This is a genomic window from Pseudomonas sp. Z2-11 (assembly GCF_054161305.1).
Map to the genome: position 1 here is coordinate 6,126,191 of NZ_CP096395.1, position 56,982 is coordinate 6,183,172.

General features: G+C 61.0%; 52 protein-coding genes (2 of these 52 only partly in view). 26 read left to right on the forward strand and 26 right to left on the reverse strand.

Annotated elements, in window-relative coordinates:
- The 3 genes from rsmB to def all read right to left on the reverse strand — a co-directional run.
- Nucleotides 1-1,276, reverse strand: partial view of a 16S rRNA (cytosine(967)-C(5))-methyltransferase RsmB gene (rsmB, locus tag M1E16_RS27460; protein ID WP_458128850.1) — the 5' portion only. It extends 35 nt beyond the left edge of the window; only the first 1,276 of its 1,311 coding nucleotides appear in the window; its start codon is at nt 1,274-1,276; its stop codon lies off the left edge, out of view.
- Entirely contained in the window at nt 1,273-2,232 is a 960-nt protein-coding gene (gene fmt / locus M1E16_RS27465; protein ID WP_458128851.1) for a methionyl-tRNA formyltransferase, read from the reverse strand. The genes rsmB and fmt overlap by 4 nt, the downstream gene beginning before the upstream one ends.
- A 71-nt stretch (nt 2,233-2,303) precedes the next feature.
- Entirely contained in the window at nt 2,304-2,810 is a 507-nt protein-coding gene (def, locus tag M1E16_RS27470; RefSeq protein WP_434570796.1) for a peptide deformylase, read from the reverse strand.
- Between the two features lie 156 nt (nt 2,811-2,966).
- Here def and M1E16_RS27475 point away from each other — a divergent pair, with 156 nt between their 5' ends.
- The 3 genes from M1E16_RS27475 to M1E16_RS27485 all read left to right on the forward strand — a co-directional run bounded on the left by M1E16_RS27475 (nt 2,967) and on the right by M1E16_RS27485 (nt 5,786).
- Nucleotides 2,967-3,992, forward strand: coding sequence for a LysM peptidoglycan-binding domain-containing protein (locus M1E16_RS27475; RefSeq protein WP_458128852.1), 1,026 nt, complete (start codon nt 2,967-2,969; stop codon nt 3,990-3,992).
- Nucleotides 3,993-4,073: 81 nt separating this feature from the next.
- Entirely contained in the window at nt 4,074-5,168 is a 1,095-nt protein-coding gene (gene dprA, locus M1E16_RS27480) for a DNA-processing protein DprA (protein WP_458128853.1), read from the forward strand.
- 60 nt (nt 5,169-5,228) lie between these two features.
- Entirely contained in the window at nt 5,229-5,786 is a 558-nt protein-coding gene (locus M1E16_RS27485; protein WP_305497800.1) for an L-threonylcarbamoyladenylate synthase, read from the forward strand.
- Nucleotides 5,787-5,921: 135 nt separating this feature from the next.
- Here M1E16_RS27485 and M1E16_RS27490 read toward each other — a convergent pair whose 3' ends face one another.
- Nucleotides 5,922-6,899 carry an NADPH:quinone reductase gene (locus M1E16_RS27490; RefSeq protein WP_458128854.1) on the reverse strand — a complete coding sequence of 326 codons (978 nt, stop codon included), beginning with the start codon at nt 6,897-6,899 and terminating at the stop codon, nt 5,922-5,924.
- A 159-nt stretch (nt 6,900-7,058) separates the two neighbouring features.
- Between M1E16_RS27490 and hemF the strand changes: the two genes are divergently transcribed.
- Nucleotides 7,059-7,973, forward strand: coding sequence for an oxygen-dependent coproporphyrinogen oxidase (gene hemF, locus M1E16_RS27495; protein ID WP_434570789.1), 915 nt, complete (start codon nt 7,059-7,061; stop codon nt 7,971-7,973).
- A 14-nt stretch (nt 7,974-7,987) separates the two neighbouring features.
- Nucleotides 7,988-8,818 carry a shikimate dehydrogenase gene (gene aroE, locus M1E16_RS27500; RefSeq protein ID WP_458128855.1) on the forward strand — a complete coding sequence of 277 codons (831 nt, stop codon included), beginning with the start codon at nt 7,988-7,990 and terminating at the stop codon, nt 8,816-8,818.
- On the opposite strand, the gene M1E16_RS27505 is transcribed toward aroE, so the two are convergent.
- The 3 genes from M1E16_RS27505 to betC form a co-directional block, all read right to left on the reverse strand.
- Complete coding sequence (locus M1E16_RS27505) at nt 8,808-10,376, reverse strand: SulP family inorganic anion transporter (protein ID WP_458128856.1); 1,569 nt, start codon at nt 10,374-10,376, stop codon at nt 8,808-8,810. The two genes, aroE and M1E16_RS27505, sit on opposite strands and share 11 nt — an antisense overlap.
- A 194-nt stretch (nt 10,377-10,570) precedes the next feature.
- Nucleotides 10,571-11,491, reverse strand: coding sequence for a choline ABC transporter substrate-binding protein (choX, locus tag M1E16_RS27510; RefSeq protein ID WP_458128857.1), 921 nt, complete (start codon nt 11,489-11,491; stop codon nt 10,571-10,573).
- A 23-nt stretch (nt 11,492-11,514) separates the two neighbouring features.
- Nucleotides 11,515-13,023: a choline-sulfatase gene (betC, locus tag M1E16_RS27515; protein ID WP_458128858.1), complete on the reverse strand. Its 1,509-nt coding sequence runs from the start codon at nt 13,021-13,023 to the stop codon at nt 11,515-11,517.
- A 114-nt stretch (nt 13,024-13,137) separates the two neighbouring features.
- Between betC and M1E16_RS27520 the strand changes: the two genes are divergently transcribed.
- Nucleotides 13,138-14,088, forward strand: a complete 951-nt coding sequence (locus M1E16_RS27520) for a choline sulfate utilization transcriptional regulator (RefSeq protein WP_434570780.1) — start codon at nt 13,138-13,140, stop codon at nt 14,086-14,088.
- Nucleotides 14,089-14,175: 87 nt separating this feature from the next.
- Here the strand turns inward: M1E16_RS27520 and M1E16_RS27525 are convergent, their stop codons facing one another.
- Nucleotides 14,176-14,835, reverse strand: a complete 660-nt coding sequence (locus tag M1E16_RS27525; protein ID WP_458128859.1) for an NAD(P)-dependent oxidoreductase — start codon at nt 14,833-14,835, stop codon at nt 14,176-14,178.
- Between the two features lie 85 nt (nt 14,836-14,920).
- Here M1E16_RS27525 and M1E16_RS27530 point away from each other — a divergent pair, with 85 nt between their 5' ends.
- The 6 genes from M1E16_RS27530 (at nt 14,921) to M1E16_RS27555 (ending at nt 22,636) form a co-directional block, all read left to right on the forward strand.
- Entirely contained in the window at nt 14,921-15,259 is a 339-nt protein-coding gene (locus M1E16_RS27530) for a DOPA 4,5-dioxygenase family protein (RefSeq protein ID WP_458128860.1), read from the forward strand.
- A gap of 419 nt (nt 15,260-15,678) precedes the next feature.
- Complete coding sequence (locus M1E16_RS27535) at nt 15,679-16,986, forward strand: CitMHS family transporter (protein WP_305497791.1); 1,308 nt, start codon at nt 15,679-15,681, stop codon at nt 16,984-16,986.
- A gap of 77 nt (nt 16,987-17,063) precedes the next feature.
- Nucleotides 17,064-17,831 carry a TerC family protein gene (locus tag M1E16_RS27540; RefSeq protein WP_305497790.1) on the forward strand — a complete coding sequence of 256 codons (768 nt, stop codon included), beginning with the start codon at nt 17,064-17,066 and terminating at the stop codon, nt 17,829-17,831.
- 323 nt (nt 17,832-18,154) lie between these two features.
- Entirely contained in the window at nt 18,155-19,813 is a 1,659-nt protein-coding gene (locus M1E16_RS27545; RefSeq protein ID WP_434570770.1) for a Na/Pi cotransporter family protein, read from the forward strand.
- A gap of 147 nt (nt 19,814-19,960) precedes the next feature.
- A complete protein-coding gene (locus M1E16_RS27550; protein WP_458128861.1) occupies nt 19,961-21,349 on the forward strand; it encodes a M16 family metallopeptidase in 1,389 nt (462 codons plus the stop codon).
- Nucleotides 21,350-21,628: 279 nt separating this feature from the next.
- Nucleotides 21,629-22,636: a DUF5924 family protein gene (locus tag M1E16_RS27555; protein WP_434626952.1), complete on the forward strand. Its 1,008-nt coding sequence runs from the start codon at nt 21,629-21,631 to the stop codon at nt 22,634-22,636.
- Nucleotides 22,637-22,678: 42 nt separating this feature from the next.
- Here M1E16_RS27555 and M1E16_RS27560 read toward each other — a convergent pair whose 3' ends face one another.
- The 5 genes from M1E16_RS27560 to M1E16_RS27580 all read right to left on the reverse strand — a co-directional run bounded on the left by M1E16_RS27560 (nt 22,679) and on the right by M1E16_RS27580 (nt 27,142).
- Nucleotides 22,679-23,908 carry a nucleoside recognition domain-containing protein gene (locus M1E16_RS27560; RefSeq protein ID WP_305497786.1) on the reverse strand — a complete coding sequence of 410 codons (1,230 nt, stop codon included), beginning with the start codon at nt 23,906-23,908 and terminating at the stop codon, nt 22,679-22,681.
- Nucleotides 23,909-24,109: 201 nt separating this feature from the next.
- Nucleotides 24,110-25,441 (reverse strand): glutamate/aspartate:proton symporter GltP, encoded by a 1,332-nt coding sequence (gene gltP, locus M1E16_RS27565; protein WP_434654574.1) that lies wholly within the window; start codon nt 25,439-25,441, stop codon nt 24,110-24,112.
- Between the two features lie 701 nt (nt 25,442-26,142).
- A complete protein-coding gene (locus M1E16_RS27570) occupies nt 26,143-26,607 on the reverse strand; it encodes an inhibitor of vertebrate lysozyme family protein (protein ID WP_434602322.1) in 465 nt (154 codons plus the stop codon).
- A 2-nt stretch (nt 26,608-26,609) separates the two neighbouring features.
- A complete protein-coding gene (locus M1E16_RS27575; protein WP_003177151.1) occupies nt 26,610-26,774 on the reverse strand; it encodes a DUF1328 domain-containing protein in 165 nt (54 codons plus the stop codon).
- Nucleotides 26,775-26,854: 80 nt separating this feature from the next.
- Nucleotides 26,855-27,142, reverse strand: coding sequence for a hypothetical protein (locus tag M1E16_RS27580; protein ID WP_434570762.1), 288 nt, complete (start codon nt 27,140-27,142; stop codon nt 26,855-26,857).
- A gap of 436 nt (nt 27,143-27,578) precedes the next feature.
- Here M1E16_RS27580 and algB point away from each other — a divergent pair, with 436 nt between their 5' ends.
- Both algB and M1E16_RS27590 read left to right on the forward strand, forming a co-directional pair.
- The gene (gene algB / locus M1E16_RS27585) at nt 27,579-28,925 is read left to right on the forward strand and encodes a sigma-54-dependent response regulator transcription factor AlgB (protein ID WP_458128862.1); all 1,347 of its coding nucleotides are present in this window, start codon (nt 27,579-27,581) and stop codon (nt 28,923-28,925) included.
- Between the two features lie 10 nt (nt 28,926-28,935).
- Nucleotides 28,936-30,726 carry an ATP-binding protein gene (locus tag M1E16_RS27590; RefSeq protein WP_434696362.1) on the forward strand — a complete coding sequence of 597 codons (1,791 nt, stop codon included), beginning with the start codon at nt 28,936-28,938 and terminating at the stop codon, nt 30,724-30,726.
- Between the two features lie 7 nt (nt 30,727-30,733).
- On the opposite strand, the gene M1E16_RS27595 is transcribed toward M1E16_RS27590, so the two are convergent.
- The 7 genes from M1E16_RS27595 to M1E16_RS27625 all read right to left on the reverse strand — a co-directional run bounded on the left by M1E16_RS27595 (nt 30,734) and on the right by M1E16_RS27625 (nt 38,020).
- Nucleotides 30,734-32,347, reverse strand: a complete 1,614-nt coding sequence (locus tag M1E16_RS27595) for an EAL domain-containing protein (RefSeq protein WP_434658363.1) — start codon at nt 32,345-32,347, stop codon at nt 30,734-30,736.
- Between the two features lie 75 nt (nt 32,348-32,422).
- The gene (locus tag M1E16_RS27600) at nt 32,423-33,202 is read right to left on the reverse strand and encodes an N-acetylmuramoyl-L-alanine amidase (RefSeq protein WP_434654568.1); all 780 of its coding nucleotides are present in this window, start codon (nt 33,200-33,202) and stop codon (nt 32,423-32,425) included.
- Between the two features lie 97 nt (nt 33,203-33,299).
- Complete coding sequence (locus tag M1E16_RS27605) at nt 33,300-35,354, reverse strand: diguanylate cyclase (protein WP_458128863.1); 2,055 nt, start codon at nt 35,352-35,354, stop codon at nt 33,300-33,302.
- Nucleotides 35,351-36,229, reverse strand: a complete 879-nt coding sequence (locus M1E16_RS27610) for an endonuclease/exonuclease/phosphatase family protein (RefSeq protein ID WP_458128864.1) — start codon at nt 36,227-36,229, stop codon at nt 35,351-35,353. The genes M1E16_RS27605 and M1E16_RS27610 overlap by 4 nt, the downstream gene beginning before the upstream one ends.
- Nucleotides 36,230-36,244: 15 nt before the next feature.
- Nucleotides 36,245-36,886 (reverse strand): thiol:disulfide interchange protein DsbA/DsbL, encoded by a 642-nt coding sequence (locus M1E16_RS27615; RefSeq protein WP_458128865.1) that lies wholly within the window; start codon nt 36,884-36,886, stop codon nt 36,245-36,247.
- Nucleotides 36,887-37,072: 186 nt separating this feature from the next.
- Complete coding sequence (locus M1E16_RS27620) at nt 37,073-37,684, reverse strand: c-type cytochrome (RefSeq protein ID WP_458128866.1); 612 nt, start codon at nt 37,682-37,684, stop codon at nt 37,073-37,075.
- A 45-nt stretch (nt 37,685-37,729) separates the two neighbouring features.
- The gene (locus M1E16_RS27625; protein ID WP_030138991.1) at nt 37,730-38,020 is read right to left on the reverse strand and encodes a c-type cytochrome; all 291 of its coding nucleotides are present in this window, start codon (nt 38,018-38,020) and stop codon (nt 37,730-37,732) included.
- Between the two features lie 191 nt (nt 38,021-38,211).
- Between M1E16_RS27625 and yihA the strand changes: the two genes are divergently transcribed.
- The gene (gene yihA, locus M1E16_RS27630; protein ID WP_025211089.1) at nt 38,212-38,853 is read left to right on the forward strand and encodes a ribosome biogenesis GTP-binding protein YihA/YsxC; all 642 of its coding nucleotides are present in this window, start codon (nt 38,212-38,214) and stop codon (nt 38,851-38,853) included.
- Between the two features lie 433 nt (nt 38,854-39,286).
- Here the strand turns inward: yihA and polA are convergent, their stop codons facing one another.
- Nucleotides 39,287-42,055, reverse strand: a complete 2,769-nt coding sequence (gene polA / locus M1E16_RS27635) for a DNA polymerase I (protein ID WP_458128867.1) — start codon at nt 42,053-42,055, stop codon at nt 39,287-39,289.
- A gap of 74 nt (nt 42,056-42,129) precedes the next feature.
- Here polA and M1E16_RS27640 point away from each other — a divergent pair, with 74 nt between their 5' ends.
- Both M1E16_RS27640 and M1E16_RS27645 read left to right on the forward strand, forming a co-directional pair.
- On the forward strand, nt 42,130-42,417 hold the full coding sequence (locus tag M1E16_RS27640) for a DUF2782 domain-containing protein (protein WP_122567709.1): 288 nt from the start codon (nt 42,130-42,132) through the stop codon (nt 42,415-42,417).
- Nucleotides 42,418-42,476: 59 nt separating this feature from the next.
- On the forward strand, nt 42,477-43,427 hold the full coding sequence (locus tag M1E16_RS27645; protein ID WP_458128868.1) for a homoserine kinase: 951 nt from the start codon (nt 42,477-42,479) through the stop codon (nt 43,425-43,427).
- A 43-nt stretch (nt 43,428-43,470) separates the two neighbouring features.
- Here the strand turns inward: M1E16_RS27645 and znuA are convergent, their stop codons facing one another.
- On the reverse strand, nt 43,471-44,397 hold the full coding sequence (znuA, locus tag M1E16_RS27650) for a zinc ABC transporter substrate-binding protein ZnuA (protein WP_458128869.1): 927 nt from the start codon (nt 44,395-44,397) through the stop codon (nt 43,471-43,473).
- 66 nt (nt 44,398-44,463) lie between these two features.
- Here znuA and zur point away from each other — a divergent pair, with 66 nt between their 5' ends.
- Genes zur through M1E16_RS27670 form a run of 4 tightly spaced genes read left to right on the forward strand, consistent with a single transcriptional unit; the run spans nt 44,464 to nt 47,260 of the window.
- Nucleotides 44,464-44,946 (forward strand): zinc uptake transcriptional repressor Zur, encoded by a 483-nt coding sequence (zur, locus tag M1E16_RS27655; RefSeq protein WP_458128870.1) that lies wholly within the window; start codon nt 44,464-44,466, stop codon nt 44,944-44,946.
- Complete coding sequence (znuC, locus tag M1E16_RS27660; RefSeq protein ID WP_434673165.1) at nt 44,946-45,728, forward strand: zinc ABC transporter ATP-binding protein ZnuC; 783 nt, start codon at nt 44,946-44,948, stop codon at nt 45,726-45,728. The genes zur and znuC overlap by 1 nt, the downstream gene beginning before the upstream one ends.
- Nucleotides 45,721-46,509, forward strand: a complete 789-nt coding sequence (znuB, locus tag M1E16_RS27665) for a zinc ABC transporter permease subunit ZnuB (protein ID WP_249876777.1) — start codon at nt 45,721-45,723, stop codon at nt 46,507-46,509. The genes znuC and znuB overlap by 8 nt, the downstream gene beginning before the upstream one ends.
- Before the next feature lie 37 nt (nt 46,510-46,546).
- Nucleotides 46,547-47,260, forward strand: a complete 714-nt coding sequence (locus M1E16_RS27670) for a PA5502 family lipoprotein (protein ID WP_458128871.1) — start codon at nt 46,547-46,549, stop codon at nt 47,258-47,260.
- A gap of 116 nt (nt 47,261-47,376) precedes the next feature.
- Here the strand turns inward: M1E16_RS27670 and katE are convergent, their stop codons facing one another.
- Nucleotides 47,377-49,512, reverse strand: coding sequence for a catalase HPII (gene katE / locus M1E16_RS27675; protein ID WP_458128872.1), 2,136 nt, complete (start codon nt 49,510-49,512; stop codon nt 47,377-47,379).
- A gap of 266 nt (nt 49,513-49,778) precedes the next feature.
- Here katE and M1E16_RS27680 point away from each other — a divergent pair, with 266 nt between their 5' ends.
- The 3 genes from M1E16_RS27680 (at nt 49,779) to M1E16_RS27690 (ending at nt 52,300) form a co-directional block, all read left to right on the forward strand.
- Entirely contained in the window at nt 49,779-50,786 is a 1,008-nt protein-coding gene (locus M1E16_RS27680) for a methionine ABC transporter ATP-binding protein (RefSeq protein ID WP_434570734.1), read from the forward strand.
- Complete coding sequence (locus M1E16_RS27685) at nt 50,786-51,448, forward strand: methionine ABC transporter permease (RefSeq protein ID WP_434654541.1); 663 nt, start codon at nt 50,786-50,788, stop codon at nt 51,446-51,448. Before M1E16_RS27680 ends, M1E16_RS27685 begins: the two co-directional genes overlap by 1 nt.
- Before the next feature lie 78 nt (nt 51,449-51,526).
- Nucleotides 51,527-52,300, forward strand: coding sequence for a MetQ/NlpA family ABC transporter substrate-binding protein (locus tag M1E16_RS27690; RefSeq protein ID WP_458128873.1), 774 nt, complete (start codon nt 51,527-51,529; stop codon nt 52,298-52,300).
- Between the two features lie 76 nt (nt 52,301-52,376).
- Here M1E16_RS27690 and M1E16_RS27695 read toward each other — a convergent pair whose 3' ends face one another.
- Nucleotides 52,377-53,144, reverse strand: a complete 768-nt coding sequence (locus M1E16_RS27695; protein ID WP_458128874.1) for a sulfite exporter TauE/SafE family protein — start codon at nt 53,142-53,144, stop codon at nt 52,377-52,379.
- A 590-nt stretch (nt 53,145-53,734) separates the two neighbouring features.
- Here M1E16_RS27695 and M1E16_RS27700 point away from each other — a divergent pair.
- Nucleotides 53,735-54,109, forward strand: coding sequence for a lysozyme inhibitor LprI family protein (locus M1E16_RS27700; protein ID WP_305497763.1), 375 nt, complete (start codon nt 53,735-53,737; stop codon nt 54,107-54,109).
- 143 nt (nt 54,110-54,252) lie between these two features.
- Here M1E16_RS27700 and M1E16_RS27705 read toward each other — a convergent pair whose 3' ends face one another.
- A complete protein-coding gene (locus M1E16_RS27705) occupies nt 54,253-54,540 on the reverse strand; it encodes a DUF6124 family protein (protein ID WP_434626912.1) in 288 nt (95 codons plus the stop codon).
- Between the two features lie 660 nt (nt 54,541-55,200).
- Here M1E16_RS27705 and M1E16_RS27710 point away from each other — a divergent pair.
- Nucleotides 55,201-56,325, forward strand: coding sequence for a diguanylate cyclase (locus tag M1E16_RS27710; protein WP_458128875.1), 1,125 nt, complete (start codon nt 55,201-55,203; stop codon nt 56,323-56,325).
- Between the two features lie 268 nt (nt 56,326-56,593).
- Here the strand turns inward: M1E16_RS27710 and M1E16_RS27715 are convergent, their stop codons facing one another.
- Nucleotides 56,594-56,982 carry the 3' portion of an N-acetyltransferase gene (locus tag M1E16_RS27715; protein WP_458128876.1) on the reverse strand. 151 nt of this gene lie beyond the right edge of the window, so the window shows 389 of its 540 coding nt (coding positions 152-540); its start codon lies beyond the right edge, outside the window; it ends in the stop codon at nt 56,594-56,596.

The following is a 56,982-nucleotide window of genomic DNA, read 5'->3' on the forward strand; positions in this document are numbered from 1 at the left end:
CGTAATAGAACCCGTCATGCCCGCCCTCCTGGGCCAGCAACTGGCGGCCATGGGGCTGCTTGATGCCGGCCTGGGTGGCGATGTCCAACTCCCGTGCACCCGGCGTGCGGGCGAGGAATGCTTCGATCACGTCGGTGTTCTCGGTCGGCAAGGTCGAGCATGTGGCGTACAGCAGCATGCCGCCGACTTCGAGAGTGAGCCACAGGGCGTCGAGCAGTTCCCCTTGCAGTTGCGCCAATGGGGCGATGTCGTCCGCCTGACGGGTGAGCTTGATGTCCGGATGGCGACGGATGACGCCAGTGGCCGAGCAAGGCGCGTCCAGCAGGATGCGCTGGAATGGCTTGCCGTCCCACCAGGCGGCGGTGTCGCGGCCATCGGCGGCGAACAGCTCGGCATCCAGGCCCAGGCGCGCGAGGTTTTCCTTCACCCGCACCAGGCGCTTGGCTTCCAGGTCCACCGCCACCACACCGGCCAGTTTCGGCTCGGCTTCAAGGATGTGGCAGGTCTTGCCGCCCGGGGCGCAACAGGCGTCCAGCACCCGTTGGCCCGGCGCCAGTTCCAGCAGGTCGGCGGCCAGCTGCGCGGCTTCGTCCTGGACGCTGATCCAGCCGTCGGCGAAACCTGGCAGGGCACGGACGTCGCCCGGGGTTTCCAGGATGATGCCGTCGCGGCTGTATTGGCACGGGACGGCCGGGATGCCGGCTTCGCCCAGCAATGCCAGGTAGGCATCGCGAGTGTGATGGCGGCGATTGACCCGCAGGATCATCGGCGGATGGGCATTGTTGGCCGCGCAGATGGCTTCCCACTGATCAGGCCAGAAGGCTTTCAGGGATTTCTGCAGCCAGCGCGGATGAGCAGTGCGCACCACCGGGTCATGCTCCAGTTCCGCCAGCAGGGTTTCGCTTTCCCGTTGCGCGCGGCGCAGCACGGCATTGAGCAGCGCCTTGGCCCACGGTTTTTTCAGTTTGTCGGCGCAGCCCACGGTTTCTCCGATGGCGGCGTGGGCCGGAACGCGGGTGTAGAGCAACTGGTAGAGCCCCACCAGCAGCAACGCCTCGACGTCGGCATCGGCCGCCTTGAACGGCTTCTGCAGCAGCTTGGCCGCCAGGGCCGACAACCGTGGTTGCCAGCGGGCGGTGCCGAACGCCAGGTCCTGGGTGAAACCGCGATCACGGTCTTCGACCTTGTCCAGTTGGGTCGGCAGGGAACTGTTGAGCGAAGCCTTGCCGCCGAGGACGGCGGCCAGTGCCTTGGCGGCGGCCAGACGCGGATTCATGAAGCGTCCGCCGCTTGGCCGAGGACGGTGCCGAGGGCAAATTTCTCACGGCGGCTGTTGAACAGATCGCTGAAGCCCAGTGCCTTGCCGCCGGGCAATTGCAGGCGCGTCAGGCACAGCGCCCGATCGCCACAGGCGACGATGAGGCCGTCCTTGCTGGCGCCGAGGATTTCTCCCGGCGCGCCCTTCCCCTCGGCGCAGCTGGCGGCCAGGACTTTCACGGCTTCGCCGTTCAACGTGCTGTGGCAGACCGGCCAAGGGTTGAAGGCGCGCACCAGGCGTTCCAGTTCAACGGCCGGGCGGTTCCAGTCGATGCGGGCTTCGTCCTTGTTCAATTTGTGCGCGTAGGTGGCGAGGCTGTCATCCTGCACTTCGCCTTGCAGCGTGCCGGCAGCCAGGCCCGCGATGGCCTCGACCACGGCCGGCGGGCCAATCAGCGCGAGGCGATCATGCAGGCTGCCACCCGTGTCTTCAGCGCCGATAGGCGTGCTCACCTTGAGCAGCATCGGCCCCGTGTCCAGGCCGGCCTCCATGCGCATCACGGTCACGCCGCTCTCGGCATCGCCGGCCTGCACGGCGCGCTGGATCGGCGCCGCACCGCGCCAGCGCGGCAACAGCGAAGCGTGGCTGTTGATGCAGCCCAGGCGCGGGATATCCAGCACCACTTGCGGCAGGATCAAGCCGTAGGCGACCACCACCATCAAGTCCGGCTTCAGCGCGGCCAGTTCGGCCTGGGCTTTCGCATCGCGCAGCGTCGGGGGCTGCAACACTTGCAGGCCATTCTCCAGAGCCAGTTGCTTGACCGGGCTGGGCATCAGTTTCTGTCCACGACCGGCAGGGCGATCCGGCTGGGTATAGACCGCGACGATTTCATGAGGGCTGGCCAGCAGGGCCTTGAGGTGTTCAGCGGCAAATTCGGGGGTGCCGGCAAAGACGATGCGCAGTGGCTCAGTCATGGGAAGCTCTCAATTACAAAGCAATCGCAAAAAGAAAAAGGCTTGCCGCGGCAAGCCTTTGAAGAAGGGCATCAAGCGTTCTGGCGATGAATCTTTTCCAGTTTTTTCTTGATCCGGTCACGCTTGAGATTAGACAGGTAATCGACGAACAGCTTGCCGTTGAGGTGGTCGCATTCGTGCTGGATACACACCGCCAGCAGGCCTTCGGCGATCAGCTCGTAAGGTTGGCCGTCACGGTCCAGGGCCTTGATCCTGACCTTCTGCGGACGGTCGACGTTTTCGTAGAAGCCCGGCACCGAAAGGCAGCCTTCCTGGTACTGCTCCATCTCGTCGGTCAGGGTTTCGAACTCGGGGTTGATGAACACCCGCGGCTCGCTGCGGTCTTCGGAGAGGTCCATTACAACGATGCGCTTGTGCACGTTGACCTGGGTCGCGGCGAGGCCGATGCCGGGCGCCTCATACATTGTTTCAAACATGTCATCGACCAACTGGCGCACTTCGTCGTCCACTACGGCCACCGGTTTGGCGATGGTGCGCAGGCGCGGGTCCGGAAATTCGAGAATGTTCAAAATGGCCATAAGCTTGATAAATGCACGTGTGAAGTAAGGTCGGGTGGCTGGCCTGGCGTGTCTTGGAATGCAGGCTACCGTTGTAAAACGTTGCTCCTTGAATCGGAGCGAGCCACGGGGGCTCTGGCGTTTTACGCGAACGCACATAATAAAGGGATTCACCGCATGAGGAAATCACTACTCGCCCTGCTGCTCCTGGCCTCGGCCGGTATCGCGCACGGGCAAGTGCAACTTCGGGAAGGTTTTCCGCAGCAATACACGGTGGTTCCAGGGGATACGCTGTGGGACATTTCCGGTAAATACCTGCGCGAACCCTGGAAATGGCCCGAGCTGTGGCAGGCCAACCCGCAGATTGAAAACCCGCACCTGATCTACCCCGGCGACACCCTGTCGCTGGTCTACGTCAACGGCCAGCCGCGGCTGACCCTCAATCGCGGGGCCTCGCGCGGCACCATCAAGCTGTCGCCGCGAATCCGCAGCTCGCCGGTGGCAGACGCCATTCCGAGCATCCCGCTCCAGGCCATCAACAGCTTCCTGCTGAGCAACCGCATCGTCGACACGGCGGAGGATTTCAACAAGGCGCCCTACGTCGTCGCAGGCGATGCCGAACGAGTGCTCAGCGGCACCGGCGACCGGATCTTCGCCCGCGGCACCTTCGATGCGAGCCAGTCGGCCTACGGCATCTTCCGCCAGGGCAAAGTCTACACCGACCCCGAAACCAAGGAATTTCTCGGGATCAATGCCGACGACATCGGCAGCGGCGAGATCGTCGCCACCGAAGGCGACGTCACCACCCTGGCCCTGCAGCGCACCACGCAGGAGGTGCGCCTCGGCGATCGGCTGTTCAGCGGCGAAGAACGCTCGATCAACTCGACCTTCATGCCCAGCGCGCCAAAATCGGACATCAACGGGTTGATCCTCGATGTGCCCCGGGGCGTGACCCAGATCGGCGCGATGGACGTGGTCACCCTGAACAAGGGGCGCCGTGACGGATTGGCCGAAGGCAACGTTCTGGCGGTCATGAAGACCGGTGAAACAGTGCGCGACCGCATCACTGGCGCCCCTGTGAAGATCCCCGACGAACGTGCCGGCCTGCTGATGGTGTTCCGCACCTACGACAAGCTCAGTTATGGCCTGGTGCTGTACGCCTCGCGCTCGCTGGCAATCCTCGACAAGGTGCGCAATCCGTAACGGGTCTCACAAGTTACCAACAGAGTTATCCACAACTTGTTCCCGTTTGTACGGGGCTTATGACGATCAAGGATTGATCACATGCCATTGCCTGAATCCGCTTCGGTTCCGCCCGCGGAACTGGAGGCCCGTCTGCGCTTGCATCGCTTGCCGGAACTGGGACCCAAACGTTTCATGACCCTCATGGAAGCCTTCGGCTCGGCCTCCAAAGCCATCAGCGCCCCGCCCAGCGCATGGCGAGCGCTGGGGTTGCCCGCGCAGTGCGCCGAGGCCCGACGCGCGCCGGAAATTCGTGACGGCGCGGCCCGCGCGCTGGCCTGGCTAGAGGGTTCGGCCCACTATCTATTGATGTGGGACCAGCCCGACTACCCGGCGTTGCTGGCGCAGATCTGCGACGCGCCGCCGCTTCTGTTCGTTGCCGGCGACACCTCGATTCTGGAAAAGCCGCAACTGGCGATGGTCGGCAGTCGTCGCGCCTCGCGTCCCGGCATGGACACCGCGGCGGCATTTTCCCGGAGCCTGGCCGGAGCTGGATTTGTCATCACCAGCGGTCTGGCCTTGGGTATCGACGCGGCCGCGCATCAGGCTGCGCTGGATGTCGGCGGGCAGACAATCGGTGTGCTGGGCACGGGCCTGGAAAATTTTTATCCACAGCGCAATCGTCGGCTGGCAGAAGCGATGATCGCCCAAGGCAGCGCGGTACTGTCGGAGTTCCCCCTGGACGCGCCACCCCACGCCAGCAACTTCCCGCGCCGCAATCGGATTATCAGCGGGTTGTCCCTTGGCGTGCTGGTGGTCGAGGCCAGCGTCGCCAGTGGCTCGCTGATCACCGCGCGCCTGGCGGCGGAACAGGGTCGTGAGGTGTATGCCATTCCGGGGTCGATTCACCATCCCGGCGCCCGGGGCTGCCATCAACTGATCCGTGACGGCGCGGCGCTGGTGGAAACCGTGGAGCACATCCTCGAAGCGCTACGCGGTTGGCAACGCTTACCCTTCGCCGCCGAACCTGTCCCCGTGACGCATCCGCTGTTGCGCCTGCTGCACGCCGCGCCGCAGACCAGCGAAGCCCTGGCCGACGCCAGCGGCTGGGGCTTGTCCAAGGTCCTGGCGGCACTGACCGACCTGGAAATGGACGGAAGGGCTGCGTGCGAGCATGGACGCTGGTTTGCTCGCTAGGTTTTATGAGGAAGATCGGTAAACTGCGCACAGCCTTATTTGCGTTGCGGAGAATCTTTCATGGTCAACAGTTGGCGTGTGCAACAAGCCGCGCGAGAAATTCGCGCCGGGGCGGTGATTGCCTATCCAACCGAAGCGGTCTGGGGCCTGGGTTGCGACCCGTGGAACGAAGATGCGGTGGAGCGTCTGTTGGCGATCAAGTCCCGACTGCCCGACAAGGGACTGATACTGGTGGCCGATAACATCCACCAGTTCGATTTCCTGTTCGAGGATTTCCCCGAGACCTGGATGGATCGCATGGCCAGCACCTGGCCTGGGCCGAACACCTGGCTGGTCCCGCACCAGAACCTGTTGCCGGAATGGATCACCGGCGTGCACGACACCGTCGCGCTACGGGTCAGCGATCATCCGATCGTGCGCGACCTGTGTTCGTTGGTCGGCCCGCTTGTCTCCACCTCGGCCAACCCTCAGGGGCGCCCGGCGGCACGCACGCGGATCCGCGTGGAGCAGTATTTCCGCGGGCAGATCGACCTGGTGCTGGGCGGCAACCTGGGCGGGCGCCGGAACCCGAGCGTGATCCGTGACCTGGCGACCGGCAAGGTGGTGCGGCCGGACTGATTTTTTATCAGCGCACAATCAACTGTGGGAGCGAGCCTGCTCGCGAAGGCGTCAAGTCAGCCAGCATCAATGTTGGCTGATAGACCGCTTTCGCGAGCAGGCTCGCTCCCACAGGTTCTTTTAGCGACCTCTCGATCAAGGCAGGAGGATGGTCGACCCCGTCGTGCGCCGCGCCGATAACTCGGTATGGGCCTTGGCCGCTTCCGCCAGCGGATAACGCTGGTTGATATCCACGGTAAGCTTGCCGCTGGCGATCATGGCGAATAGCTCATCGGCCATGTGCTGGAGGTTTTCCGCGTTATTGGCGTAGGTCGCCAGTGTCGGGCGGGTGACGTACAGCGAGCCCTTGGCCGAGAGGATCCCCAGGTTCACGCCCTCCACCGCGCCGGAGGCATTGCCGAAGCTCACCACCAGGCCACGGGGAGCCGTGCAATCCAGGGAGGTCAGCCAGGTGTCCTTACCGACGCCGTCGTACACCACCGGGACCTTCTTGCCGTCAGTCAATTCCAGTACACGCTGTACGACGTTTTCCTTGCTGTAGTCGATCACTTCCCAGGCGCCGTGGGATTTTGCGATAGCGGCTTTTTCCGCCGAGCTGACGGTGCCGATCAGCTTCACGCCCAGGGCCTTCGCCCATTGGCAGGCCAGCGAGCCCACGCCACCGGCGGCGGCATGGAACAGGATGGTTTCGCCGCCCTTGAGCTCGTAGGTCTGGCGCAGCAGGTATTGCACGGTCAGGCCCTTGAGCATCACCCCGGCGGCCTGTTCGAAACTGATGGATTCGGGCAAGTGGACCAGATTGGCCTCGGGCAACACATGCACATCGCTGTAGGCCCCCAGCGGACCGCTGCCATAGGCCACGCGGTCACCGACCTTGAAGCGCGTGACGTCCGCGCCGACGGCCTCGACCACGCCGGCACCCTCGGCACCGAGTCCCGATGGCAGCGCCGGTGGCGGGTAAAGCCCGCTGCGATAATAGGTGTCGATGAAGTTCAGGCCGATCGCCTTGTTGCTGATGCGAACCTGCTGCGGACCGGGCTCGGCCGGCTGGTATTCGACGTACTCAAGCACGTCCGGGCCGCCGTGGGCGCTGAACTGGATACGTTTGGCCATCTTCGCTCTCTCCTTATCGTGACTTTACCAAGCCTGCTATCGGACTCCTAAGCTTGATCTCCGTCAACTGTGGCGTGGGCGGATGCGGTGTTATCCTGTGCGCCCATTTGCCGGCGGCCCTTGTACGCCGCGCAGCGTAGCCCTGATCAAGGTGATGTCATGACTACTCGCACCGAGGCCGTGAAAGCCTATCTGCTCGACCTGCAAGACCGCATCTGCGCCGCCCTGGAAACCGAGGACGGTGGCACTCGCTTCGTCGAGGACGCCTGGACCCGACCTGCCGGCGGTGGCGGGCGCACCCGAGTGATTGAAAACGGTACGGTCATCGAGAAGGGCGGCGTCAACTTTTCCCACGTCTTTGGCAGCGGTCTCCCACCCTCGGCCAGCGCCCACCGGCCGGAGCTGGCCGGGCGCGGCTTCGAGGCCCTGGGTGTGTCGCTGGTGATCCACCCGCACAATCCCCACGTGCCTACGTCCCACGCCAACGTACGCTTTTTCATCGCCGAAAAAGAAGGTGAAGAGCCGGTCTGGTGGTTTGGCGGCGGTTTCGACCTGACCCCTTACTACGGCGTGGAAGAAGATTGCGTGCATTGGCACCGCGTCGCCCAGCAAGCCTGCGAGCCGTTCGGCCCGGAGGTCTATTCGCGCTACAAGGCCTGGTGCGACAGCTATTTCCACATCAAGCATCGCAACGAACCGCGCGGCATCGGCGGTCTGTTTTTTGATGACCTGAACGAGTGGGACTTCGATACCAGCTTCGCCTTCATGCGCGCCATCGGCGACGCCTACATCGATGCCTACCTGCCTATCGTGCGGCGGCGCAAGCACGACCCGTTCACCGCCGCGCAACGACAATTCCAGGAGTTCCGCCGTGGGCGCTACGTGGAATTCAACCTGGTCTATGACCGTGGCACCCTGTTCGGCCTGCAATCGGGCGGGCGTACCGAGTCGATCCTGATGTCGCTGCCACCGCAGGTCCGCTGGAGCTACGACTGGAAAGCCGAGCCGGGCAGCGAAGAGGCGCGGCTGACCGATTATTTCCTGCAGGATCGCGATTGGCTGGCTACGGCCTGAACGGGGAAAGGTCCATGGATCGCTACGTTGTAATGGGTAACCCGATCGGCCACAGCAAGTCGCCGTTGATCCATCGCCTGTTTGCCGAGCAGACCGGGCAAGCGTTGGACTACACCACGCTGCTGGCGCCGCTGGAGGAGTTCGCCGCTTGCGCCCGGGAATTTTTCCGTGAGGGGCGTGGGGCAAATGTCACCGTGCCGTTCAAGGAGGACGCCTTTCGCCTGGCTGACAGCCTGACCGAACGGGCGCAACGGGCCGGGGCGGTCAACACCTTGAGCAAACAGGCCGACGGCCGCCTGCTGGGTGACAACACCGACGGCGCCGGGCTCGTTCGGGACCTGACCGTCAACGCCGGGTTCAGCCTCAAGGGCAAGCGCATCCTGCTGCTGGGCGCCGGCGGCGCGGTACGGGGCGCCTTGGAACCCTTGTTGGCTGAGGCGCCGTCATCGCTGATCATTGCCAATCGCACGGTGGAAAAAGCTGAATTGCTGGCTGAGCTGTTCGCCGACCTGGGTCCGGTCTCGGCCAGCGGTTTCGATTGGTTGCGCGAGCCAGTGGACCTGATCATCAATGCCACATCCGCCAGCCTGTCAGGCGATGTACCACCGATTGCCGGAAGTCTGATCGAGCCAGGCAAGACGTTCTGCTACGACATGATGTATGGCAAGGAGCCGACGTCGTTCTGCCGCTGGGCCGAAGAACACGGCGCGGCGGTGGTGATGGATGGCCTGGGCATGCTCGCCGAACAGGCGGGCGAAGCGTTTTTCCTGTGGCGTGGCGTACGTCCGGGCACCGCCCCGGTGCTGGCGGAGTTGCGCCGTCAGCTCGCTGCGGTCAATCCCTGAAGAGGATCGGGCATTTCTCCGGTCCTTCCAGCTTCAACAACTCCTCCACCACCGGTGGCCTTGCCCCGCGCAAGGTCAGGCTACGCCCTTGGCCGCGCAAGCGCCGGGCTTCCTGGTGGAGCATTTCGACGCCGGAATAATCGATGAAGTTGATCTGCTGGGCGTCGATGATCACCTGCTGGGCGGGCATGCGTTGCAGGCGCACTTGCAAATAATGGCTGGCGCCGAAAAAGATCGAGCCGCCCACCCGCAAGACGTCCGCCTCACCTTCCCGGAAATGCTGCACCCGCGGTTGCGAAGTGCGCTTGAGATAGAAAAACAGCGAAGCCAACACGCCAGCGTAGATAGCCGTTTGCAGTTCAAGCAGCAGCGTGGCCAGGCAGGTGAGCCCCATCACCAGGAATTCGGAACGACTCACACGGTACAGCGCCCGGATACCCCGATGGTCCACCAGGCCCCAGGCGATCAGCAGAATACTGCCGGCCATGGCGGGAATGGGAATGTGCGCGATCAGTGTCGCGCCGGCAACCGCGAACAGCGCCACCCACAACGCCGAAAACACTCCGGCCAGGGGCGAACAGGCACCCGCTTCATAGCTGAGACCGGAACGGGTAAAGGAGCCGGCTGACAGCGATCCGGCGAAAAATCCTCCGACGATATTGGAAAGCCCCTGCGCCCTGACTTCCTGATTCGCATCGAGCAGTTGCCCGGAGCGCACCGATAGCGAGCGGGCAATGGACAGGCTGGTCACCAGCCCGAGCATGCCCACCGCAACGGCACCGGGCAGCAGCCTTAGGATCAACTCAAGGTCCAGCGACAGCGGCGTGAACGGCGGCAGGCGTCCGACAAAGGCGCTGACCAACGCCACATGCCCGAACATCGCGGGCCACGCCCAGACCAACAGGCTGCCAAGGGCCAGCGTAATCAATAAGGTTGGCCAGCGCGGCAGCAATCGTTTGAGGACGATCCCCACCGCCAGCGTCCCCAAACCCAGCAGCAGCGAAGGCTTATCCACAGCCCCGATATGGCTGGCAAGCATAAGCAAACTCTTCAATGCCGTGGCTTCGTTGGGCAGATCCAGGCCCAGCAGGTTCGGCAATTGCCCGAGGGCAATAACCACCGCTGCGCCCAAGGTGAAACCCAGCACCACCGAGTGGGAGACGAAATTGACCAGCGCACCGAAACGCAACAGCCCGAGCAGCCACTGGAAAATACCTGCCAGCACCGTCAGCAAGAGGATGAGCGTGATGTAGTCCTGAGTCGCCGGCACGGCCAGAGAACTGACAGTGGCGTAGAGGACGATGGAGATTGCCGCCGTAGGACCGCAGATCAAATGCCAGGACGATCCCCATAGGCAGGCGATCAGCACCGGCACGATTGCCGCGTACAAGCCGTATTCCGGCGGCAGGCCGGCAATCAGTGCGTAGGCAATGGACTGCGGTAACGCGAGAATCGCGCCGCTGAGGCCGACGATCAGGTCACGGCCGACGCTGGCGCGGGTCTGCCGGGGCAGCCAACTGAGGAACGGAAACAGCGAATGGCGCGTGGGGATTGCCATGGAGCCTCAAAGATGGGGTTTGGCACAAGAATATCAGGTGAACCAACGTGGCGAGGGAGCTTGCTCCCGCTGGGTTGCGAAGCAGCCCCGAAACCTGAAAGCGCAGTGTCAGATAGATCTGCGTGACCGGTTTTGGGAGAGCTGCGCGCTCCAGCGGGAGCAAGCTCCCTCGCCACAGGAGCCCGGCGCTGCTGTCAGAGCTTGGCCTTGACCGCCGCCAGCGCGTCCTTGCCATCCACCGTCTTCACGCCGTCCAGCCATTTGTCCAGCACCGCCGGGTTGGCCTTGATCCAGGCCTTGGCCGCTTCGGCGTTGCTGACCTTCTTGTTCACCACTTCGGCCATGATGCTGTTTTCCATTTCCTGGGTGAAACTAAGGTTGGTCAGCAGCTTCCCGACGTTCGGGCAGGCCTGTGCATAACCCTTGCGCGTCAGCGTATAAACGCTGCCAGTATCGCCAAAGTACTTCTCGCCGCCCTTGAGGTAATGCATTTTCAGTTGCACGTTCATCGGGTGTGGGGTCCAGCCGAGGAACGTCACGAATTTCTGCTTCTTCACGGCCCGGGAGACTTCCGCCAGCATTGCCTGCTCGCTGGACTCCACCAGTTTCCATTCGCCCATGCCGAAATCGTTGGTCTTGATGATTTCTTTCAGCGAAAGGTTGGCCGGGGCGCCGGAACCGATGCCGTAGATCTTCTTGTCGAACTTGTCGGCGAATTTGTTCAGGTCGGCGAAGTTATGCACACCGGCGTCCCAGACGTAGTCCGGCACCGCCAGGGTAAACTCGGTGCCGTCCAGGTTCTTCGCCAACTGTGTGACATCGCCATTGGCGACGAACTTGTCATAGAACCCCTGCTGCGCCGGCATCCAGTTACCCAGGAAAACATCAACCTGGCCATCCTTCAGGCCACCGAACGTGATCGGTACCGCCAAGGTGTCGATCTTGGCCTTGTAGCCCATGCCCTCAAGCAGGAAACCGGTGATGGCGTTGGTCGCGGCGATGTCGCTCCAGCCCGGGTCGGCCATCTTCACGGTCTCGCAACTCTGCTCGGCCCACGCCGAAACACTGCTCAACGCCAACAGCCCGGCGGTCAGTACTGTGGATAACTTTTGCATGCGCTTCCCCTTACGTTATTGGTCTATTGGCAGGGTTGTGGATAACGGGCCTTGCGCTCCAGATCGTCGAGGTCGATGTGGTTGCGCATGTATTGCTGGCTGGCATCGACCAGCGGCTGGTGATCCCAGCTCTTGAGTTTGCCCAGGGTCAACGCCTGGGCAACGAAACGACGGCGTCGCTGGCTAGCGAGCACCTGTTGGTGAATGGCTGGAATATCCCATTTGGCCCGCGCTTCGGCGAGAAAATCGTTGAACAGCGCCTGATGCTCAGGCGACTGGCTGAGATCCGCCACCTCCTGAGGATCATTACGCAGGTCGAACAACAGGCACGGGTCATCTTCGCTGTAGATGAATTTCCACGGGCCGCGACGGATCATCATCAACGGGCTGACGGTGCCTTCGGCCATGTATTCACCGAAGACTTCATCGTGCCCGCCCTGCCCTTGCAGATGCGGAACCAGCGAACGTCCATCCAGCGGCAAGCCTGGTTCCAGCGTGCCACCGGCCAGTTCGACCAGGGTCGGCAGCAGGTCGGCGGTAGACACCGCCGCGCTGACGCGGCCGCTGGCAAACTGGCCTGGGGCGCTGATCAGCAGCGGCACGCGGGCGGCCATTTCAAACCAGTGCATTTTGTACCAGAGGCCTTTTTCGCCAAGCATGTCTCCATGATCGCCAGAGAACACGATGATGGTGTCGTCGAGCAACCCGGTGCCTTCCAACGTCTGCAGCAACTTGCCGACATTGCTGTCGATGTAGCTGCACGCGCCGAAGTAGGCGCGGCGAGCATCACGGATCTTATCCACAGGCAGCGGCTTGCCCCACAGATCATAGACTTTCAACAGGCGTTGGGAATGTGGATCAAGCTCTGTCTGGTCCGGGGTGTAGGGCAGCGGGATGTCCTTGTCGTCATACAGATCCCAGAATGCCTTGGGAATCGTGTACGGATCGTGTGGGTGTGTCATGGATACGGTGAGGCAAAACGGCTGGTCGCGGTCCTCGCGGATGTGGTCGAACAGGTACTGCTGGGCCTTGAACACCACCTCTTCATCAAAATCCAGCTGATTGGTGCGCACGCACGGTCCGGCCTGCAGCACCGACGACATGTTGTGATACCAGCTCGGCCGCACATCCGGCTCGTCCCAGTTCACGGCCCAGCCGTAGTCCGCTGGATAAATGTCGCTGGTCAGGCGCTCTTCGTAACCGTGCAATTGGTCCGGCCCGCAAAAATGCATCTTGCCGGACAACGCCGTGCGATAGCCGAGACGGCGCAGGTAATGGGCATAAGTCGGAACGTCCGCCGGAAAATCCGCCGCGTTGTCATAGGCGCCGATCTTGCTCGGCAACTGACCGCTCACCAGCGTAAAGCGTGACGGCGCACAGAGCGGGCTGTTGCAGTACGCGGCATCGAATACAACGCCCTGGTCGGCCAGGCGTGACAGGTTGGGCAGCTTGATGGGCGACGGACCGTAGATCGGCAACATTGGCGCGGCCATCTGATCGGCCATGATGAAAAGAATGTTCTTGCGCTTCATGTATTCGCGGCATTCCATAGTGAACGGTTATGCGATATTGCTGCGAACGAGCATGTAGCCCATGCTGGTTGGGGTAAAGCCCATGCAAGATAATGACTAGGATAAGCTGAGCTTATGTATGACGCCTTGGGTGACCTGTCCCTGGATCTGTTCCGCGCCTTCGAATCAGCGGCTCGCCAGCAAAGCTTTACTGCGGCAGCGATCGAACTGGGCACGACCCAACCCGCCATCAGCCAACAGATCAAACGGCTGGAAGAGCAGCTCGGTACGCGCCTGTTTGATCGCATCTATCGCGGCATCGAACTGACCGAGGCCGGCGCGATACTGTTCGAGCAGGTCCAGGCCGGCTTGCAGAGCATCGATGCGGGGCTCAACGCGATCACGGCCCAGCACCAGCATGAAGTGCTGCAGGTCGCGACGGATTTCGCTTTCGCCGCCTATTGGCTGATGCCGCGACTGCATCGGTTCCACGCGGCAAATCCGCAGGTAGATGTGAGCCTGGTAACCAGCGAGCGCAACCACAACATGCTGCGCACTGATATCGATGTTGCGGTGCTCTTCGGCGACGGTCGCTTCAAACAGGGCGAAAGTCGTTGGCTTTTCAGCGAAGAAGTCTTTCCTGTATGCAGCCCTCTCCTGCTCAAGGACCGCCCCCAACCCCTGCCCGCTCACGCCCTCGCGGAATTCCCGCTACTGCATTTGCGCGGCGGCAACAGCAGCGCCTGGTTCGACTGGAGCGGCGTATTTCGCGAGCTGGGCATCACCTCGCCACCGGCGCCGGGCCAACTGCGCTTCGACAACTACACCCTGCTTATCCAGGCGGCGATTGGCGGCCAAGGCGTCGCTATCGGTTGGCGGCACCTTGTGGATAACTTGCTCGCGCAAGGACTGTTGTGCCGACCGATCGCTGAGACGGTACTGTCCCGGTTGGGGTATTACGTGGTCTTGCCCCAACGCAAGCGCCGGGGTGTGCTGATCAAACTGTTCGTGGATTGGCTGATGGAAGAACAGGCCAATAGTGCGGAGTCGCTTACAGGGTTGCCGTTGCCTTCGATTGCGGTTTGAGGCTCGTGCTCCATCAACCGGGCAATTCCGGGGACCGCTACGCGGCCCAGCGGGAGCAAGCTCCCTCGCCACGGGATGAGCACGCCTTTAGAGGGCGGGCACGAAACTCACATGCTCGCCCACATGCAGGTTCAAGCGCAGTTCATCGACAATGCCCACCGCCACCCGATTGAGGCGCTCCAGGGACTCGGCCATTCCGGACTCCAGGCTGGTGCTGACCTGGCTGAAATGCTCGATGCTCAAGCCCGGCGCGGCGTAGGGCGCGTTGACCAGGGTCCACTGCAAGGCGCTGTTTTTCAGGGCGTCGAGGATTTCCTCGGCGGCATGGCGCTGCAAGTCATCTTCGGCTTCCTGCTCATCGAGGGCAGCGAAATCGCCCACCAGGAACAGCCGGGGGATATTGACCGCCTGCATGCCTGCAATCAGCGCATCCACGGCCAGGACCTGCTCCACCGGGCCGGGAATGAGCGTGCGCTCCACTTGCTCGCTGTTCATTGGTAGCCCCGGCGCGTTCAACAGGCACACCACGGCAGTGGCGCCGGCAACGCTCTGCTTCACCCGTTCGGGGTCGAAGAGGTCGCCGGTCTTGGTCCGCAGGCCCGGGCGTGGCGCCAAGGCCGTAAGATCATCGAGGATGGCGATGACTTCGTGCTGGCGTCGCAACAGCTCAGCCATCAACGCACTTCCGAGGCTGCTCATGGCACCATAGAGCACCACTTTGATGACCGGGGTTTCGGCGTTTCTCATGGCTGGTATTCCTTTTTTCCCGCGTGTAAAGGCTCTGACCCGTGGTTAACCGCGAGGGTTCGGCTGGTCTTTCGAGGAGTGACAGATGCAACGGATCAAGGGCTATCACGCCCATGTTTATTTCGACGCCGGATCCATCGATCAGGCGCGGGCGTTGTGTGAGCAAGCGGCGCAGCTGTTCCCGCTGAAGATGGGCCGGGTTCACCAACGGCCGGTCGGCCCGCACCCGGACTGGAGCTGCCAGCTGGCATTCGATCCGCAATACATCGGCGTGGTCCTGCCGTGGCTGGCGCTCAATCGCAACGGGCTGGTGATATTTCTTCACCCGGACACTGGTGATGATCTGGCCGATCACACCGATCATGCGATCTGGATGGGCGCGGTACGGCCGTTGAATCTTTCGGCGTTCGAAGCCAAACACTGATCGCTCTTGTGGCGAGGGAGCTTGCTCCCGCTGGGCCGGTCCGACGCTTCGGGCGCAGCGGCCCCCAGGATTTTGCGGCCGCTGCGCGACCGAGCGGGAGCAAGCTCCCTCGCCACAAAAGCAGGCTGGTCATCAGCAATTACTGCAGCGAAAGCAGGCTGGTCATCAGCCATTGCTACAGCGAAAGGCTGCTGAAAGCTTGCGCGATTAGGATCGCCTCACCTACCGGCAAAAAACCGGTGGCCAGAAACGAGCTTTCGAATGCTCGTGCGGCCTTTTTAACAACAACAATGGTGATTCTGATGTCCGCTGCTACCCGTCCCGTTGCACCCCCTCCATCCGTCCGTCCCGAGCCCCGCATCCTGCGCTGACCGTTCCGGTTCGCCTTTGCCCGCCGCGCCACGCCTGGAGTATTTCCCATGCTGACTTTCCTTGGCTTCGCCATGGTCATCACGTTCATGTTCCTGATCATGACCAAGCGCCTGTCTGCGCTGATCGCCCTGATCATTATTCCGATCCTGTTCGCGCTGTTCGGTGGCTTTGCGCCGAAGATCGGCCCGATGATGCTCGAAGGCATCACCAAGCTTGCCCCGACCGGGGTGATGCTGATGTTTGCGATTCTCTATTTCGCCCTGATGATCGACTCCGGCCTGTTCGACCCGGCCGTGCGCAAGATCCTCAAGATGGTCAAGGGCGACCCCCTGAAAGTTTCGGTCGGCACCGCCGTTCTGGCGCTCGTCGTTTCCCTCGATGGTGACGGCGCGACCACTTATATGATCTGCGTAGCCGCCATGCTGCCGCTCTACAGCCGTATCGGCATGAGCCCGCAGATCATGGCGGGCCTGATCATCCTCGCCGGCGGCGTGATGAACATGACCCCTTGGGGCGGGCCAACCGCTCGGGCGGCCAGTGCGCTGCATGTGGATCCGTCGGACATCTTCGTCCCGATGATCCCGGCGATGCTGGCCGGCGTCGTGGCGATCCTGGCGATTGCCTACATGTACGGCAAACGCGAGCGTGCGCGCCTGGGTGAGCTGCACCTCGCCGGTGACGACATGGACCACAGCGAAATCAGCGTCTCGCAATTTCCGGACGCCCGCCGTCCGAAGCTGATCTGGTTCAACGGCGCGCTGACCCTGGCCCTGATGTGCACGCTGATTGCCGGCCTGTTGCCGTTGCCGGTGCTGTTCATGGTGGCGTTCAGTATCGCGATGATCGTCAACTATCCATGCCTGCAACAGCAGAAAGACCGCGTCGCGGCTCACGCCGGCAGCGTGCTGGCGGTGGTCGGACTGATCTTCGCGGCGGGTATCTTCACTGGCATCCTGTCGGGCACCGGCATGGTCGATGCCATGTCCAAGAGCCTGCTGGCAGTGATCCCGGACTTCCTCGGTCCTTACCTCGCGGTCATCACTGCACTGGTGAGCATGCCGTTCACTTTCTTCATGTCGAACGATGCATTTTATTACGGGGTGTTACCAGTTTTGGCCGAAGCAGCCAGCCATTACGGCATCACTGGCGTCGAAATGGCCCGTGCCTCGATCGTCGGCCAGCCCGTTCACCTGCTGAGCCCGCTGGTTCCGTCGACTTATCTGCTGGTGGCCCTGGCCGGGATCGAATTCGGCGATCACCAACGCTTCACCTTGAAGTGGGCAGTACTGGTTTGCCTGTGCATAATGTTCGCCGCCTTGCTGATGGGGATTTTTCCGCTGTTCAGCACTCTATAAAAGCAACGCCCGCCGCGTCGCCCCTGTCGGTTAACCGAAGGCGCGGCGCGGCCTAACACTCGCTCAAAGGAACTCACATGGAATGGCTGACCAACCCGGAAATATGGGTTGCCTTCTTTACCCTGACCGCCCTGGAAATCGTCCTGGGTATCGATAACATCATCATGATCTCGATCCTGGTCAGCCGCATGCCCAAGCACATGCAGGCACGCACCCGGATCTTCGGCCTGGCGCTGGCGATGATCACGCGGATCCTGTTGTTGCTGTCCATCACCTGGGTGATGCGCCTGACCGCCGATCTGTTCGAAGTATTCGGCCAGGGCATCTCCGGCCGCGACCTGATCCTGTTCTTCGGCGGCCTGTTCCTGCTGTGGAAAAGCTCTCAGGAGATGTACCACGCGCTGGAAGGCGAAGAGGAAAACAGCGACGAGCCTTCGGTCAAGGGCGGCAACTTCATCTACACCATCATCCAGATCGCGATCATCGACATCGTGTTCTCCCTGGACTCGGTCATTACCGCGGTCGGCATGGTCTCCCATGTACCGGTCATGGTTGCCGCGATCATCGTCGCCGTACTGGTGATGATGCTGGCTTCGGGCACCATCAGCACGTTCATCGACAAGCACCCGTCGCTGAAAATGCTGGCGCTGTCGTTCCTGCTGGTGGTCGGTACCGTACTGATCGCCGAATCGTTCGATGTGCATGTGCCTAAAGGCTATGTCTACTTCGCCATGGCGTTCTCGCTGGCGGTGGAAGCGATCAATATCAAGATGCGTACCGCGATGGCACGCAAGCGCAAGCAGCAGGATCCGGTGAAACTGCGCAAGGATGTTCCGGGTCAGTAAAGATGCAGGGCAATGAACGAAGGGGCTCTTGGGAGCCCCTTTTTTCATGTCTGCAGAAACTCAACTGTGGGAGCGAGCCTGCTCGCGAAAGCGGTCTGCCTGCAGCAGCGATATTGGATGGGCTGCCGCCTTCGCGAGCAGGCTCGCTCCCACAGGGGTTCGGGGTGTTCAGATGAAGCAGTTTTTATGACAGTTTTGTTTCAAAGCGATCTTCAGCTATGCAATGCTGGCGTCCGAACCATTCGCCAACTACAGCTTAAGTACCAGTAGAACGATGTGGCATCGTCAATTTGTTCCTTTGGGACGCTAACAGGGGGCTTCTCATGCTGACCCTGCTGAATCTGCTCTCCGCCGTGGCCTTGCTGATCTGGGGCACGCACATCGTCCGTACCGGCATTCTGCGGGTCTATGGCTCGAACCTGCGTCACGTCATCAGCCAGAACATGTCCCGGCGCTGGTTGGCTTTCATCGCCGGGATCATGGTCACCGCCATGGTCCAGAGCAGCAACGCCACGGCCATGCTCGTCACCTCTTTTGTCGGCCAGGGCCTGATGTCGCTGACGCCCGCCCTGGCGACCATGCTTGGTGCCGACGTCGGCACCGCGCTGATGGCACGGGTGCTGACCCTCGACCTGTCGTGGCTGTCACCGTTGCTGATATTTCTCGGGGTGATTTTTTTCCTGTCGCGCAAACAGACGCGCGTCGGGCAGATGGGCCGGGTCGCCATCGGCCTGGGCCTGATCATCCTGGCCCTGCAACTGATCGTCGAAGCCGCTGCGCCCATCACCCAGGCCCAGGGCGTGAAGGTGATTTTCGCCTCACTGACCGGCGATATCCTGCTCGATGCGCTGGTCGGTGCGCTGTTCGCCATGATTTCCTATTCCAGCCTCGCCGCCGTGCTGCTGACCGCGACACTGGCCGGCGCGGCGGTGATCAGTTTGCCAGTGGCTATCGGCCTGGTGATCGGCGCCAACATTGGCAGCGGCATCCTGGCGTTTCTCAGCACCAGCATGCAGAACGCCGCCGGACGCCAAGTGGCACTCGGCAGCCTGCTGTACAAGCTGATTGGCCTGTTGCTGATCATTCCGGTACTCGATCCGCTGGTGGGCTGGCTGGACAGCCTGGATTTCAGCCACCAGGAAACCGTTATCGGCTTTCACCTGCTCTACAACACCGTGCGTTGCCTGGTATTGCTGCCCAGCGTCGGGCCGATGGGCCGGCTCTGCGCCTGGCTGCTGCCGGAGCGCCCGGATACCAACGGCACGGCCAAGCCCCGGCACCTCGACCCCACCGCCCTGGCGACCCCGAGCCTGGCCCTGGCGAACGCGGCCCGGGAAACCTTGCGCATCGGCGACCTGATCGAAAACATGCTCGAAGCCATGCTCGGCGTACTGCGCGGCGAGCAGACGGCGATCACCCAGCAAGTGCGCGCCATGAGCGACGATGTCGAAGCACTGTGCAGCGCCATCAAGCTGTATATGGCGCAAATGCCCCGCGAGGACCTCAGCGAACAGGACAGCCGCCGCTGGGCGGAAATCATCGAGCTGGCGATCAATCTCAAGCTGGCCAGCGATCTCATCGAACGCATGCTGCGCAAGGTCCAGCAGCAGAAGACCTCGCAACGCCGGTCGTTTTCCGATGTGGGCCTGGAAGAACTGGCGGGGCTGCACAGTCATCTGCTGGCCAACCTGCGGCTGGGGTTGACGGTGTTTCTGAGTGCCGATCGGGAAAGCGCACGGCAGTTGCTACGTGAGAAACGTCGCTTTCGCGCGCAGGAACGGCGGATGGCCCATGCCCATGTCAGCCGTCTGCAACGCAAGGTCGTGCAGAGCCTGGAGACCAGTTCCCTGCATCTTGAGCTGATCGCTGACATGCGGCGCCTGAATTCGCTGTTCTGCGGCAGCGCCTATGTGGTGCTGGAAACCTCGGAGATCGGCGCCCTGGCCGTCGATGAAATTTCCGACATCACCCATTCGCCGTGAACGACTGGCGTCCTGGTCAGTCATTAAAAGGGGCCGGGGCTCAAGCCCATCGCCAGCCAGACAACTCCGCGAAGTGGGAGCGAGCCTGCTCGCGATGAAGGCTGACCCGGCACCATGGATCTTCACTCAGCCGCCAGGAAGCCCGTTATGCGTTGTCTGCTGCTCGCCTTGCTTTTGTTCGGCTCACTCCCCGCCATTGCCCAGGATCGCTTTCAGGTCGAAGGCTATACGTTGCCCAACGGCCTGCAATTGTTGCTCAAACCCGGCACCGAACGCGGGCACGTGGCGATTCGGCTGGTGGTCGGCGTGGGGCTCGACGATTTCAGCTGCGCCGACAAGGAGCTGCCGCATCTGCTCGAACATCTTCTGTTCAGTGGGGTAGACGACAGCGGCGAAGGTGGCCTGGAGGAACGCATGCAGGCCCTGGGCGGCGAGTGGAACGCCTTTACCAGCAATGCCGATACAACGTTTGTCATCGAGGCACCGGCGCGCAATCAGCGCAAGGTCCTCGACCTGTTGCTGGCGCTGCTGACCCGCACCCGCATCGACGAAAAAGCCCTGGACGCGGCCAAACGGGTGGTCGAGCGCGAGGACGGCGGTCACTACACCCATCTGCAACGCTGGCTCGACCGACAGGACCTGGGCCATAAAGCCAGCAATCAATTGGCCGTGGAACTGGGCTTGCGGTGCGCGGAACGGGCCGAGGTTGGTCACCTTACCCTGGCCCGGGTCGAGCAGGTGCGCAAGGCCTGGTATGCCTCCAACAATATGACGCTGATCGTCGTCGGCGATCTCGACCGGTTATTGCCGGCCTACCTGGAACGCAGTTTCGGCGAGCTCGAACCGGTCGAGCCCAGCGTCCACGAGCCACTGCCGCAGATCCGCTACAGCGCGGTCACCAAACGCAACCTGATTCGCGGCCTGGCCGGCGATGGCGCCAAGCTTCATTGGCTGTTCCCGGAGCCGGTGCTGGAACAGCAGCATGACGAAACCTTCGACCTGCTCAAGGATTATCTGGACTGGGCGCTTTATCGCCAGTTGCGCCTGGCCAGCGGCCTGTCCTACGGCCCCTGGGTGGAGCGGGAAGTCTTTGGGGGTGTCGGTTTTCTCAGCCTGAACGCCGACCTGGCGCGCGAAGACCTGCCGAAAGCCGAGCAGGTGCTGGAGCAGTTGCGCGGTACGCTGCTCAAGGACGGCCTGGACCCCGAGAGCTTCGTGCGGATCAAACGCGCCGCTATCGCCCATCAGTCCTGGGCGGTGCAAGGCAACAGCGCGCTGGCCGATTATTACTGGGGCGCCCTGGGCGATTATGAGGATGGCCGCTTCGCCAACCCGGCCGCCCGCTTGCAGGCTGTCAGCCTGGAGCAGGCCAACCAAGCCCTGCGCGAACTTCTCAAGGACCCGGGTTACCTGCGGATCGAGAAGCCGTTGCTTGGTGATGACGAACTCGTTTGGGTGTTGGCTGGGTTGGTGGTGTTGCTGCTGGTGGGTATTGGCTGGCGATGGAGGCGCAAGGCGCGACCGCAGCCAGACTGATATGCCTCGTGTGAGCAAGCTTGCCCGCGATGAGACAACACAAATCCCGTGGCGAGGGAGCTTGCTCCCGCTCGGCCGGTCCGACGTCTCGGGCGCAGCAGCCGCAAACCGGGCGATGCGGTTTACCAGAGGAAAATGCCGGGCCCGCTGCGCAGGCCAGCGGGAGCAAGCTCCCTCGCCACGAAAGATCACCGCGGCAGGCGTCGCGATCCTCGCCATGTCACCGTCCTGGCGATACTCTGTCAGGGATATTTCCCAAGACTTACTGTGAAACCGCCGATGCCGAACCTGACTCATTTAATCCAGCGCATCCTCGAACTGATGAAGCGCTATCCGGGGGTCATCGCGCTCGGCGGTTTCATTTCCGGGGTCGGCAGTTTCATGCTGGTGGATCGCCAGCAGGGTCTGGCGACCTGGATCGCCATCATGATGCTGGTGAGCTGGCTCTGGCTGATGTTGGAGAACAGCCTGACGCGGCTGTTCACGCGGATTTTCAAACGGGAAATACCCCAGCCGCTGCTGCGTTACGCCACGCAGATGATCCACCAGGAAAGCCTGTTCTTCGTCTTGCCGTTTTTTTTCATCACGACAACGTGGAACAGCAGCCAGCTGCTCTTTACCGGCTTGCTGGCGGCGTCGGCGCTGGTCTCGATCATCGATCCGCTGTACTACAAATGGCTGGCGCCCCGGCGTTGGGCGTTCCTGGCGTTGCACACGCTGACGCTGTTCGCCGCCCTGCTCACCGCGCTGCCGGTGATCCTGCACCTGACCACTGACCAGAGCTTCAAGCTGGCACTGGGCACCGCCATGCTGTTGTCGTTCCCGAGCCTGGCCTCGATCTTCCCGATCCGCACCGTGCGCAACGCCCTGGCGATTCTGTGCATCACCCTGGGCATCGGCGCCGCCGGCTGGGTGCTGCGCTCCTGGGTGCCACCCGCCACGCTCTGGATGACCGAAGTGGCAATCAGTACCCAGCTGGAAGACCGCACGCCTGGCGCCAGTCTCAAGGAAGTCAGCGCGGCCCAGATCCGTGGTAACGGCCTGTACGCCTACACCGCCATCAACGCACCGCGCGGGCTCGATGAGCGGATCTACCACGTCTGGCAGTTCAACGGCAAAGAGGTGGATCGCATCGCTCTGGACATCCATGGCGGACGCAAGGAAGGCTATCGCGCCTGGACCCACAAGCAGAACTTCCCGGACAACCCGACGGGAAAATGGCAAGTGCGGATACTCACCGAAAATGGCCAGATGATTGGCGTGTTGAGGTTCGAGGTGAAGGACTGAAGGGCCTGCGGACCTTATCGCGAGCAGGCTCGCTCCTACAGATCAGCCAAAGAACCAGTAGCAGACTCCGATGGCCGCTATCACCCCGGCCAGCTCGGCCAGCAGGGCGCAACCCACCGCGTGGCGGGCTCGCTGGATGCCCACGGCGCCGAAATACACCGCCAGCACGTAGAACGTGGTTTCGGTGCTGCCCTGGATGGTCGCCGCCACCAGGGCCGGGAAGCTGTCCACCCCCGACGTCTTCATGGTTTCAATCAGCATCGCCCGGGCGGCGCTGCCGGAGAACGGCTTGACCATGGCGGTGGGCAAGGCATCGACGAAACGCGTGTCCAGGCCGGCCCACTGCACCAGATGGCGGATACCGTCCAGGCCGAAATCCAGCGCCCCCGAAGCCCGCAGCACACCGACAGCGCAAAGCATCGCCACCAGATACGGCAGCAGCGTCTTGGCGACGTCGAATCCCTCTTTGGCGCCTTCGACAAAGGCCTCATACACTTTGACCTTGCGCAGCGCACCCACCACCAGGAACAGGATGATCAGGCTAAACAGCGTCAAGTTGCCCAGAATCGATGAGAGCCCCGCCAGCGCCGTGGCCGAGAGCGTCGCCAGCAACGCCATGAAACCACCAAGCACCAGCGCACCCGGGATCAGATAGGCCAGTACCACCGGATCCCACAAGCGCAGCCGTTGCATGAACGCCACGGACAACAGCCCCACCAGGGTCGAGGCGCTGGTGGCGAGCAGAATCGGCAGGAACACCAGGGTCGGGTCCGGCGCGCCTTGCTGGGCGCGGTACATGAAAATCGTTACCGGCAGCAGTGTCAGTGACGATGCGTTGAGCACAAGGAACAGGATCTGCGCGTTGCTGGCGATGGTCGGGCTCGGGTTGAGGTCTTGCAGGGCGCGCATGGCCTTCAAGCCGATCGGGGTGGCCGCGTTGTCCAGCCCCAGGCCGTTGGCCGCGAAGTTGAGGGTGATCAGGCCGATGGCCGGATGGCCAGCCGGGACTTCCGGCATCAAGCGCAGGAACAGCGGGCCGAGGGCCTTGGCCAGCCAATCGACAATGCCGGCTTTTTCCGCGATGCGCAGGAAGCCCAGCCACAGCGTCAAAGTGCCGAACAGCAGGACCATCACCTCCACCGACAGCTTGGCCATGGCAAAAATGCTTTCCACCATCGCCGCGAAAATGCCGGCGTTGCCGCCGACCAGCCACTGCACCAGCGCCGACACGGCTGCCACGATAAAGAAGCCAAGCCACAGGCCATTGAGCATCGGTAAGTCCCCCGGAAGATGCGGCGAATGATAGCGGGGCCGGCAGAAACGACAAACCCCGGATTTCTCCGGGGTCTGGTTGGCATCATCAAGTACCGCGATCTTCGCGAGCAGGCTCGCTCCCACATTGGACCTGTGCTGGCTGAGATACTGCAACAACCCCAACCACCTGTGGGAGCGAGCCTGCTCGCGAAGGCGTTTTCAACGGCTGGAAGTTTCCCCCGCCGGCAGCGGCTCCTTGCTGCGCCAGTGCGGCAGGGAGTTCCAGTAGCGCTGGCCCTTGGCATCGTCATACATGCCTTCCCAGCGGGAAATGACCAGCACGGCCAAGGCGTTGCCGATGACGTTCAGCGCGGTACGGGCCATGTCCATGATGCGGTCGACACCGGCAATGAACGCCAGGCCTTCCAGCGGAATACCCACGCTGCCGAGTGTCGCCAGCAGAACCACGAAGGAGACGCCCGGCACGCCGGCGATGCCTTTGGAGGTGACCATCAGGGTCAGCACCAGCAGCAACTGCTGGCTGATCGACAGGTCGATGCCATACAACTGCGCGATGAAAATCGCCGCGATGCTCTGGTACAGCGTCGAGCCATCGAGGTTGAACGAGTAACCGGTAGGAACCACGAAGCTGCAGATAGCTTTCGGCGCGCCGTACGCTTCCATCTTCTCGATCACGCGCGGCAGCACGGTTTCGGAACTGGCGGTGGAATAAGCCAGCACCAGCTCATCCTTGAAGATGCGCATCAGCTTGATCACCGAAAAGCCGAACAAGCGCGCGATCAGGCCCAGCACCACAAAAGCGAAGAAGGCGATGGCGACATAAACCAGGATCACCAGTTTCGCCAATGGCAGCAGGGAGGCGAAACCGAAGTTGGCGACAGTCACCGCGATCAGCGCGAACACGCCGATCGGGGCGTAATTCATGATCATGTGAGTGACCTTGAACATGCTCTCCGACACGCCCTGGAACATCTTCACCAGCGGGTCGCGCAGATCCGCTTGCAAGCTCGACAAACCGAGGCCGAACAGGACGGAGAAGAAAATGATCGGCAGCATCTCGCCGCGGGCAACCGCCGCGAAGATGTTCGACGGAATCAGGTTGAGGATGGTCTCGATGAACGCATGTTCATGCTGGACTTCGGCGGCGGTGGCCTGGTACTTGGAAATATCCACCGTGCCCAGGGTGCTCATGTCGATGCCACTGCCCGGCTGGAAGAAGTTGGCCAGCAACAGGCCAACGACGATGGCAATGGTAGTAACGATTTCGAAGTAGACAATCGTCTTGAAACCGATGCGCCCCAGTTTCTTGGCGTCACCCACGCCAGCAATACCGACGATCAGCGAAGAGATCACGATCGGTATCACGATCATCTTGATCAGACGGATAAAGATATCGCCCGCCGGTTGCAGCACATTGCTGATCCACCAGGCCTTCTCGGCACTGAAGTGGTTGAGCAGCGCACCGATTGCAATCCCGAGCACCAGACCGATGAGGATCTGCCAGGCGAGGCTTAGTCGTGCCTTCTTCATATCATTACCCTTACTTCAGTTTGACTCGGGCAGTGACATGAACCGATCAGCGTAGACGATCGCAATTCGTGTCCTCTGCCCCCGTATAAGGTTGCCCCGAGCGGCCACGGCGGCTCACTGGCAGGCGAAAAAAGGCGCAACTATTGCGATGCAAGGGGGGATCGTCTAATGCCGTAAACGCCTACCCTATGCCGAATCGGCATGAGATTACGCGAATGAAACGCGCGTCCCAGCCGGTTCGAAGACGCCATTTATGCGGGTATAACTGCCGTGGACCGGCCATTTCAGCGTAGCCGGACTCAACCTGGCTTGCGCGGAAGGCGATGAAAGGACAGCGCATCGAGCCTGCGTTGATCATGAAAATGCCACGGGCGCTCTCCGATATACGGTCAGGTATCAGTGGAGGAAGGAATTTGGCGAGGCAATACGCCGCAACACATGCGACGACTCTAGCGGGAAGGGAGCAACCGCTCTAGCACAACGGTTAGCAGCTCAAGCTCTCCGCAAGTTCGCTAAAGCCAAGGTGGCTTTGCGAACTTGCGTCGCAGCTTTTTACCTGACCCGGCCCTTTCGCAGGCACCCCTTGTGCCCGTAGGTCACTCCGACCTTCAATGGTCAGAACGTCCCAGCCCCCTGGTCATGCGACGGCCCTCCTCGGGCCTCGCAGAAAGAAAGACATGGCTGTCTTCCTTGTTTTCAAGTCAGTACCAATTCGGATCTTTCTTGAGCTGTTCCATCAACATTTCCTGCATACCTTCGTCGGGGTTGCCGAGAAAGCGATAGTCCGCATGGCGGGTTGGCGACTTGTCGGCCGGCAGTCCAGCGGGGACCTCTACCAACAATGCGTAGGCCTCGTCCTTGTCGAAGCTGAAAGCAACGAACAGGCGCTTACTGCGGCAGGTATCCTGGGTTTCGCACAAGGGGCCGACCAGATATTTGTCGCCGTCCTCCTCGACCGCGTTCATCTGCTCGGAAACACCGGTCAGGTTCATGACCCACTCCGGCAGACGTTCCTCCTTTTTGACCACTTGCTGCCAGGTCTCACGGTACTGCGGATCCGCCTGAAGCACTTGGTTGACCCGCATCTGTCCATCATTGGCAGCCATTGCCATGGCGCTGCCGCCCAGAAGCAGGGCGGCGGCCAGTCCTTTTAATGACCGATTCATGGTCAGCCTCGGCCGCGACGGCCAAAGAAGAACGAAGCGATGAACATGACCAGGAACACGACAAAGAGAATCTTGGCGATGCCCGTGGCGGTGCCCGCGATACCACCGAAGCCCAGTACGGCAGCAATGATGGCAATGATCAGGAAGGTAATTGCCCAGCTCAACATGATGATTCTCCTTACACTTTTCTATTTAGTTAGGGTCTGGCGGTAATGGTTCCGACACAACGGACAGCCGGTTCGGCGGGTCAGAAGACCCAGCGTTCTTCACGGGGCATGTCGTTGGCGGTCTGCGCCTGGTCAACTTCCATCATGCGCATCGAAGCGGCTGCATCGGCGAGGTTGCTGACGGAAGTGAAATGGGTCTGGGGAGCTCGTTGAACCGATACCAGCGGCGCTTCCGGCTGTTGGCTTTCGTGCCAGAGCATTAATTGCTGACCGGCCACGAGAGTAATCAACAGGGCGACGACAGCCCACAGGCCCTGCTGGATATGCAGGGGGCTGATGCGAAATTGGGCGGCACATTGACGATTCATCCTGGAATTCCTCCCCACCCTAGCGGTGATCTGGTTGAGGCGCTCAAACGCCACGTTGACTAGGACATTGCAGCCGCCGTGCCAGAAATAAAGTGCGCATTAAAGCGTTTAAAATCAACATGTTATTAACAGAATAAAAACTAGCCGGGGCGCATCCTGCACGATGGCCCAGCCAAGTGTCGTGCGTTCTGCACGACTCCCCACAGAAGAGGCGTAAGATTCTTTTTGAATTGAAAGTCGGAAATGGATGTCGGAATGAGCGAGCCGAAACGTATGAAGCCCGGAGGCGGGGAAAAACCGGTTTAAAATCAGTTTGTTGTGAACCGATGGTCCACACACGTACGCTCGATGGGTAATATTCAGTCAGAATCGACCATGCAACTTGCCCGATTTTTCTGACACTAATCATCATCATTCTTTAAGGAGCGTAGGAAAAATGGAATCCGCCACTGAGCATCAAGGCCGCATTCTGCTGGTAGACGATGAGTCCGCCATCCTGCGTACCTTCCGTTATTGCCTGGAAGACGAAGGCTATACCGTCGCTACCGCCAACAGCGCAGCCCAGGCCGAAGCCCTGCTGCAGCGCCAGGTGTTCGACCTGTGTTTTCTGGATCTGCGCCTGGGTGAGGACAATGGCCTCGATGTGTTGGCGCAGATGCGCATCCAGGCGCCATGGATGCGCGTCGTCATCGTTACCGCGCATTCCGCGGTGGACACCGCCGTCGACGCGATTCAGGCCGGTGCCGCTGATTATCTGGTCAAGCCGTGCAGCCCTGACCAACTGCGCCTGGCAACGGCCAAGCAGTTGGAAGTGCGCCAGCTGTCCGCCCGACTCGAAGCCCTCGAAGGCGAGGTGCGCAAGCCCAAGGACGGACTCGACTCCCATAGCCCGGCGATGAAAGTGGTGCTGGAAACCGCCCGCCAGGTCGCCAGCACTGACGCCAACATTCTTATTCTTGGCGAGTCCGGCACTGGTAAAGGCGAGTTGGCGCGAGCCATTCATGGCTGGAGCAAACGCGCGAAGAAATCCTGCGTCACCATCAACTGCCCATCGCTGACCACCGAGCTGATGGAGAGCGAACTGTTCGGCCACAGCCGTGGCGCATTTACCGGCGCCAGCGAAAGTACCCTGGGGCGCGTCAACCAGGCCGATGGCGGGACGCTGTTTCTCGACGAGATCGGCGACTTTCCCCTCGCACTGCAGCCCAAGTTGTTGCGCTTCATTCAGGACAAGGAATACGAGCGAGTGGGTGACCCGGTCACTCGCCGTGCCGATGTGCGGATTCTCGCGGCGACCAACCTCAACCTCGAGGACATGGTGCGCGACGGGCGTTTTCGCGAGGACCTGCTGTATCGCCTGAACGTGATTACCCTGCACCTGCCGCCATTGCGCGAGCGGGCCGAAGATATCCTGACCCTTGCCGATCGCTTCCTGGCGCGCTTCGTCAAGGAATACGCACGCCCGGCCCGGGGTTTCAGCGATGAGGCCCGCGAAGCGCTGCTGGGCTATCGCTGGCCCGGCAACATCCGCGAACTGCGCAACGTGGTCGAGCGCGCCAGCATCATCTGCCCACAGGAAAAAGTCGAGATCAGCCATTTGGGCATGGCCGAACAACCGGTCAACAACGCCCCGCGGATCGGCGCGGCGCTGAGCCTCGACGAGTTGGAGAAAGCCCACATAGGCGCAGTGCTGGCCACCGCCGACACGCTGGACCAGGCGGCAAAGACCCTGGGTATCGACGCCTCCACGTTGTATCGCAAACGCAAGCAATACAACTTATGAGCGCCATCTTATGAAACTGGCGATGAAGCTGCGCACACGGCTGTTTCTCAGTATATCGGCACTGATTACCGTGGCGTTGCTGGGGCTGCTGCTCGGCCTGGTCAGCGTCATGCAGATGGCCAATACCCAGGAACAATCGGTGCGTGACAACTTCTTCTTGCTGGACCTGGGCCTCAAGCTGCGCCAGACACTCGGTGATCAATTAATGATCATGCTGGAGGAAAAGCCCGACCTGACAGTGCTGGAACAATCCAAACGGCAGTATTTCGAGTTGTTGGATGAAGGCATTGCCCATGAGGAGCAATTGGCTGAATCGACCACCAGCTTCAGTCGCGCGAAAGCCGACTACCTCAGTTTCCTCGAGGCCTTCGAGGCCTCTCGTCGGCAACCGACACAACTGACTGGCATCCAGGACCTGACGCAAAAATTCAACGTGCTGCGCGGAGGGTTGATCGAAGGCTACCGTCATGCCCTGAACAAGATCAGCGAAACCCAGGACCGCGCCCGCGCCCGGGCGTTGCTGATTTCCGGTCTGCTGGGGTTGGTGGGATTGGCTGTGCTGATCATCGGTTTCATTACCGCCCACGGCATCGCCCGACGTTTCGGTGCGCCGATCGAAGCCCTGGCCGCGGCGGCGGATGATATCGGCCAAGGCAATTTCGAAGTGACCTTGCCGGTTTCCTCGGCGGCTGAACTGAACCTGCTGACGCGTCGCTTCGGCATCATGGCCCAGGCATTACGGGAACATCAGGCCACCAATGTGGACGAATTGCTTGCCGGCCAGCAGCGCCTGCAAGCGGTCCTCGACAGCATCGACGACGGCTTGCTGATGATCGACCGCCAGGGCCGCCTGGAACACCTCAACCCGGTGGCCCAGCGTCAACTGGGCTGGGACGAGGAGCGCCTGGGCCAGGGTTTGGGCGAGGCCCTGGGACGCGTCGAGCTGGATGAAGAGCTGCAACTGGTACTGCGCGGTGGCACCCAGGAGCGCGCACCGGACGACTTGAGCATCGAAGTGGATGGAGAGTCCCGGGTGCTGACTTACAGCCTCACGCCCGTCATCCATACCCAGGGCCAGATTCTCGGCGCGGTGATGATCCTGCACGATGTCACTGAACAACGCGCCTTCGAACGGGTACGCAGCGAGTTTGTCTTGCGTGCGTCCCACGAGTTGCGCACACCGGTGACAGGCATGCACATGGCGTTCGGGCTACTGCAGGAACGCATGCACTTTCCCGAAGATTCACGCGAGGCGGACCTGCTCAACACCGTCAACGAAGAAATGCAGCGGCTGATGCAGCTGATCAACGACCTGCTGAATTTTTCTCGCTACCAGAATGGCCTGCAAAAGCTCACCCTGGCGCCTTGCTCCATCGAAGACCTGCTGGAAACGGCCAGGATGCGCTTTGCCAAGCAGGCGCAAGAGAAGGGCATCGAGCTGCTCGTGGAGATCCAGGGCCCCTTGCCGCGCCTGCACGCCGATGCCGCGCAACTGGACCGGGTCCTGGACAATCTGATCGACAACGCGATGCGCCACACCAACGGCGACGGCCAGATCCGCCTGCAGGCCCGGCGCCACGGCGAGCGGGTGATCATCAGCGTCGAAGATAATGGCGAGGGCATTGCCTACGGCCAGCAAGGACGCATCTTCGAACCCTTCGTCCAGGTCGGGCGCAAAAAGGGCGGCGCCGGCCTCGGTCTGGCGCTATGCAAGGAAATCGTCCAGCTCCATGGCGGACGCATGGGCGTTTATTCCAGGCCAGGGCAGGGCACTCAGTTCTACATGGCCCTGACCGTCTGAGGAGCCATCAGGCTTCGTCGTCCAGGCGCCGTCCAAGCAGGCGCCGCCCGCGTGTAATCAATTCGATAAGCTGCACCGCGCTGAGCGCATGGGCGAACAACCAGCCCTGGCCGAACTTCACGCCTTCACTGCTCAGGTAGGACGCCTGGGCCTCATGCTCGATGCCTTCGGCGATCACCTTGAGTTCCAGGGCGTGGGCCATGCGGATGATGTGCGGGGCCACGCCACTGCTGGCGGCGTCATGACCCAGCGCATCGATGAAGGCCTTGTCGATTTTCAGGCAATCAACCGGCAGCGTTTGCAGATAGGCGAGGCTGCAATAGCCGGTGCCGAAGTCATCGATCAGCACCTGATGCCCGACATCGCGCAGCGACTGCAAATTATCCCTCGCAACCAGCACATCAACCAGCCCGCGCTCGGTCACTTCAAAGGCTATCTGGCGCGCCGACACCCGATGCAGCGCCAGCAAGCGGGCAATCACCTCGCCGATGCGCGGCACCATCACGTCACACGCCGCCAGGTTCACCGAGATATACAGGTGCGGGTTGGCCCGTAACAGCTGGCCCAACTGGTCGAACAGCCGCTGCAAGACGAAATCGGTGATCTGGCGTATCTGCCCGGTATTTTCCGCCATCGGGATGAACAGGTCCGGACTGGTCAGCGTGCCGTCCGGCCGCCGCCAGCGCAGCAGCGCTTCGGCACCGACGCAGTTGCGGCTGTGCAGATCGAAGATTGGCTGGTACAAGACCTGCAACTCACCCCGCCGGATAGCCCCGTGCAACTCGGCATCCATGGACTGGCGCTGGCGCACCAGCAGGAAGACCTGGAAGCCGATCCCCAGCCCCAGCATCAGGCTGATGGGCAACATCCACCAGGCATTGGCCGGAATGCGCAGACCGTTGCGCGGTGCAATGAGCACCAATTGGTACTCCGGATTGTCGGTCGGCATCCGATAGATCAGCCGGGTCTGGGTCACTTGCAGAGACTGTTGGCTTTTCAGTGGCCAAGGCTCTGTCGGAGGCCAACGCTGCGCGCTGCCCAGCACCGGAATCGCCCGCTCGCCATGGTCCAGGACCACCAGCAGGCTGCTGCCGGGCGGCAGGTCGACGACATCGGTCAGGTGCCCGCGGGACGTAGCGACGCGAAAATTGCCGCGCCCCAACATCAACGCCGCGCGATTTTCGTCGGGCTCGGTGGTGGTGTTGAGCCAGTAGCTGTAGGCCGGGCCGCGCAAATCGGGCGGACGCACCAACGACATACCGCTCTGGCGCGGACGATTCGAGCAGACACCGTTGGCATCGAGATAAGCCGCCTCATAGACAAAGCGGTAGTTGAAGCTCACCTGCTGCAACGTGGCGATCATGTCGTCGTTGCAGCCGCGCAGCGGTTGCGCCTGCAAATCGTCGAGACTCTCGCGCAACTGCCCGAAAAGCTGTTCCAGCCGCTGCAGGAAACGCTCGCCCTGGGCATTCATCTGCTCGCTTTCACGCTGCTGGATTTGCTGCATCACTACAAACAGGCTCCCGGCCAACAGCAGCACCGTACTCAGGGCAGCCGCCATCATCGCCAGAAAAATAGGGCGATGGAGCCAACTCTGCAGGGTTTCGCGTGCAGCCGTCATCATCGGTAATCCGAAAGTTACCAATGAGTTATAGCTGCTGTTTTGGATTCGGCCCGATCAGTCGGACGAGCGTCATTATTTTGTCTGGTTAAGCACCTGCAAAATCGCCGCACTTTGGGCGTCCGGCGCGCCGTCGAAACGGCCTGGCCGGTAGCGCATCTGGAAGGCGGCCAATACCTGATGCGTGGCGACGTCCCACTCGCCGGTCCGTGGCGTCGGGTAGCCAAGGCGGGCCAGTTCAGCCTGGAACCAGCTGGCGCTGGGCAGTTGTCCCGCATAAGCCGTCTGTTGACGCGCGACGGCCCCTTCGTCCGGCCAGACACCCAGGCCCGCTTGTGCCAGGCGTTTCCAGGGAAACAGCGGCCCGGGATCCAGCTTACGCATGGGGGCAATGTCGCTGTGGCCAATGATATTGACCGGGTTGATCCCGTTACGGCGGGTGATGTCCTTGAGCAGGACAATCAACGATTGCACCTGGGCTTCGCTGTAGGGGTACCAACGCCGTCCTTCAGGCGTGTCGACATAGCCCTGATTGACGATTTCGATACCGATGGAGCTGGAGTTGAGCCAGGTTCGGCCCTGCCATTCGCTTTCCCCGGCATGCCAGGCGCGCCGGCTTTCATCCACCAGTTGGTAGATGGTAGCGTCCTTATCGTCGCCGATCAGGTAATGGGCGCTGACTTCGCCATGGGTCAGCAGGGCCAGGGAGCGCTCCAGGGAGGCGGAAGTGTAATGAACCACCACAAACTGGATGCGGCTGTCGTGGTTGACGGAAGGATGGCTGGTATCGAGCCGAGGGCCGCTGGCGCATCCGGCCAGGGCAATCAACGAAAGAATGATCGGGAAAAATTTCATGGCGAGGACATGCCCGAAGAAAATAATGCAACAGTGTAACGTATCGCCCAGTGTTGATCCGACCGGTAATTGGATATTACAAAAAGGAAGTTGCGCCTTAGCCCAACTCCACCCGGTTGCGTCCAGCGCTTTTAGCTCGATATAGCGCCTGATCGGCTCTTTTCAGCACCAGATCACTGTGTTCGCCTGGCTTAAACGCCGTCATGCCCATGGATACCGTGACCGTGACCGGCTCGCCCTTGAAGTGGAACGGACAGGCTTCGATGGCGGCGCGCAAGGCCTCGGCCAGCTTGGCGCCTGCCGCAAGCGACGTGTCTGGCACCAGCAGGACAAACTCCTCACCGCCGAAACGGGCAATGAAATCACTGCCGCGCACGCGCTTGCGCAGTACCGAGGCAATCAGCTTGAGCACTCGGTCACCGGCCAGATGACCGTAGTTGTCGTTGATCCGCTTGAAATGATCGAGGTCGAGCATGGCGATCAACAGACTGTTGCCGTGCCGCTGCCACTGCTCGACCTCATGTTCGAGACGCTCGGTCCAGGCGGCACGGTTGGGCAGCCCGGTGAGCGGATCGATGAGCGCTTTTTGCCGTTGCTCTTCCAGGTTCTCCCGGACAATCAGGGCGTCCTGTTCCATCAGTGCAACGCGCTCGGCGAGGCTCTTCAGACGGGCTGAAACTTCCTTCTCACGCTGGTCACGCTGCTTCTGATGCTGATCCATCGTGCCGATCAGGCCTTCGAGATGATTCTCCAGTACCTGCTTGAGGCCTTCCAGGTCGTCGGCTTGCTGCACGCTGCTCTGCAAGCCATCCACCTGCTCGCGAATCTGGTTGTTCATTTCCCTGGAGGCGGACAGGTTATCGGCGTGGTCCTCGCTGGCGGCCTGCAACGTGCTCTGGAATGATTCCAGCCGATCGTTGAGTCGCTGCAGATACGCTTCGAATTCATGCTGGCCGCTGTCGGTGATCGCCAGCATGAGGACCGCCAGATCGTCGAGGATCGGCAGCAATTCGTACCAGTTCAAGCCGTTTCGCAGGCGCTCGCGCATGGCCTCGGCTTGCGGGCGGTGGCGCTCGGGCAGCGTCAGGTCGCCCAGCAGGCCCAGCAAGGTATCTTCGATATGCCTGGCGACCGAACTGTAGGAGGGTTCCGGGGAGTCGGGCAGGGCGTAGTGGGTCTCATCGGGATCAGCGGATGCCTCAGGCGCCACAGGTTCGGCGGGTTCCGCAGGGGCGATCGGTGCCTCGTCTAGCGGCGGTTCACCCGGCGTCAGTTCGTCGGGATTGTCGAGCGCCGGTACCGGCTCGGCGGGCTCAGGGTCGATCGGTGCCGGCTCGGCGGTCGGCTGGGCAACAGAGGCAACCGATGTTGGCGCGGACGCCGGGGCAGGCTCGTCGACCGGAGCATGGGACTCAACCGGCGCTGGCGGCGCATCTGGTGTGGGGGCGTGCTCGACCAGCGGTTCAGGTTCAGGTTCAGGTTCAGGTTGAAGTTCAGGTGCAGGCGCAGGTTCAGGTGCGGCGGAGGGCGCTTCGGCTGTCGGCTCGGCAGGAGCCGAAATAACCGCCTTCGGCTCAGGCGTAGCGCCGGGTTGGGCAGGCTCGGGCGACGGTAGCGGCTCTTCATGGCCATGGCCGCCGAACAATCGTTGCAGCAGGCCCGGACGGCTCGGCTCGTCGGGCGCGTCCAGCGCACCCAGCGCCTTGCCCTGCAGGCTGCTCAGCTCGCTGAGCAGCAACGGGATTTCCCGGGCCTGGCCAACCCGGGTCTCCAGTTGCTTGGAAAATTTCTTCAGGGGCCGGCTGACGTCCTTCGGCAGCGGCAGCTTTTGCAACTGGGCGACCAGGGCGGTCAGCGCGGCGCTCATCTGTTCTACCCGGGTCTCGCGGCGCTGCTCGGAATCGAGTACGGCTTTTTCCAGGCGCGGCAGCAGGGCGGCGAGGGCGGCGTCCATGTCATCGGTGCGCACCACTTCGCGCATCTCTTTCATGCACTGGTCTACCGCGCGATCGGTGCCTTCGGCGGCCAGGGTGCTGCGCACCAGGCCACGACGCAGCAGGTCGAGCCGGGCGTCCCAGCGACGCTCGAGCTTTTCCTGTTGCTCGATGCTCTTGAGGTATTTCTCTCTCCAGCGTTCGGCGTCGTCGCTCATTCATCGGATCCGCGAGGGGCAGGACTCAGCGCGGGAAATGCATCAGCCGTGAGCGAACCCGGCAAACGTATTTCGACCGCAACCGGCAGGTGATCGGAAATGGGCTGGGCCAACACTTCGAACCGTTCGAGGGCCAAGGTAGGGCTCAGCAGGATATGGTCCAGGCAGCGCTGGGGGCGCCAGCTGGGAAACGTGGCCTCCAGTTGCGGGGCGAGCAGGCCAAGGTCGCGCAGCGGTGAGGTCTGCAACAGGTCATTGGCATGGGTATTCATGTCGCCCATCAGGATCTGGTGCTTGTAGCCGCCAATCAACTCACGAATGTAGGCCAGTTGCATGGTTCGGGTCCGAGCCCCGAGAGCCAGGTGCATCATCACCACTACCAGCGCCTCCGGACCTTCGCCGAAACGCGCCAGGATCGCTCCGCGCCCCTTGGGGCCCGGCAACGGGTGATCCTCGATCGCCCAGGGCCGCATACGACTCAGCACGCCATTGCTGTGCTGGCCGAGACGACCGAGGTTGCGATTGAGTTGCTGGTACCAATAAGGAAACGCGCCCAGTTGGGCGAGGTGTTCGACCTGATTGACGTAGCCGGAGCGCAGGCTGCCGCCGTCGGCTTCCTGCAAAGCGACCAGGTCGAAATCCTTCAGCAGGTCGCCGATCTTTTGCAGGTTGCCGGCTCGCCCGGTGTGCGGCAGCAGGTGTTGCCAGCCCCGGGTCAGGTAGTGCCGGTAGCGCTCGGTGCTGATGCCCACCTGGATGTTGAAGCTGAGCAACCGCAGGCGATTATCGGCGGGCAGGCCCGTGGACGTGACGTGATGCTCATTGACCCGCGGTTCATGCAGGCCAACGATGCGTTCGGTACTCCAGCGGGCCATGGGCGAGGGCCGCGCTTAGTTGGCGGCAGCCTTGGTGGCCGCTCGCTCTTTGGCGATCAGCTGGTCGGCCAGTTGCAGCGCTTCGTTCGCGCCGCCAGCGGAGCCGATGTCAAAGCGGTATTTGCCGTTGACGACCATGGTCGGTACGCCGGTGATTTCGTATTTCTTTGCCAACTCGCGGGCCTTGGTGATCTGGCCCTTGATGGCGAAGGAATTGAAGGTTGCCAGGAACTTGTCCTTGTCGACGCCTTGGGTGGCGAGGAACTCGGCCATTTCCTCAGGATCGGTCAGGCGCTTCTTTTCTTTCTGGATGGCATTAAACACCGCTGCGTGAACCTGATGCTCGACGCCCATGGCTTCAAGAGTCAGGAACATCTGGCCGTGGGCGTCCCATGGGCCACCGAACATGGCTGGGATGCGCACGAAATTCACGTCCGAAGGAAGCTTATCAACCCATGGGTTGATGACCGGCTCAAAGGCATAGCAATGCGGGCAACCGTACCAGAACAGCTCCACGACCTCGATCTTGCCAGGCACCGCCACCGGAACGGGGTTGGTCAATTCGACATAGGGGGCAGCGGGCTTTTCAGCCGCTTGGGCAGTCACGCCGAACAGGCTGGCGGCGACGAGCGCGGCGCTGATGATCAGATTACGCATGCTTTACTCCTGGACAATGAGGTGGCCTCGCGGGGCGTGTTTTTCAGACAGGCCGCCACGGGTTCAGTTTCGCTAGTGTAACGGCAGCGGCCACAAAAAAGGGCGGCCAAAGCCACCCTTTTGATGTTTGCACCGACGGATTAATCGGGCGTTAACGTTGCAAGAGGTTTCCCCCTTGCAGCCGCCTCAATGCAGGCCCTGGATGTAGCTTGAGACTGCCGCGATATCTTCGTCGCTCAGCTTGCGGGCGATGGTGCGCATGGTCATCGCGTCGCCGTCGTTGGCACGACCGCCTTCTTCCTTGCGGAAATCGGTCAACTGCTTGGTGATGTACTGGGCGTGCTGGCCACCCAGATGCGGGAAGCCGGCGGCGGCGTTGCCCTTGCCGTCAGGCGAATGGCAGCCCGTGCAGGCTGGCAGGCCCTTGGCCAGGTTGCCGCCACGGAACAGCGCCTCACCCCGTGCCACGAGTTTTGGATCAGCGGCGCCGACGCTGCCTTTCTGGCTGGCGAAGTAGGCCGCGATGTCCGCCAGGTCTTGATCGCTCAGGTTGTTCAGCAGGCCGGTCATTTCCAGCACGACACGCTTGCCGTCCTTGATTTCCTTCAACTGCTTGACCAGGTAACGCTCACCCTGGCCGGCCAGTTTCGGAAAGTTGGGCGCCATGCTGTTGCCATCCGGACCGTGGCAGGCTCCGCACACGGCGGCTTTCGCCTGCCCTACGGCAGCATCGCCTGCGGCGTGGGCTACACCGGATATCCCCAAGGTCAACAGCAGACTCACGATCAGTTTGTTCATCAGCTAATCCAACTACGGCTAAGGGTTAAGAGTTATGGACCGGGCTTACTCGCTCATCCACTGGATGATGGCTTGGTAATCCTCGGCACTGCAGTCCATGCACAAACCACGCGGCGGCATCGCCTTGAAACCCTGGGTCACGTGTTGCACCAGCGTCCCCATGCCTTTCGCCAACCTCGGCGTCCAGGCTTCGCGGTCACCCTTGCGGGGCGCCGTGGGTAGTTGGCCGGAATGACAGGCACCACAAACACGGTTGTACACAGCTTCCGGATCCTGTGTAGCCTGAGCGCTGTAAAGCGGCATCAAGACACCGGCAGCTAGCAGCCATTTCGTCATAAAACGACCTTTTCAGGGTTGAGAGCGAGCTGCGTTCTAGTGCGCAATTTCGGTCGGTCGCTCCCGTGAACTTCATCCTACGCTGGGACAAAGCGCACACAAAATCTGCGGCATTATATACTGGCGTCACTGAAACGGAAACGACACAGCTTGCCGCGTCCATTCCCGACGCCGCCCACATCGGAAATCCCATGCAACTGAAAAACCCCATCCTCGGCCTGTGCCAACAGTCCACCTTCATGCTCAGCGCCGCCAAAGTCGATCAATGCCCTGACGACGAAGGCTTCGAAGTGGCCTTTGCCGGGCGTTCCAATGCCGGTAAATCCAGCGCGCTGAACACCCTGACCCATGCGAGCCTTGCACGCACCTCGAAAACCCCGGGCCGCACGCAACTCTTGAACTTCTTCAAGCTAGACGATGAACGCCGTTTGGTCGACCTGCCCGGTTATGGCTACGCCAAAGTGCCGATCCCGCTCAAGCAACATTGGCAGCGTCACCTGGAAGCCTACCTGGGCAGCCGCGAGAGTTTGAAAGGTCTGATCCTGATGATGGACATCCGCCATCCAATGACCGACTTCGACCTGCTGATGCTCGATTGGGCCGTTGCCAGCGGCATGCCGATGCACATCCTCTTGACCAAGGCCGACAAGCTCACCTACGGCGCAGCGAAAAACACCCTGCTCAAAGTGCAGTCGGAAATTCGCAAGGGCTGGGGCGACACGATCACCATCCAGCTGTTCTCCGCGCCCAAGCGCATGGGCTTGGAAGAGGCCTACACGGTGCTGGCGGACTGGATGGAATTGGCGGACAAGGGCAGCGAAGCGGCCGAATAAGCCAAATCGCAGGCAAAAAAAACCCCGGACTTCGTATGGGGAGGGGGAAGTTCGGGGTCCAAGTTCCGGACCGCTAGGGCGGGGTCCAGATATCTGCCAACACTTAACACAACATAGGAGCATTGAAGGGCTTCACCAGCCATTCAGAATCTCTGAGTAGCAATTCACGGGTTTAGTTCAGATTATTTTTGGTAATAATCGTAGGAATTTTCAGAGCTAACCATGCCGTACCTGGAGTTTCGCTCATTCAATGTGGAATGGGTTGGCTGGGCTGACACCGACTCCCCGTGGCGAGGGAGCTTGCTCCCGCTGGCCTGCGCAGCAGGCCCCTGCATTGCTTCGGGCAGACCGAATCGGCCGGTTTGCGGCTGCTGCGCAGCCGAGCGGGAGCAAGCTCCCTCGCCACGAGAGCCCTAGCCTCAGGACGTGGGAATCAGTGCGCCTCGTCCCAGTTATTGCCCACGCCCACCTCCACCAGCAGCGGCACGTCCAACGTGGCGGCGGCGCTCATGTGCTGGCGGATTTCCGCGCTCACCTGGTCGACCAGGTCCTCACGAACCTCCAGCACCAATTCGTCGTGAACCTGCAGGATGACTTTCGCATCGAGCCCTGACGTCGCCAGCCAGCCATCGACGGCCACCATGGCTTTCTTGATGATGTCGGCGGCCGTACCCTGCATCGGCGCGTTGATCGCGGTGCGCTCGGCGCCTTTGCGCAGGGCAGGGTTTTTCGCATTGATGTCCGGCAGGTACAACCGGCGCCCGAAGATGGTCTCGACGAAGCCTTGCTCGGCGGCCTGGGCGCGGGTGCGCTCCATGTATTCCAGTACCCCTGGGTAACGCGCGAAGTAGCGGTCGATGTAAGCCTGGGACTGCTTGCGATCGACGCCGATCTGCTTGGCGAGGCCGAACGCGCTCATGCCATAGATCAAGCCGAAGTTGATCGCCTTGGCGCTACGGCGCTGGTCATGGCTGACGGCGTCCAGCTCGACCCCGAAGACCTCCGCTGCGGTAGCGCGGTGCACGTCCAGGTCGTTGCGAAACGCATGAAGCAGCCCTGCGTCCTTGGCCAGGTGGGCCATGATCCGCAATTCGATCTGCGAGTAGTCCGCGGCCAGCAGCTTGTAGCCTTTCGGCGCGACGAATGCCTGGCGAATCCGCCGCCCTTCGGCGGTGCGGATCGGGATGTTCTGCAGGTTCGGGTCAATGGATGAAAGACGTCCGGTGGCGGCCACAGCCTGTTGATAAGACGTATGAATGCGCCCGGTGCGGCTGTTGATCTGCTCCGGCAGGCGATCGGTGTAAGTGCTCTTGAGCTTGCTCAGCGAGCGGTACTGCATCAGCACCTTGGGCAGCGGATAATCCTGCTCGGCCAGTTCGGCGAGCACCGCTTCGGCAGTCGATGCCTGGCCCTTGGCGGTTTTGCTGAGCACCGGCAAACCGAGTTTTTCGTAAAGGATCACGCCCAATTGCTTCGGTGAGCCGAGGTTGAATTCCTCACCGGCGATGGCAAATGCCTCACGCTCCAGTGCCACCAGCTTCTCGCCCAGCTCGACACTCTGGACGCCCAGCAGGTTGGCATCGACCAACGCCCCTTGGCGCTCGATACGCGCCAGGACCGGCATCAACGGCATTTCGATCTCGTTGAGCACCTTGCCCAGGCTTGGCGTGACGGCGAGTTTTTCCTGCAAGGCCTGGTGCAGGCGGAAGGTCACGTCAGCATCCTCAGCGGCGTATGGGCCGGCAAGTTCGAGGGAGATCTGATCGAAACTCAGCTGTTTGACGCCTTTGCCGGCAATATCCTGGATATCGGTCTTGCTTTGCCCAAGGTATTTAAGCGCCAGGCTGTCCATGTCGTGACGAGTCGCCGTGGAATCGAGCACATAGGATTCAAGCATGGTGTCGAAAGCGATGCCCTGCACCAGGATGCCGTTGTTCTGATCACCATCGATAGCGCAATTGGCCAGGATGTTGATTTCAAATTTGGCATGCTGGCCGACCTTGAGCTTGTCCGGGTTTTCCAGCAATGGCTTGAGCGCCTTGAGCACGGTGTCGCGGTCCAGTTGCTCCGGCACGCCCATGTAGGAATGCGTCAGCGGCAGGTAAGCCGCTTCAAACGGCGCAACCGCGAATGACAACCCCACCAGTTGCGAGTGCTGGGCGTCGCCACCGTTGGTTTGCGTGACCAGGGAAAACAGCGGCGCCTTTTCAAGCTTGGCCAGCCAGGCGTCGAAGCTCGCCTGGTCGAGGATAAGGTCATACCGCTTCTCGACGCCCGCCGCCGGCTCATCAGCGATTTCAACGATTTCCTGCCCGGCACGTTTGGCGTCGCGCTGGTTTTCTTCGAACCAGCTCTTGAATTCCAGCAGGGTGTACAGCTCGGCGAGCTTCTCATGATCCGGCTCGCCCATCTGCAGGTCGTCAAGACCGATATCCAGGGGCACGTCGGTCTTGATGGTCGCCAGCTCGTAGGAAAGAAACGCCATTTCCTTGTGCTCTTCCAGCTTGGCGGCCAAGGTCTTGGCACCGCGAATCGGCAGCGTGGCAACGATGTCCAGTTGCGCATACAGCTCGGTCAGGCCACCGTTGACGCCCACCAGCAGGCCGGATGCGGTCTTCGGCCCGATGCCCGGAACGCCCGGGATGTTGTCGGACGAATCGCCCATCAATGCCAGATAATCGATGATCTGCTCCGGAGCGACGCCAAACTTCTCCTTCACGCCAGCCACGTCCAGCGAGCTACCGGTCATCGTGTTGACCAAGGTAATGTGCCCGTCGACCAGTTGCGCCATGTCCTTGTCGCCGGTGGAAATCACCACCGGGCGGTCGGCTGCGGCACTGCTGCGGGCCAGGGTGCCGATCACATCGTCGGCTTCGACGTTGTCCACGCACAACAAGGGGAAGCCCAGGGCCTTGACGCTGGCGTGCAGCGGCTCGATCTGCACGCGCATGTCGTCGGGCATGCTCGGGCGATTGGCCTTGTATTCGGCGTACAACGCATCGCGAAACGTCCCGCCCTTGGCGTCGAAGACCACCGCGAACGGGCTGTCCGGATACTGCTTGCGCAGGCTCTTGAGCATGTTCAGCACGCCCTTGACCGCACCGGTCGGCAGGCCTTTGGACGTGGTCAGCGGTGGCAGCGCATGAAAGGCGCGGTACAGATAAGAAGAACCGTCCACCAGGACGAGGGGGGCTTGGCTCATGAGCAGGATCAACCTTTTCGGCGGGTCCGGGGCTAGAATAGCGGGACCGTTGACGACAAAGGGACAAGGTTATCATGCGTACACTAAATCGCCTGTTACTGGCTGGCTTGTTTGCATTCACACCGTTGGCCGTCATGGCGGCGGATGACGCTCCTTCGGCGGACCCGGATGTCACCATCCGCACCGAAGGCGACAGAACCATTCAGGAATATCGGCAAAACGGCTTTTTGTATGCGATCAAGGTCACGCCCAAGAACGGCAAGCCTTATTTCCTGGTACGCGCCGACGGCACTGATGCAAATTTCATTCGTTCGGACCAGCCGGATATGCTGATCCCTTCGTGGAAAATTTTTGAGTGGTGATACCGCTCGCGACTTCAACCGGCGCCCGCTGAAGGGCGCCCGTACTGGCAGTTCTAACCATGTCTGTGTTCACGCCCCTGGCTCGGCCCGAGCTGGAAACCTTCCTCGCCCCTTACGGGCTCGGCCGCCTGCTTGATTTCCAGGGGATTGCCGCCGGCAGCGAAAACACCAATTTTTTCATCAGCCTGGAACAGGGCGAGTTCGTCCTGACGCTGGTCGAGCGCGGCCCGGTGCAGGAGATGCCGTTCTTCATCGAACTGCTGGACGTGCTGCACGGCGCCAATCTTCCGGTGCCTTACGCCTTGCGCACCACCGAGGGGGTCGCACTGAGGGAACTGGCCGGCAAACCGGCGCTGCTGCAACCGCGCCTGGCCGGCAAGCACGTCAAGCAGGCCAACGCCCAGCATTGCGCCCAGGTCGGTGGGTTGCTTGCGCACCTGCACCTGGCGACCCGCGACAACATGATCAAGCGCAAGACCGACCGTGGCCTGGACTGGATGCAGGAGGAGGGCGCCACGCTGTTGTCACACCTCGACGCCGATGCCCGTCAGTTGCTGGAGGCGGCACTGGACGAAATCACCGTGCAGAAAATCGGCATCCTCGCGCTGCCCCGCGCCAACATCCATGCCGACCTGTTCCGCGACAACGCGATGTTCGAAGACACCCACCTGACCGGGTTGATCGACTTCTACAACGCCTGTTCCGGGCCGATGCTGTATGACGTCGCCATTGCACTGAATGACTGGTGTTCGGATGACGAAGGCAAGCTCGATGGCCCGCGGGCGCGGGCGTTGCTTGGCGCTTATGCGGCGCTGCGGCCGTTCACATCCGCCGAGGCGCAACTATGGCCGACCATGCTGCGCGTGGCATGCGTGCGGTTCTGGCTGTCGCGGCTGATTGCCGCCGAATCGTTCGCCGGGCAGGATGTGTTGATTCATGATCCGAAGGAGTTTCAGCGGCGGTTGGCGCAGCGGCAGAAGGTCAGCACGCTGTTGCCGTTCGCCCTCTAACAACCAGCGGACCTGAATGCCTTTGTGGCGAGGGAGCAGGGTGTTACAACGACTCCAGGCACCCCGCCAGATCATTCCCCAACTTTTCCAGCAATTGCTCATACCCTTGCGCCGTCGCCGGGGTGTAGCCGCCCAGCGCATCCAGTTCGGCCAGCTTCACCGGCAGCCCGGCCACCAGCGTCTCGGCCAGGCGCGGACGCAGCGGCGGTTCGCTGAAGACGCAGGTCTTGCCCACCGCCTGCAAGCGCGTGCGCATCGCCGCCACGTGCTGGGCACCCGGCTGGACCTCGGCGGCCACGGCGAAAACCCCGGCATGCTTGAGGCCGTAGTTGTCCTCGAAATAGTCGAACGCTTCGTGGAACACAAAATACGGCTTGCCTGCGACCCCGGCCAGACGCGCCTTGAGGCGTACGTCCAATGCATCGAGGCGCTGGTTGAAAGCCTTGAGGTTGCTTTCATAGCGGGCCGCGTTCGCCGGATCCGCCGCGCTCAGGTCGGCAGCCATTTTGGCGGCGATCACCCGGGCGTTCAGCGGCGACAGCCACAAGTGGGCATCCACGGTGCCGGGACGATGGTCGTGGTCGTGTTCGTCGGCATGCTCCTCGTCCTCGTGGGACGCGCTGTCCTGGGCGAAATGACGCAACTTGAGCCCCGGCAGATCCTGCACGGCGACGGAAGGCTGCGTACGACCATTCAATACACGTGGCAGGAAACCTTCCATGTCTGGGCCGATCCAGTAAAGCAGGTCCACCGACTGCACCTTCCGTACGTCGGATGGCCGCAACGCATAGTGGTGAGGCGAGGCACCAGGGGGCAACAGCACTTCCGGAACGGCCACGCCGTCCTGCACCGCGGCGGCAATCAGTTGCAGCGGCTTGATGCTGGTTAGTACCTTGACGTCGGCCCGGGCCGGGCCAATCAGCAGAAATGTTGCGACAAAAGCGACAAAGAGCGAAAAAATTCGGGACACGATGACCACTCGAAGAGGCGAGAACGGGTAACATAATAACGTCTCTCACTAAACTCGTCGCTGCCCATGCCCATTATCCCCCTTGCCAGTCGTCCCCATGATCACTCCCATTGCGTGCACAGCGCGCTGTCCGAGGCCGATGCCATTTGCGCGCGCCAGGGCCTGCGGCTGACGGCCTTGCGTCGGCGAGTGCTGGAGCTGGTCTGGCAAAGCCACAAGCCGCTGGGTGCCTACGACATCCTCGCGGTACTCAGCGAGCAGGACGGCCGCCGTGCCGCGCCGCCGACAGTCTACCGGGCGCTGGATTTCCTGCTGGAAAACGGCTTGGTACATCGCATTTCTTCGCTGAACGCCTTCGTTGGCTGCAACCATCCGGAGCACGCCCACCAAGGCCAGTTCCTGATCTGCCGCGAATGTCATGCGGCCATCGAGCTGGAACAGAAGTCCATCAGCGACGCGATCGTCGCCAGCGCCAAGGACGTCGGCTTCGTGGTCGACACCCAGACCGTCGAAGTGGTCGGCCTGTGCTCCGGTTGTCAGGGGGCCTGATGAGCAACGCGTTGATCCGCCTCGAACAGGTGGCCGTGACGTTCGCCGGGCAGAGCGTGCTGGACAACATTCACCTGAGCGTCGAACCGGGGCAGATCGTCACCTTGATCGGCCCCAACGGCGCCGGCAAGACCACCCTGGTGCGCGCCGTGCTGGGCCTGCTCAAGCCGGACAGCGGCAGCGTCTGGCGCAAGCCCCGGCTGCGTGTCGGCTACATGCCGCAGAAACTCCACGTCGATCCGACCTTGCCGCTGTCCGTGCTGCGCTTTCTGCGCCTGGTGCCGGGCGTCGACCGCGAGCGAGCCTTGGCGGCGCTGAAGGAAGTCGGCGCCGAGCAAGTGATCGACAGCCCGGTGCAGAGTGTGTCCGGCGGCGAGATGCAGCGTGTATTGCTCGCTCGCGCCCTCTTGCGCGAGCCCGAGCTGCTGGTGCTCGACGAGCCCGTGCAAGGCGTGGATGTGGCGGGACAGGCCGAGCTTTACAGCTTGATCACCCGCCTGCGCGACCGCCACGGCTGCGGGGTATTGATGGTGTCGCACGACCTTCACCTGGTGATGAGCACCACCGACCAGGTGGTCTGTCTCAACCGTCACGTCTGCTGCTCCGGGCATCCCGAGCAAGTCAGTGGCGATCCGGCCTTTGTCGAGTTGTTCGGAAAAAACGCACAAAGCCTGGCGATTTATCACCACCATCATGACCATTCCCATGACCTGCACGGTTCGGTGGTCAGCGCTCCTTCTGCTTCCAATCATGTTCATGGAGACGGCTGCAAGCATGGCTGATTTTCTGTTGTACGCCCTGCTTGCAGGTTTGGCGCTAGCGCTGGTGGCCGGCCCCTTGGGCTCGTTCGTGGTCTGGCGGCGCATGGCCTATTTCGGCGACACCTTGTCCCACGCGGCGCTGCTCGGCGTGGCCATGGGGTTTCTGCTGGACGTCAGCCCCGCCATCGCGGTGACCGTGGGTTGCCTGCTGCTCGCAGTGGTGCTGGTGACCTTGCAACAGCGCCAGCCGCTGGCGTCCGACACCCTGCTGGGCATCCTGGCTCCCAGCACGCTATCCCTAGGGCTGGTGGTGCTCAGCTTCATGCGCGACGTGCGGATCGACCTGATGGCCTATCTGTTCGGCGATCTGCTGGCGATCAGTCCGATGGACCTGGCCTGGATCCTCGGCGGCAGCGCGGCGGTATTGCTGTTGCTCGTGGCGCTGTGGCGTCCGTTGCTGGCGGTTACCGTCCATGAGGAACTGGCGCGGGTCGAGGGCCTGCCCGTGGTGGGCCTGCGATTGGCACTGATGCTGTTGATCGCGGTGGTGATTGCCGTGGCGATGAAAATCGTCGGTGTATTGCTGATTACTTCATTGCTGATCATTCCGGCGGCTGCGGCACAGCGTCACGCCCGCTCACCGGAGCAGATGGCCTTGGGCGCAAGCCTGCTGGGCATGCTCGCGGTGTGTGGCGGGCTGGCGTTGTCGTGGTTCAAGGACACTCCGGCCGGACCGTCGATCGTGGTCAGCGCGGCGGCGTTGTTTCTGCTGAGTTTTGTCCTGCCCCGTCGAGGGGTGTAGACTTGCTCGCTTTTTGCGCAATTAGAGAGTCGCAGGAATGAAGCCGTTCGCCTCCCGTTATCTGCTCCTTGTCGCGTTTTCCCTGCTGCTGGGCGCCTGCCAGAGCACGCCGCCGACCGTCGAAACCCCGGACACCCGGGGCCCGGCCATCGCGCAGCTCGAACAGAGCCTGGCCAGCAATGAACTGGCCACCGCAGAAGGTCAGTTGGCCGCGTTGCAAGCCCAGACGCCTGAAGATCCGTCGCTGGAGCCTTACCAGCGGCAACTGGCCGAGGCGTACTTGCGCCGCAGCCAGATCGACCTGCAAAAGGGCGATGTAAACGCGGCCGCCACCGCCCTGAGCCGGGCTCGTGCGCTGATGCCAAAAGCGCCGGCACTTACCGGCGAAGTGAACAGTGCGATCGCCCAGGCCCGCAAGGCCGAGCTGGAAAAAGCCGAAGCCGCCCTCCAGGCCGCCGAAGCCAAGCCAGTTGCAAAGGTGATCGACCCGAGTGCGCAGAGCACCACGGTTGCGCTGAATATCGGCGATATCCAGAAAATGCGTCATCAATTGGACGCCATCGCCGCCGATGTGGTGAATTATCAGTGCGACGTAAGCATCCAGGCCCCGCGCACCGATGATTACCCGTGGTTGGCGACATTGCTGACCAAGCGGGTCAAGAAACTCGATCCCGGGTTTGATCTGAAACTGCAGAAGCAGATCTTGCGCAGCGTGCCGGCGCAGGTGGTTCTGACTCCGCGTAAGCACTGAAAGCTTCGCGAGCAGGCTCGCTCCCACATGGGTGTTGTGATCGACACATATCCCTGTGGGAGCGAGCCTGCTCGCGAAGGCGTCCTACCAGCAACTAATCCCTTTTCAGACACCCATCAAGCCGGAACTGCCTTGGCCTTAGGCTCCCGCGCCCAAACCCGATGCTGGGCAATCGCGTCAAAAAACGCCTGGAACTTGCCCGCATCAGCGTCGGGAATCAGCCCCGCATCCGCCTCCAGCTTCAACAACACCAGCAATTGCCGCGCTTCGCCATGCAGCGCGATGGCCTTCAGGTGCTTGTAGGCTTCCAACAGGTAATGCAACGCCACGCCATCGGCGCTCAGCGCCTTGATCGACTCCACCCCGCCCGGCACGAACACCGCGTCAAAGGCAATCGACGGCAAGCCTTCCATGGATGCATCCACCGGCAGCGTTTGCCCGCCAGCGGTGGTCACCGGCGCGGAGGTCGGACCGAGGATTTTCGCGTGGGCCCCTTCGGCTTCCAGTGCTTGCTTGAGCGCATCGATGATTGTCCCCTCGACGCCATTGGCCACCAACACCGCGACCTTGCGGGTCTTGATGTCGCCGGACAGCAGATTGGCCTGGCTCAACGCCGGGGACTGCTCCAGGGAAGGCGTCGGAACATCGACCGTACCGGCAGTGGGAGGCGGCAAGCCGAGGTTCTTCGCAACTCGCCCGGCCAGTTCCAGATCGATGTTGGCGAGGATCTCGTTCACCTGCCGCGCTCTGATGAACTCGCGTTCGACTTTGCCCAGTTCGAAGCTGTACGCGGCGACGATGTGCTCTTGCTCGTGGGCGCTCATGCTCTTGTAGAACAACCGCGCCTGGGAGAAATGATCGCCGAACGAATCGCTGCGCTGGCGGATCTTGTGGGCGTCGATGCGCTCCGGATAACTTTCGAAACCACCATCCTGCGGACCAGGCGGGGTTTCCTTCGGCCAGCCGCCATCGATGGAGTTCGGCTCGTAGGACGCGCGCCCCTTGTCGATAGTAGTGCGGTGCATGGCATCACGCTGGCCGTTGTGCACCGGGGTGATGGCGCGGTTGATCGGCAACTCGTGAAAATTCGGCCCACCAAGTCGGCTGATCTGCGTATCGGTGTAGGAAAACAGCCGGCCTTGCAGCAATGGGTCGTTACTGAAATCAATGCCCGGCACGATATGTCCGGGGCAGAACGCAACCTGCTCGACTTCGGCAAAGAAGTTGTCCGGGTTGCGGTTCAGCACCATCTTGCCCAGCGGCGTAATGGGTACCAGCTCTTCGGGGATGATCTTGGTCGGGTCGAGCAGGTCGAAGTCGAACTTGTGCTCGTCTTCCTCGGCGACGATCTGTACGCCAAATTCCCACTCGGGGTAGTCGCCCATCTCGATCGACTCCCAGAGATCGCGACGGTGGTAATCAGTGTCCTTGCCCGCGAGCTTCTGGGCTTCGTCCCATACCAGGGAACAGGTCCCGGCTTTGGGCCGCCAGTGGAACTTGACGAAGCTGCTGCGGCCTTCAGCGTTGATCATGCGAAAGGTGTGCACGCCGAAACCCTGCATGGAACGCAGGCTTTTCGGGATTGCCCGGTCGGACATCGCCCAGATCACCATATGAGCCGACTCCGGTACCAGCGAGACAAAGTCCCAGAAGGTGTCGTGGGCCGATCCGCCGGTGGGGATTTCGTTATGGGGCTCGGGTTTCACCGCATGGACGAAATCAGGAAACTTCACCGCATCCTGGATGAAGAACACCGGCATGTTGTTGCCCACCAGATCGAAGTTGCCTTCGTCGGTGAAGAATTTCACTGCAAAGCCGCGCACGTCCCGCACCGTGTCACCGGAACCCCGTGGGCCCTGCACGGTGGAAAAACGTACAAACACTGGCGTCTTTTTACCTGGGTCTTGCAGGAAACCGGCCTTGGTCAAGGCCGCATGCGATTCGTAGGCCTGAAAGTAGCCATGGGCACCGGTCCCTCGGGCGTGAACGATGCGCTCGGGAATACGTTCATGGTCAAAATGCGTGATTTTCTCACGCATGATGAAGTCTTCCAGCAACGACGGCCCACGCGGCCCGACGCGGAGGGTGTTCTGGTTATCGGCGATCTTCACGCCCTGGTTGGTGCGCAAGGCCTGTTCGGTGGCATCGGAGCGAAACTGCTCGAGGCTCTCCAGCTTGGCGTTGGTATTGCTGCGATCCAGCGTGTCGGTCCCGGCCATCTGGCTGGGGGCGGCAGGTTTTTTAGTGCTCATCAGGCATGACTCCTCGTTGCGATCCCCGCCGTGGCCAGGACCCGTGAGTTCGATGCGCCAGGCACGGTACCTGGGCATATGTGGAGGTGCCTAATGAGTGACCGATACCGTTTCGCTGTGTTCCTTTTTTATGCCCTTTGATCGCCTTATTGCCAAATCGCTGGTTCAATCTCAAATAAATGCTAAGAACCTCTATACGGACAGGCTAAAATGCGCGCCCGGCTTACCGCTGATCCTTTTCCACCGCGCCCCACAAGGTTCGCTACGTGATCGAGTTTCAAAACGTCCATAAAACCTACCGGGTTGCCGGTAGGGATATCCCCGCGCTGCACCCGACCAGTCTGACCATCCAGAACGGTCAGGTCTTCGGCCTGATCGGCCATTCCGGTGCGGGAAAAAGTACCCTGCTGCGCCTGATCAATCGCCTGGAAGATTCCAGCGGCGGCAAAATCATCGTCGACGGCGAAGAAGTCACCGCCCTGGACGCCAACGGCCTGCGCCGCTTTCGCCAGCAGGTCGGGATGATTTTCCAGCACTTCAATCTGCTCGCGTCCAAGACCGTGGCCGACAACGTGGCCATGCCGCTGACGCTGGCGGGCGAACTGTCCCGCAGCGACATCGACCGTCGCGTTGCCGAATTGCTGGCGCGGGTAGGGCTGTCCGACCACGCCCGCAAATACCCGGCGCAGTTGTCCGGCGGCCAGAAGCAGCGCGTCGGCATCGCCCGCGCCCTGGCAACCAAGCCGAAGATCCTGTTGTGCGACGAAGCCACCAGCGCGCTCGACCCACAGACCACCGCCTCGGTGCTGCAACTGCTGGCGGAGATCAACCGTGAGCTGAAGCTGACCATCGTGCTGATCACCCATGAGATGGACGTGATCCGGCGTGTCTGCGATGAGGTTGCGGTGATGGACGCCGGCGTGATCGTCGAGCAAGGCCCGGTGGCCGAGGTGTTCCTGCACCCCAAGCATCCGACCACCAAGCGTTTCGTCCAGGAAGACGAGCAGATCGACGAAAGCGAACAGCGCGACGACTTTGCTCACGTCCCGGGGCGCATCGTGCGTCTGACATTCCAGGGCGAAGCGACCTACGCGCCGTTGCTTGGAACCGTCGCCCGCGAAACCGGTGTGGACTACAGCATCCTGGCCGGTCGTATCGACCGCATCAAAGACACCCCCTACGGGCAACTGACCCTCGCCATCACCGGCGGTGACATGGAAGCGGCCTTCGCCCGCTTCACCGCGGCCGATGTCCACATGGAGGTGCTGCGCTGATGGAATTTTTTGCAAACATCGACTGGCTGGAAATCTGGCTGGCAACCGGCGACACCTTCCTGATGCTGTTCGGTTCGCTGCTGTTCACCGTACTGCTCGGCCTGCCGCTGGGCGTGTTGCTGTTTCTCTGCAGCCCGCGCCAATTGCTTGAAGCCCGGGGACTTTACGCGCTGCTGTCGCTGATGGTGAACATCCTGCGTTCGCTGCCATTCATCATCCTGTTGATCGTGATGATCCCGTTCACGGTGTTGATCACCGGCACGTCGTTGGGCGTGGCCGGCGCGATCCCGCCACTGGTGGTCGGCGCAACGCCATTCTTCGCCCGCCTGGTGGAAACCGCCCTGCGCGAAGTCGATCGCGGCATCATCGAAGCGACCCAGGCCATGGGCGCTACCACGCGACAGATCATCGTCAACGCATTGCTGCCGGAAGCCCGTCCGGGCATTTTCGCAGCGATTACGGTGACAGCGATTACTCTGGTGTCCTACACGGCCATGGCCGGTGTGGTCGGCGCTGGTGGCCTGGGCGACCTGGCGATCCGCTTCGGCTACCAGCGTTTCCAGACCGACGTGATGGTGGTCACGGTGGTGTTGCTGCTGGTGCTGGTCCAGGTCCTGCAAACCGTGGGCGACAAACTGGTTGTGCATTTCTCTAGAAAATAAGGCCTCGCGCCAATAAACCATGAGCCGGCCATTCGCTGGCAGGCGCCAAGAGCAGGCGCCTCAAAAGGAGTTAGCTGAATGAAAAAACTACTGGTTGCCTTCGCTGCCGCCGCAGCGTTCTCCGCCCACGCCGCCGACACCCTGACCGTCGCGGCCACGCCGGTTCCTCACGCGGAAATTCTCGAGTTCGTCAAACCGGCATTGGCGAAGGAAGGCGTGGACCTCAAGGTCAAAGTCTTCACCGACTACGTCCAGCCCAACGTACAAGTCGCCGAAAAGCGCCTGGACGCCAACTTCTTCCAGCACCAGCCGTACCTGGATGAGTTCAACAAGGCCAAGGGCACGAATCTGGTGAGCGTAGCCGGTGTGCACCTGGAACCCCTGGGCGCGTACTCCAGCAAGTACAAGGCACTTACAGAACTGCCAGGCGGCGCCAATGTCGTGATCCCGAACGATGCTACCAATGGTGGCCGTGCGCTGTTGTTGCTGGCCAAAGCCGGGTTGATCAAGCTCAAGGATTCGAACAACATCCTGTCGACTACCAAAGACATCACCGAGAATTCGAAGGATCTGAAGTTCCGTGAGCTGGAAGCGGCAACCATTCCGCGCGTGCTGACTCAAGTGGATCTGGCATTGATCAATACCAACTATGCGTTGGAGGCCAAGCTTGACCCTTCCAAGGATGCGCTGGTGATCGAAGGCAACGACTCGCCTTATGTGAATATTCTGGTAGCCCGTCCGGACGACAAGGACAGCGAGGCCATGAAGAAGCTGGTTGCAGCGCTGCATACTCCGGAAGTGAAGGCGTTTATTCTCGAGAAGTACAAAGGCGCGGTCTTACCGGCGTTTTGAGCTTATCGGGTGTGAAAGACGGGACTGCGTGAAAGCAAGGTCCCGTTTTTTATCTGACGGCATTGCGCGCAACCTGTCACAGACATATGGACAATCCCATTCGGCCAATAAGGAACACCAATAAAAAGAGAAACAAGATACGAATTAATCCACTCCCATAGCGCAAAGCCAAAAAAGTGCCTGCCAGCGCACCCGCCATATTACACACCGCGACCAGTCCACCAATTACCCACAGCACATGACCTGAAGGTATGAAAAATAGCAGCGCAGCGCTAAACGTTCCCAGGTTAACCAGTTTTGCTGAAGCGGATGCATTCAGAAAATCGTAGCCAAAATATTTAACGAAAACAAATAACAAAAAACTACCACTGCCGGGTCCAAAAACTCCGTCATAAAATCCAATTATGCCGCCAAAAAAAACCCCAAGGAGGACCTCTTTGGATCCGCATTGAGCGTCCGAGTGAACAAGCCCTAGATCCTTTTTTGCAAATGTATAAACAGCCATGACCACCAATACAAAAAACACAAAATATTCCATGATCGCCTTCGGAACGAGCGAGACGGAAAAAGCACCCAAAAACGAAAATAAGAAAGCCGAGAGCATGGTTGGAAGCATCAGCTTCCAGACAATCTTTATTCTTTTAACGTAACTAAATATAGAAGAAACATTTCCTGCAAGAACAGCCAGCTTATTAGTTCCAAAAACTGTGCTCAGCGAGTGCTGAGGCAATGCATGAAGTAGAGCGGGTACCTGAACCAAACCTCCGCCCCCTACAGCAGCATCGATCATCCCCCCGCAAAAAGCAAAAAATCCCAACGCGACCATGGCGTATTCAATTTGCATAAAAATCTTCCACTTTAGCCCTCGTGATTTGGTCCGAGTAAAGGTTTAAAAATTCCAACTTTCAGGCCAATGTAAGCGTAGACGAACAATAGAAGCCATAGACGAGGCTTACAAGTCGGCGGATTCCGACGTAGTTGTAGGCCAAAGAGCAGAGATGTGTAGCTTGACGGAAGGATTATGCCAGTGGAATAAACAGGGCTTGGTTTCGGCCCATAAAATGAGCCCAGACGGGTTTGCGGTTGGGGCTTGGAATGGGTGATACGGTTTTGTCTGTAGGAACTTTAAGGGGCTGGGTGGGGCTGCTTTGCAGCCCAGCGGGAGCAAGCTCCCTCGCCACGAAGTTTTGACCGGTTTGGGAGTTTTTGTGGATGCTGCGCAACCCGCGCCGGTTTTACTCAGGGCAGTCGCATCGCCGAGGGCGGGAACGACGCTGGCTTTTTCAGCAATCACATGCTCCCGGACCTCTATCCGCATCTGTCCACTGTTCGGGCAGAGTGAAACCTAGGATCCGCTTCATTGTTCTACGACCCTCATGATAAATTCCCCGCCGCTACCTCTAATCAATAGAGGGCATTCAGGGAGAGAAGTGAGTGATCAAGTCTTTGTTGGTTGGGGCATTGCTGGCAATGGCATCAGCATCGGCGTCTGCGATGAGTTGCGATAACCCTAGAAACGCCTATGACAGAACCTATTGCGCGTCGCTGAAAATGGTTCAGTCGGACCAGGAAATCAACGAGCAATACAAGAAGACGATGAGTGCCCTGAACCCGGATCAAAAGAAGAAGGTGAAAGCCGCTCAGATCCAGTGGATCAAGATTCGTGACAACGCCTGTTCCAACGATGGCCTGCTCTATCTGGACTGTGCCAATGAGAAGACCGAAGCGCGTATCGTCATACTCAAGGCTGTCGAGCGCGAGTGCCGCGCTGCCGGTTGCGACGACGCCAAACTGTCGCAAGTCGAGTAACCCGCACACAAAAACCCGACGTAAAGCGTCGGGTTTTTCTTTGGCGGGGTTCGCTCGCTATCGCGGCTCAGCGTTATCCAATGGGCTGCTTCGCAGCCCAGCGGGAGCAAGCTCCCTCGCCACGGGGGTTGCAGTGTGACTGCCTATCTTGGATCAACGTTGTCCAGAACTCGGTTCGCCAGTAATGAGCTCAGCTCGATCAGTTGCTGGACGCCGAGGGCGATGTGGCGGTGGGAGCCTTCCAGATCGAACGCGAGGTTGCTGACCATGGCGTCGGCTGAAGCCAGGGTTTCGCTGAGGTTGGCGAGCAGGCATTCGTTGTCGGTGTCTTGTACGACGGTGAAGAGTTGAGCCGATTGGAGAGCATCTTTCGGTTCTGGTGGCGAGGAGGTGCGATCCGCCTCAGGCGGATTTGTTGTAGATTTCGACATGAGCTGATACTCCAAGGTTAAGCCACAACCTCTTCCCTACTAAAAGAAGGGTGGCAGCTGTACGCAGGTTAGTAGACCGGGGAGATCAGCATTGCCGGCGCGCCGAAGCGCCCTGCGCACAGCTACCATCAAGTGCAAGGTAGGAATCTACCTTGATGGAGAACTCATGCATCTTACTGACACAACCTCGAGCTACTAAACCCGACCACTGATGGGCAGTGGCAGGACGACAATAGAACCCGAGGGCAAGGCGCACAAGCCGGCGGATTCTGGCGTAGTTGTAGGTAATGGCGCAAGGATGTGTAGCTTGGTGGAAAGATGGCAGAGCGGGAATAAACAGCGCTTCGTTTTCAGCTCCGATCCCTGTGGCGAGGGAGCTTGCTCCCGCTCGGCCGCGCAGCGGTCGCAACCGATCATGCGGGTTGTCTGTAGGAATGCGTCGGCTTGTTTTGGGGCTGCTTTGCAGCCCAGCGGGAGCAAGCTCCCTCGCCACGGGGACGGTTTTAGTCTGGGAAATGGTGGCTTGCTGCGCAACCCCGCGGGGATGAATTCCCTTGCCACGATGCAAAGCTCGTGGGTGCAGGTGTAATTCGGTTGTTTGCGTTGCTGGCAGGGTGCCACAATCGCGTTTTCTAGCGGCTTCACGATCAGGTGGATCACATGGATGGCCCAAGATCTCGCAATGGCATGGACTTTTGCATAGCCGGACAAGTGCGCACTGACCGACTGCAGCAACTGTTTCGCCAATCCGTTTCCGCGGTGTTTGGTAGTTACCTCGCGGCCATCATGTTGTGTTGGCTGTGTTGGGATCGCTTTGAGCACAGCACGGTTGTTTGGTGGCTGGCCATATTAAGCGGATCGACGCTGCTGCGGATCGCGATGTTCGTTGCCTATTTTCGCAGCGACGAGGTTCAGCGCACGCCTCAACGCTGGGAGCGCAGATACTGGGTCTCGCTGGTGTTGTCCGCGAGCATCTGGGGCGGTGGCGCGCTTGTTTTGATGCCGCAAGATGATCTCCTCTCGCAAGCTCTCGTCATGCTTTTTACCGTGGGGATGACTGTCAGCGCGGTCTCCTGTTACTCCGCCTACCGGGACATGACACTGGTCTCCATTGGCCTGGTGCTGTTTCCGTGCACGGTCTGGCTGCTGTTCCAACCGTCGCCGATTCAAGTCGGCATGGCGCTTTCGATCCTAGTGTTCGCGGCATCTGCTGCCCGCGCCACGCACAAAATGTCCCAGGCACTGGAAACCGCTTTTCGACTCACCCGCGAGATGGAACAGGCGAACAGCATTTCAACCCGCGCCGCACAAACCGATGAACTGACCGGCCTGAAAAGTCGACGGGCTTTTTTCGAGCATGCCCAGCAGCTTTACGACGAATGCAGAACCAACCGGTTGGGGTTGTGCGCGGTCATGTTGGACATGGATCACTTCAAACACATCAATGACACCTACGGCCATCAGGTTGGGGATCAGGTCCTACGCCAGATGGGCGTGGTCATCAGCTCGTCGTTTCGGGCCACGGATATCCACGGTCGGCTCGGCGGCGAAGAGTTCGCCATTCTGCTTCCAGACACTTCCATCGAAGTCGCCACTCAGATTGCAAAACAGCTCATCGATACGATCGCTGGCTTGATGATTGAGCCTGTTCACTGCATATCAGCCAGTCTCGGCGTCGCATCGACGGGGGCTTGCAATAAGGATCTGCACAGCCTGATGAACGATGCGGATAAAGCCCTGTATCGAGCGAAGGCGCTGGGGCGTAATCAAGTGGCCGTTGCTTAGCCGGGTTGGCTTTGCCCAGAGAAAAAAACCGCCAATCAGGCGGTCTTTTTTATCAATACCAGCAGAAATCAGATTCTGGCGCCGGCCATTCGGCCGACCGGTTCATGCTCCCTACCCTTGGCGAGGCTAGCCGACAAGAATTGGCGCTCAATACTGGTCGCGTAGCCAGCCAGACGGCGAGCTTCCGCTTGGTATTGAGCTGCAAGCAATGGTTTTGGAGTTCGCTTGGAAGCCTTCATGGAAAACTCACAATAAATTTGGGTTCATGTTATGCCTGGTTCACCGCTATAACAAGGCGCCGCTGGTCGTCGAAATCGAAGCCTAGGTACAGATACCATGGGACGGCTCCAGGGTCGGGCTCAAAAATCTCTATCTCGCGGAGCTTCAGCATTCGCGCGTATCGGCTGATCGCAATCAAGACCAAACCGGCAACTTCACCTTTTAAAGGGTGATTGGCGTCCGGCTTGCCCTCCAAGAGGACAACCTTGATCGACAAGGTGCTTGATTTGGGCGTGGCAAAACAAAGCCCACATAACTCCTGGTCATACCATAGAGAAAGGTCAAACGCCTTCCCGTCGCGAATTTTCCAGCCAGGAATATCCTCCCATGGATAAAGTTGGGCCTCAGGGCCCCATAGATAGCATTGGTCAAGTGCCT

Bases quoted from the DNA above. Each gene is read 5' to 3' on its own strand.
- fmt (WP_458128851.1), bottom strand. From the start codon at position 2,232: ATGACTGAGCCACTGCGCATCGTCTTTGCCGGCACCCCCGAATTTGCC.
- def (WP_434570796.1), bottom strand. From the start codon at position 2,810: ATGGCCATTTTGAACATTCTCGAATTTCCGGACCCGCGCCTGCGCACC.
- M1E16_RS27475 (WP_458128852.1), top strand. From the start codon at position 2,967: ATGAGGAAATCACTACTCGCCCTGCTGCTCCTGGCCTCGGCCGGTATC.
- dprA (WP_458128853.1), top strand. From the start codon at position 4,074: ATGCCATTGCCTGAATCCGCTTCGGTTCCGCCCGCGGAACTGGAGGCC.
- M1E16_RS27485 (WP_305497800.1), top strand. From the start codon at position 5,229: ATGGTCAACAGTTGGCGTGTGCAACAAGCCGCGCGAGAAATTCGCGCC.
- M1E16_RS27490 (WP_458128854.1), bottom strand. From the start codon at position 6,899: ATGGCCAAACGTATCCAGTTCAGCGCCCACGGCGGCCCGGACGTGCTT.
- hemF (WP_434570789.1), top strand. From the start codon at position 7,059: ATGACTACTCGCACCGAGGCCGTGAAAGCCTATCTGCTCGACCTGCAA.
- aroE (WP_458128855.1), top strand. From the start codon at position 7,988: ATGGATCGCTACGTTGTAATGGGTAACCCGATCGGCCACAGCAAGTCG.
- M1E16_RS27505 (WP_458128856.1), bottom strand. From the start codon at position 10,376: ATGGCAATCCCCACGCGCCATTCGCTGTTTCCGTTCCTCAGTTGGCTG.
- choX (WP_458128857.1), bottom strand. From the start codon at position 11,491: ATGCAAAAGTTATCCACAGTACTGACCGCCGGGCTGTTGGCGTTGAGC.
- betC (WP_458128858.1), bottom strand. From the start codon at position 13,023: ATGAAGCGCAAGAACATTCTTTTCATCATGGCCGATCAGATGGCCGCG.
- M1E16_RS27520 (WP_434570780.1), top strand. From the start codon at position 13,138: ATGTATGACGCCTTGGGTGACCTGTCCCTGGATCTGTTCCGCGCCTTC.
- M1E16_RS27525 (WP_458128859.1), bottom strand. From the start codon at position 14,835: ATGAGAAACGCCGAAACCCCGGTCATCAAAGTGGTGCTCTATGGTGCC.
- M1E16_RS27530 (WP_458128860.1), top strand. From the start codon at position 14,921: ATGCAACGGATCAAGGGCTATCACGCCCATGTTTATTTCGACGCCGGA.
- M1E16_RS27535 (WP_305497791.1), top strand. From the start codon at position 15,679: ATGCTGACTTTCCTTGGCTTCGCCATGGTCATCACGTTCATGTTCCTG.
- M1E16_RS27540 (WP_305497790.1), top strand. From the start codon at position 17,064: ATGGAATGGCTGACCAACCCGGAAATATGGGTTGCCTTCTTTACCCTG.
- M1E16_RS27545 (WP_434570770.1), top strand. From the start codon at position 18,155: ATGCTGACCCTGCTGAATCTGCTCTCCGCCGTGGCCTTGCTGATCTGG.
- M1E16_RS27550 (WP_458128861.1), top strand. From the start codon at position 19,961: ATGCGTTGTCTGCTGCTCGCCTTGCTTTTGTTCGGCTCACTCCCCGCC.
- M1E16_RS27555 (WP_434626952.1), top strand. From the start codon at position 21,629: ATGCCGAACCTGACTCATTTAATCCAGCGCATCCTCGAACTGATGAAG.
- M1E16_RS27560 (WP_305497786.1), bottom strand. From the start codon at position 23,908: ATGCTCAATGGCCTGTGGCTTGGCTTCTTTATCGTGGCAGCCGTGTCG.
- gltP (WP_434654574.1), bottom strand. From the start codon at position 25,441: ATGAAGAAGGCACGACTAAGCCTCGCCTGGCAGATCCTCATCGGTCTG.
- M1E16_RS27570 (WP_434602322.1), bottom strand. From the start codon at position 26,607: ATGAATCGGTCATTAAAAGGACTGGCCGCCGCCCTGCTTCTGGGCGGC.
- M1E16_RS27575 (WP_003177151.1), bottom strand. From the start codon at position 26,774: ATGTTGAGCTGGGCAATTACCTTCCTGATCATTGCCATCATTGCTGCC.
- M1E16_RS27580 (WP_434570762.1), bottom strand. From the start codon at position 27,142: ATGAATCGTCAATGTGCCGCCCAATTTCGCATCAGCCCCCTGCATATC.
- algB (WP_458128862.1), top strand. From the start codon at position 27,579: ATGGAATCCGCCACTGAGCATCAAGGCCGCATTCTGCTGGTAGACGAT.
- M1E16_RS27590 (WP_434696362.1), top strand. From the start codon at position 28,936: ATGAAACTGGCGATGAAGCTGCGCACACGGCTGTTTCTCAGTATATCG.
- M1E16_RS27595 (WP_434658363.1), bottom strand. From the start codon at position 32,347: ATGACGGCTGCACGCGAAACCCTGCAGAGTTGGCTCCATCGCCCTATT.
- M1E16_RS27600 (WP_434654568.1), bottom strand. From the start codon at position 33,202: ATGAAATTTTTCCCGATCATTCTTTCGTTGATTGCCCTGGCCGGATGC.
- M1E16_RS27605 (WP_458128863.1), bottom strand. From the start codon at position 35,354: ATGAGCGACGACGCCGAACGCTGGAGAGAGAAATACCTCAAGAGCATC.
- M1E16_RS27610 (WP_458128864.1), bottom strand. From the start codon at position 36,229: ATGGCCCGCTGGAGTACCGAACGCATCGTTGGCCTGCATGAACCGCGG.
- M1E16_RS27615 (WP_458128865.1), bottom strand. From the start codon at position 36,886: ATGCGTAATCTGATCATCAGCGCCGCGCTCGTCGCCGCCAGCCTGTTC.
- M1E16_RS27620 (WP_458128866.1), bottom strand. From the start codon at position 37,684: ATGAACAAACTGATCGTGAGTCTGCTGTTGACCTTGGGGATATCCGGT.
- M1E16_RS27625 (WP_030138991.1), bottom strand. From the start codon at position 38,020: ATGACGAAATGGCTGCTAGCTGCCGGTGTCTTGATGCCGCTTTACAGC.
- yihA (WP_025211089.1), top strand. From the start codon at position 38,212: ATGCAACTGAAAAACCCCATCCTCGGCCTGTGCCAACAGTCCACCTTC.
- polA (WP_458128867.1), bottom strand. From the start codon at position 42,055: ATGAGCCAAGCCCCCCTCGTCCTGGTGGACGGTTCTTCTTATCTGTAC.
- M1E16_RS27640 (WP_122567709.1), top strand. From the start codon at position 42,130: ATGCGTACACTAAATCGCCTGTTACTGGCTGGCTTGTTTGCATTCACA.
- M1E16_RS27645 (WP_458128868.1), top strand. From the start codon at position 42,477: ATGTCTGTGTTCACGCCCCTGGCTCGGCCCGAGCTGGAAACCTTCCTC.
- zur (WP_458128870.1), top strand. From the start codon at position 44,464: ATGCCCATTATCCCCCTTGCCAGTCGTCCCCATGATCACTCCCATTGC.
- znuC (WP_434673165.1), top strand. From the start codon at position 44,946: ATGAGCAACGCGTTGATCCGCCTCGAACAGGTGGCCGTGACGTTCGCC.
- znuB (WP_249876777.1), top strand. From the start codon at position 45,721: ATGGCTGATTTTCTGTTGTACGCCCTGCTTGCAGGTTTGGCGCTAGCG.
- M1E16_RS27670 (WP_458128871.1), top strand. From the start codon at position 46,547: ATGAAGCCGTTCGCCTCCCGTTATCTGCTCCTTGTCGCGTTTTCCCTG.
- katE (WP_458128872.1), bottom strand. From the start codon at position 49,512: ATGAGCACTAAAAAACCTGCCGCCCCCAGCCAGATGGCCGGGACCGAC.
- M1E16_RS27685 (WP_434654541.1), top strand. From the start codon at position 50,786: ATGGAATTTTTTGCAAACATCGACTGGCTGGAAATCTGGCTGGCAACC.
- M1E16_RS27690 (WP_458128873.1), top strand. From the start codon at position 51,527: ATGAAAAAACTACTGGTTGCCTTCGCTGCCGCCGCAGCGTTCTCCGCC.
- M1E16_RS27695 (WP_458128874.1), bottom strand. From the start codon at position 53,144: ATGCAAATTGAATACGCCATGGTCGCGTTGGGATTTTTTGCTTTTTGC.
- M1E16_RS27705 (WP_434626912.1), bottom strand. From the start codon at position 54,540: ATGTCGAAATCTACAACAAATCCGCCTGAGGCGGATCGCACCTCCTCG.
- M1E16_RS27710 (WP_458128875.1), top strand. From the start codon at position 55,201: ATGGATGGCCCAAGATCTCGCAATGGCATGGACTTTTGCATAGCCGGA.